We start from the raw sequence: 43,217 nt of genomic DNA on the forward strand, positions 1-43,217 counted from the left end.
CCGGCATGCTTGCCGGACCTTTGCGCTGAGCGAGACCTGCTTTCGGTATCAGCCCAAGGCCAGCCAGGAGAACGCCCAGATTGCTGATTGGCTTGTGAGACTGACCGCGACCTATCGCGATTGGGGGTTCGGCTTGTGCTTCCTGCATCTGCGCAACGTGAAGGGCTTTGGCTGGAACTACAAGCGGGTGTACCGCATCTACCGGGAGTTGGAATTGAACCTGCGGATCAAGCCGAAGAGGCGGCTGGTGCGCGAGCGGCCAGAGCCGTTGGCGGTGCCGGAGACGATCAACCAGTTCTGGTCGATGGACTTCATGCACGACCAGTTGGCCGATGGTCGCAGCTTCCGGTTGTTTAACGTGCTCGACGACTTCAATCGCGAGGGTCTGGGGATCGAGGTCGACCTGTCGTTGCCATCGGCCCGGGTGATCCGCTCGTTGGATCAGATCATCGAGTGGCGCGGCAAGCCGCGCGTGATTCGCTGTGACAACGGCCCGGAGTACATCAGTGGCGCGCTGCTAGCCTGGGCACAGCAGCGCGGCATTCGGATCGACCACATCCAGCCGGGCAAACCACAGCAGAATGCTTACGTCGAGCGCTACAACCGTACCGTCCGCTATGCCTGGCTGGCCACAACGTTGTTCGACACCATCGAGCAGGTTCAGGACGAGGCCACACGCTGGCTATGGACGTACAACCACGAGCGCCCCAACATGGCGCTGGGCGGCATCACCCCAGCGATGAAATTGGCGATGACCGCATAGCTCCACTTTTGGCGACCGCTAAAAGCGGGGGGATTACCCGCCCACATGACCACGGCCAAGCCGCGCTGCTACCCTTTGCCGCATGAGCAAGCACGGTGTTGAACAACTGCCCGCAGCGCGCGCGCTGACGTGGCCGCAGCGATTGGGCCAGTACTGGAAGCTGGTCCGTGGCGACCGCCCGATCGGCAGCCTGCTGCTGCTCTGGCCCACCTGGTGGGCGTTGTGGCTGGCCGCCGATGGTCTGCCGCCGCTGTGGACGCTGTTCGTGTTCACCGCCGGGGTGTGGCTGACCCGCTCGGCCGGTTGCGTGATCAACGATTACGCCGACCGCTGGCTGGACCCGCATGTGGAGCGCACCAAATCGCGCCCGCTGGCCACCGGCGCGGTCTCCGGGCGAGAGGCGCTGTGGGTGTTCGTGGTGTTGATGCTGGTGGCCTTCGCGCTGGTGCTCACGCTCAACTGGCTCACCGTGGCGCTGAGCGTGCCCGGCGTGTTCCTGGCCGCCAGCTACCCCTATCTCAAGCGCCACACCCACCTGCCCCAGGTCTATCTGGGCATGGCGTTCGGCTGGGGCATCCCGATGGCCTTCGCCGCCGTGCAGGGCAGCGTGCCTTTGCTGGGCTGGCTGCTGTACGCGGCCAACATCCTGTGGGCCACCGCCTACGACACCTGGTATGCCATGGTCGACCGCGACGACGACATCCGCATGGGCAGCAAATCCACCGCCATCCTGTTCGGCAAATTCGATTTGGTCGCTCAAGGCATCTTGTATGCGCTGATGTTCGCAGTCCTGGCCTTGGTCGGCCTGCGTGCTGATCTTGCTGCTGCGTATTGGGCCGGTCTAGGCGCTGCGGTGCTGCTGGTGGCCTACGAATTCCGCATCGCCCGCCACCGCGAACGCGGCCCCTGCTTCGGCGCCTTCCTGCACAACAACTGGGTCGGCCTGGCGATCTTTGTGGGCATCGCCGTGGCGGTGGCCGGGCGTTAGATTCGGGATTGGGGATTGGGGATTCGTCGATTAACGGCCAGGACTTGAAATTGCGAGCAAGGATCAAAGCTCGCCAGCATCTTCAACGGCTCCATTCCTCAGTCTTTTCTTCTTGTCATCGGCCATCCACCCAGCGAAGTCACATCGCCATCCATCGCGCCTCCTCTCAGACAGAGAGCCCTGCAGTTCAGGGCTCGTCGGGTTCGGCAGCGGTCTGAAGGATGCGTGCCCAGTACGCGGGATCGTTTTAGTACGCAGCGAGCGCGTCGATATCGACCGTGATGCCGGTCTGGCTGAACTCGAAGGCGCCGAACAGGTTCACGTGCTGCCAGGCGACGGGGGAGATACTGCCGATGAGTTCCATCGCGGCATGATGTCCGACAATCCGTTGCACAAGCAGTTTTCAGGACAGCGTCCGGCACGGCCGACTAATGATCGTTTGACGGACATCGCAAGTAATGCTTTTTTGCATTACTATACGTCGACCCATGAGATTGCGAGGCACATCACCATGACCACATTGACCGTTACCGCACGTGGACAAGTGACGTTTCGGAAGGACGTACTGCAACACCTCGGCATTAGGCCAGGCGACAAGATCGAGCTTGACTTGCTGCCAGATGGTCGGGGAGTACTCAAGGCGGCACGGCCCGCAGGGACGATAGCCAGCTTTGTCGGCCTGCTCGCGGGTAAGACGCAGAAGGTTGCCACTATCGAAGAAATCAACGAGGCGGCTGCACAAGGATGGGCAGGCAAGCAATGAAGGTCGCAGTCGATACCAACGTCCTTGTGCGTGCTGTTGTGCGTGACGATCCCGCACAAGCGGACGTTGCCGCCGCAGTCTTGACCGATGCCGAGTTGATCGCGGTTGCGCTGCCGTGCCTATGCGAATTTGTTTGGGTGCTGATGCGTGTCTATGGCTTACAGCAATCTGACGCGGCCGACGCGATCCGGGCGCTACTGGCCGCCGCCAACGTGGAAGTGAACCGGCCCGCCGTGGAGGCCGGTTTGCTGGTGCTCGACGCAGGCGGTGACTTTGCCGATGGCGTCATTGCCTACGAAGGTAATTGGCTTGGTGGGGAAACCTTCGTTTCCTTCGATAAGAAGGCGGTGACACTTCTCTCTGCCCAAGGGCAATCAGCGCGTCTTTTGTGACGGACATGAGAATGAACGAATTTCGGCGACTGGCCACGAAGATCGACCAGCATATGCAACAGCTTCCGCTGGCCGCTCCTTGCGCAGTTAGTCGAAGCGGCCGTAGCCCGATGGCTTGCCGGCCGCTGCCTGGCTGCTTGCGCTGGTGTTCGAGCTGCTGACGCTGGAACGCCTGCTTGCCGTCGGCTGTGCCTTTGGGTTGCATACCGACGTCGCGGCGCTGCAATTGGCGTTCGCGGTGGATCGCCAGTGCCGTGCTCTTGTCGAAGCGCCGCGCGATTGCGGCCAGCAGCTCCTGGACCGAGTTCGTGTAGACGCGCGCCTCGTGGCAGGCACGGCTGATCGCCACGTAATACAGATTCATCGACGTGGTGCGGCTCTTGGTATCCAGCGCGATCAGTGCGCGGTCGTTGCTCAAGCCCTGCGAGCTGTGGACGGTGGACGCGTAGGCGTGCTCGAGGTGCAGCGGCTTGTTCACCGGTAGTTCGAGCGCGCGTGCCGGCCGGCCGTCGCGCTGCTCGACCGATTCGAGCTTGACGACGCCGCCGATCACGCCGGCAACGCGCATGCGGTCGCCGTTCGTGAGGTCGCGACCGGGATCGTTGCGGTTGATCCGCACGGTATCCCCGACCGACAGCTCGGCGCGCTCAAGGTGGTAGACGCTGAGCTGCGTGGCCTTGCGCGGGTTGATCGTGGTGGTGGTACCGTCTTGCCGCTGCAAGACCAGTACATTGCCGGGTAACGCTTCCTTGAGGCGATAGGTCTCGCCTCGCGTCAGGCCGGCTTTCTGATAGTCCTTCTCGGGCTGGATAACCATGCCCGGCTGATAGCTTCGCGCAAAGCGGCGCTGCGCCTGTGTCAGGTCTACACGAGTCAGCGTCTCGAACTCCCGCCCCTTGCCGGTCAGGTCCAGCGACTCGCGCACCATGCGATTGATCTCGCGGCGAGCCTCGTTGGTGCCGGCAACGATCAGTGTCTCGCGGCGCTCGGGTTCAGTGAGCTGGATGTAGTCGTTCACGATGGCCCGGTGCCGCTCGGTCGGCTCTTTCAGTTCCTCAACGTGCTTGATGTGCGCAAGCGATTGCGTGACGCGGCCCTCGGCCGCGTGCTCGACAGCGGTTTTCAGCTCGTGGTCTTTCTGGCGCTGAATCTCGCTGATTCGTGCGGTCTGCATGCCGTCCTGTTGGAGCTGCGCGAACGGCTTGCCCGCCTCGATGGCCTCAGTCTGCTTGGTGTCGCCAAGCAAAACCATGCGGGCGCCCGCCTTCTCGACAATTCGCATGACCTGTTCCATCTGGCGAGCGCCAACGACCACTCACCCCCGATTCGAACGTAGGTCTCGTCCATCCTCCAGCTTGTGCCGACCCTGCGTTTGCACCGCCGGAACGCTTTTTCCAGTAGCGGCAACAGTTTTATCGCTCAGCGGTGAACTGTCGAATGGTCCACAGCAATTCCACGCTCTGCCATCATCTCTTCGAGGTGTCGTAAGCTCAACGGATACGAAACATACCAACGCACACATAGGAGCATCACGTCCAGCGGATAGTGGAGCCGTTTAAACACTTTCCTCATCGCCGCAGTCAGCTTTTGCTTCATGGATCGGATTGTTCGCTCGGGGTATTCCTGAACCCACATTCTTACACCCCCAGTACTTATCGCGACAGAGCCTACGCCCGCAGCGCGTCGCCCTGATCCGCCGACCACGCCTCGAGCGACTTCGCGTCCTTCGACCCGAATCGGTTTGCCGCTGCGTAGTCGTAGAAGAACTGCAGCACAGCAGCCTTCTCGTCGCGGAAGGTGGCCTTGTAGGCCTTACCCGCCGCGGTGATCGAGCCTTCGTCGCGCTGGCGCAGTTTCACCTGCCGATCGACGATCTCCTTCATCGGCACGTCGCCAGCATTCGTGAGCATGTCGAGCGCGCTCATGAACATCGTGGTGCGCCCCATGCCGCCTCGGCAGTGAACCACAAAGTGGACGTTTTCCAGGCCCTTGTCCATCACGACGCTGCGCGTGCTCGCCGCGAAATGCGCGAGGGCATCTTCGTCCGGCGCGGCGTGATCGGGCACGGGCACGCGGATGTATATGCCGCCCTTGCGCGTGACTAGCCGCTTTTCCGTCTCCACCTCGTCGCTCGACACGGAAAGGGTGAGCGGCTCCGCCGCGCGCTTGACCTTCGCAGTGCTGCCGTTGGGGATCGACACTTCCTTCCCGTCGTTCTTGCGGACCCATTTCGAGAGCTTCTTTTCTTCCTTGGACTCGATGTCGGCCATCGGCTTGTCCACGTTACCCCAATTCTTGTTGTCTAGCGCCATCCAGGAAACCGGCTTGCCGCTGACGAAGCCATGCGCTTCCTGGCGCGTATCGATCACCACGACCGTTTTCGGATACGCGCTCTTGATCACGTCATCCAGTTGCGCTTCGGAAAACTGCTCGATACCGGTCATGCTGATGCGATCAAGTCCCTCCTGATTGATACCGTCGAGTGCGGCGAGGTTGGTGGTGGATCGAATTCGGCTCGGTTCGACCGAGTCGAAAATCATGGTCGGCCGTTTCTGGTTTTCCAGTTTCTCCGGTTTGGTGATCGACGGGTAACTGCTCGATCGGACGAGGGAGGAAGAGGCACGGCGCGGCTCGCCGCCTTCGGTTTCCCGTTGCGGGCGCCTGGCGAGACCCGACAGGGCGCCCTGGGGCGAGGTGTTGCTCCGGACCTCAACTCTGTTATCGGGTTCCGGGGTGTCGGGCCGCGAATTTTCACCGCCCACATAGCCGGATTTGCAAGTGGCCGTCGTCTTCATTCAGGTTCGCCTTTCAATTTAAAAAGATATCCTGATCATATTTAAAATTTTTCAAAGATATGCTATCAGCGGCAGTGCGGATTCCCGGCTGGCGAACACCTATCCGCATGAGCGAAGGACTTCGACCTCGATATTATGGCTCAGGCGCAAATAGGCGGTGCGAATCGGTTAAGGCTATTTTTGCCCATCCCCCGAAAACTAAAAATTGTCCCGAAAGCCTTTCTGGTAAAGGTTTTGTGGCGAGTGGCGCAGTTTTCTCCCCTCTCCTGCGGGAGAGGAGTTGGGGTGAGGTACGGACGCAGCCGCGCAAGCAGACCGCCGCAATCTCAATCGCGGTCACGGCACCCGCGCGCAGACCCACGCATCCACCCGTTGCACCCCCGCCTTGCGTAATGCCTTCGCCGCGGCGTGCAGTGTCGCGCCGGTCGTCATCACGTCGTCCACCAGCGCTACATGCGCCGGCAACGCACCGCGGGCAACAAACGCATCGCGCAGATTGCGCTGCCGCTCGATCGCGTCCAGTTCGGATTGCGGCGCGGTCGCGCGCACGCGGCGCAGCAACGGCAGGCACGGCAGCTGCAGCGCGCGGCCAAGCGGCCTGGCCATCTCCAGCGCCTGGTCGTAGCCGCGCTGGCGCAAGCGCTGCCGGTGCAGGCTCACCGGCACCAACGCCTGCGGGCGCGGCAAACCCGCACAGCGCCGGGCCATCAGGTCGCTGAGCAGGCGGCCCGCCGCCAGATCCTCATGGAATTTGAATCGCCGCAGCAGCCCGTCCACCGGCCAGCGATAGGTGAAGCAGGCATGCACCCGCTGCAGCGGTGGTGGTTCCTGCAGGCATTGCCCGCACAGCGCCACCCCATCGGAGGCGAACAGCTGGGTGGCGCAGCACAGGCAGGCATGGCCATGATTCGGCAAGGCGGCGCGACACGCGGGGCACAGATCGACATCCGGCGTACCGGCCTCTGCGCAGACCAGACACAGGCTCGGCAGCAACAGCCGCAGCAGCCGTTGCGGCCACCTGTAAACCGATCGAACCTCTCTAAAGTTGACAGCCTCTTCCATGCTCACCAGACTGCCTGGCTTACAAGCCGCTGACTGTCAGGAAACTCCGATGTCTGTTGTCGTCCGCCATGACTGGGATCACAAAGAACTGCAGTCGCTGTTCGATCTGCCATTTCCGGAGCTGCTGCATCGCGCCGCCAGCGTGCATCGCGCCCATTTCGATCCCGCTGAAGTGCAGGTCTCCACGTTGCTGTCGGTCAAGACCGGCGGTTGCCCGGAAGACTGCGCCTATTGCCCGCAGGCGCAGCGCTACGACACCGGCGTGACCGCGCAGAAGCTGATGGAGACCGAAGAGGTCGTGGCAAAAGCGCGCCAGGCAAAGGCCGCCGGTGCTTCGCGCTTCTGCATGGGCGCCGCCTGGCGCTCGCCCAAGGAGCGCGACATTCCGAAGGTTGCCGCGATGATCCGCGAGGTGAAGGCCATGGGTCTGGAAACCTGCGCCACACTCGGCATGCTCGACGCCGGCCAGGCGCGTGCGCTCAAGGATGCCGGGCTGGACTACTACAACCACAATCTGGACACCGCGCCGGATTACTACGACTCCATCATTCACACACGCCAGTACCAGGATCGCCTGAACACGCTGGAGCATGTGCGCGATGTCGGTCTGAAGACCTGCTGCGGCGGCATCGTCGGCATGGGCGAAACCCGCGACCACCGCATCGGTTTGCTGCTGGCGCTGGCCACGCTGCCGGCGCATCCGGATTCGGTGCCGATCAATCAGCTGGTGCAGGTGCCCGGCACCCCGCTGCATGGCACCCAGCAGCTGGATCCGTTCGAGTTCGTGCGCATGATCGCCGTTGCCCGCATCGTCATGCCCAAGTCGATGGTGCGCCTGTCCGCCGGCCGCGAAGCGATGAGCGACGAACTGCAGGCGCTGTGCTTCCTGGCCGGTGCCAACTCGATCTTCTACGGCGAAAAACTGCTCACCACCGGCAACCCGGACACCGAGCGCGACCAGGCCCTGTTCCAGCGCCTGGGCCTGCGCCCCATGCAAATCACTGTCGATGCGGCCGAGCGCGATCACCCTGGCACCGTGCATGCGGAGATCACCCGCAGCGCGGCCTGCGAGCACGCCGCCTGAGCCCGCGCCCGGCACCGGTCGTCGGTGCCGGCTGGGCGCACTGAGCCCGGCACGCTACGCTAGCAGCCCTTCTCTGCCGTTGAACGCCCCCATGGCTCGCCCCGATCTGCACGAACGCATTTCGTCGCTGCGTAAATTGCGTGTGGCCCAGGAACGGGTGCGGGTGCGGCGACAGGTGGGCCGCCGCGATGGCGTGCGGCTGGAAATCGACGGCCGCTGGTTGACCGGTTTCTGCTCCAACGACTATCTGGGTCTGTCGCAACAGTTCGAAGTGGTCGCCGCGCTGCAGGATGCCGCGGCCCGCGATGGCGCCGGCGCCACCGCCTCGCATCTGATCTGCGGCCACCACACCGCGCACGAAACGCTCGAGCGCGAAATCGCCGACTGGCTGGGCTATCCATCGGCGTTGCTGTTCGGCAGCGGCTTCATCGCCAATCTGGCGGTGCAGCAGGCTCTACTCAGCGAAGAAGACGATGTCTGCGTGCAGGACCGGCTCAATCACGCCAGCCTGCTCGACGCCACACGGCTGGCCGGTTGCCGGCTGCGGCGCTATCCGCATCTGGATGTGGAAGGCGCCATGCGTCAGCTCAAGGGTTCGCCCGAGGGTGCGGCGATGCTGGTAAGCGACGGTGTTTTCAGCATGGATGGCGATGTCGCGCCGCTGCGCGCGTTGAGCCTGGTGGCCCGCATGCAGGAAGCGCTTTTTTATGTGGACGACGCGCATGGTGTTGGCGTGCTCGGCCCGCAAGGCCGCGGCTGCGTGGCCGATGCGGGGCTGGGCGTGGCCGAAGTGCCATTGCAGTTGGTGACCCTGGGCAAGGCGCTCGGTGGCTACGGTGCGGTGGTGGTAGGCGATGAGGCGCTGGTGCGCCATCTGGCCGAAACCGCGCGTCCGTATATCTACACCACTGCGTTGCCGCCAGCGCAGGTCGCCGCCACCCTGGCAGCCGTGCGCCTGGCGCGTCGCGACGATTGGCGGCGTGCGCGCCTGGTCGAATTGATCGCTGCGTTTCGCGATGGCGCGCGCAAGCATGGCTTCGAATTGATGGCTTCTGACACACCGATCCAGCCGTTGCTGTTCGGCGAAGAAGTCACCGTGATGGCGATGTCGGCCGCACTCGAACAGACAGGTTTCATGGTCGGCGCCATTCGTCCGCCTACCGTGCCCGAAGGCAAGGCGCGCTTGCGCGTGACGCTGTCCGCGTTGCATACGCCGCAGCAGGTGCAGGCGCTGATCGACGCCATCGTGCAGGCGCGCGATGTGGTGAGCCGGCAGCCGCTGCCTGCGTCTGCCTGAGGCGCACTGCGGTTTGTGCATGGCTTACGCTGAAATAGCGCGGGCCACCCAACCGATGCATTGATCGCATACCGGGTGCGTGTGGCAGGCGACACCCCTGCAGTGACTTTTCATTGCGACAGGGGCTGCAGGCATTGCAGCAGCTGTGCAGCGGACGCGTACTCGCATCCGACGACGTCCGTGCACTGACATGTCGCCAGCGATACCAGCTACGGACGCAGGCACAGCCACAGCGGCGCACGCCGCGTGTGGGAAGCGTTATCGCGCTTGTATCTGGACAGCGACAGTCGCGACGACGACGACGACGACGACAGCATTGCGCACGTTTTAGCCACCTCACCATGCACCCTGGAACAGCTGCGCACGATGTTGTTGCACGAAGTGCATCCGGTGCTGATCGGTAATCTGCGCAGCGCGGCCGGCGTCTGGGACGGGTTCGATCCCGACTGGTTGGCGGCCACGATCCAGGCGCGATGTGCACGTCGCTGGTGCTGGCCGGCGCGTTGGTATTGGCGCAGTGACGCGCGCGCGCAGTGGGCGTTGCTGGCCCCGAAGATCAGCGCACTGCGTGCAACCGCCACGTACTGACGCCGGCGCGCCGTAGCAGCGCCCTACCTACACACCCAAGCGCCAGCCGACAACCTGCAATTGGCGACAAAGCCACCAGCATCCAGTCTTTCTGGACCCTGTCGTAGCAGCGCGCGTCTCGATCAACGCGTAGCGGCACGCAACAATCGGCGACAATGCACGCATGCATATCGATGTCATCGGCCACGGGCCTGCGCTGGTTCTTCTGCATGGTTGGGCGCTGCACGGCGGCGTGTTCGCACCGCTCGTAGAACGCCTGGCACCGCACTATCAATTGCATCTGGTCGACCTGCCCGGACACGGCTTCAGTCGCGACGACAGCACACCGCTGGCGCTTCCCTACGTAGTTGCCGAGATTGCGGCCGCCACGCAGCCGGCGGTGTGGCTCGGCTGGTCGCTGGGCGGGCTGTTTGCGCTGCATGCAGCCGCCACCCTGCCGCAGGTGCGCGGGCTGGCGATGATCGCTGCAACGCCGCGCTTCGTGCGTGGCAACGATTGGCCCGATGCCGTCCAGCGCGAGGTGTTCGTGCAGTTCGGCACCGAGTTATTGCGCGACTATCGCGGAACACTGGAGCGTTTTCTTGCGCTGGACACGCTCGGCTCGGCACATGCACGCAGCGAACTGCGCAGCCTGCGCGAGACGCTCACCGCGCGCGGCGAACCGGCGCCAGAGGCCTTGCAGCAGGGGCTCACCCTGCTTGAGCGCACCGATCTTCGCCGCGCCTTGCCGCAGCTCGCACGTCCCAGCCTGTGGATCGCCGGGCAACGCGATCGCCTGGTGCCTGCCGCCGGCATGCATGCCGCCGCCGCGCTCAACCCGCACGCGCAGGCGCTCACCATTGCCGGTGGTGGCCACGCGCCGTTTCTCGGTCATGCGGATCAGGTGAGCGAGGCACTGCAACGCTTCGTTGCGTCCGTGCCGTGAGCGGATCGTCGATCATGCGACATCGCTGATCGAGGGGCACATCGCATGGATTTGGGAATTGCCGGCCGCTGGGCGTTGGTCTGCGCCGCAAGCAAAGGGCTGGGTTTGGGCTGCGCACGTGCATTGACCAGCGAAGGCGTCAATGTGGTGATCGCCGCACGCGGCCGTGAGGTGCTGGAACAGGCCGCCGACACGTTGCGCGCGCTTCCCGGCGCTGGCGAGGTGCGCAGCGTGGTCGCCGATATCGCCACGCCGGAAGGACGCAGCGCCGCACGCGCCGCCTGCCCGCAGATCGACATCCTGATCAACAACGCAGGTGGCCCGCCGCCGGGCGATTTTCGTCAGTGGGAACGCGAGGACTGGCTGCGCGCGCTGGACGCCAACATGCTGGCGCCGATCGAACTGATCCGCGCCACCGTCGATGGCATGCGCGCACGCCGCTTCGGCCGCATCATCAACATCACTTCCAGCGCGGTGAAGGCGCCGATCGACATCCTTGGCCTATCCAACGGCGCGCGTGCCGGCCTCACCGGGTTCGTCGCCGGGCTGGCGCGCAGCACCGTCACCGACAACGTCACCATCAACAACCTGTTGCCCGGGCAGTTCGCCACCGACCGGCTGCGCGGCAATTTCGCCGCCATCGCGCACCAACAGGGCAGCACCGCCGACGATGTCGCCGAGCGCAAGCGTGCGGGCATTCCCGCCGCACGTTTTGGCGAGCCGGACGAATTCGGCGCTGCCTGCGCCTTCCTGTGCAGCGCGCAGGCCGGCTACATCACCGGGCAGAATCTGCTCATCGATGGCGGCAGCTATCCCGGCACCTTCTAGCGCAGCGTCGCGCACCACACATCGATTCCCTCCGCCTCTGCCAGCGGTGACAATAGCGGCGCCATGAACAGTACTTTCGACCCCCGCCACGTCCGGCGCGCCTTTGCGCGTGCCGCCAGCACCTACACCGCCGCCGCCGCACTCCAGCGCGAAGCGGAAGCGCGCCTGCTCGAATCGCTCGACTACCTGGGCGCGCAGGTGCCCAAGGTGGTGCTGGATGTCGGCGCCGGCCCCGGTCATGCCAGCGGCGCGATCAAGAAGCGCTGGCCCAAGGCGCAGGTCATCGCGCTCGATCAGGCCATGCCGATGCTGCGCCAGGCGCGCAAGGCCGCCGGCTGGTGGAAGCCGTTCGCACAGGTGTGCGCCGACGCGCGCGCGCTGCCCGTTGCCGACGGCAGCGTGGATGTCATTTTCAGCAATCTATGCCTGCAGTGGGTAGAAGACCTGCCGGCCGTGTTTGCCGGTTTCCGCCGCGCGCTGCGCCCAGGCGGGCTGCTGCTGTGTTCCACCTTCGGCCCGGAAACACTGATCGAATTGCGTGAGGCCTTCGCGCAGGCCGACCCGGCTCCGCACGTCAGCCGCTTTCCGCCAATTGCGCAGTTCGGCGATGCCTTGCTGATGTCCGGCTTCCGCGACCCGGTGCTGGACCGCGACCTGTTCACCCTGACCTACAACGATCTGCCCGCACTGATGCGCGAGCTGCGTGCGATGGGAGCAACCAATGCGCTCAGCAACCGCCGCGCCACCCTGACCGGACGCGGTCGCTTCGCGGCCGCCAGCGCTGCCTACGAACCGCTACGGCGACCGGACGGCACCCTGCCCAGCTCCTGGGAAGTGATCTACGCCCATGCCTGGGCACCGGCGCCGGGCGCGCCCATCCGCGAACACGGGCATGAGGTCGCCAGCGTGCCGGTCAGCGCCATCCCGATCCGCCGCCGCATCGACTGAACGGCGGTACAGAACGCCGGTCCGCGCGCATCCACTGCCGGTGAGACACAGCGTATTGCGCCCATGCCACTGCTCCGTGGTCAGGCTCGGCGGTGACACTTGCTAGAATTCTGAAGTGACCGGCCGCACTTCCTTCGTTGCGGCTTACCTTGTTCGATGGTGGCTACCGACACGACGCAGCAGTGCTGCGTGCGTTTCTTGGCAGCCACTCTCACGTTTGCGGCCCCCCGCCCCCAATCGGCCTCCCTCATGTTGAAGTGGCTCCTCATCGCGCTGTTCATCGCATCGGCGCTCTACATCCATTATCGCGGTCGCGTGCGGCACCGGCTCAGCCGGCAGTTGCTGGACCATTCCACCTTCATGGCCCCGATCAACACACTGATGTACCTGTGTTCGCGGGTGCCGACTACCCCGTTCATCGACCCGGGCAAGGAATTTCCCGAGCTGGCGCCGCTGCGCGCGAGCTGGCCACTGATCCGCGACGAAGCGGTGGCGTTGCAACAGATGCAGAAGATCCGCGCTGCCGAAGGCTATACCGACATCGGCTTCAATTCGTTCTTCCGGCGTGGCTGGAAGCGCTTCTATCTGAAGTGGTACGGCACCGCGCATCCGTCTGCCGCCGAATTGTGTCCGCAAACCACCGCCCTGCTGAAATCCATTCCCACGGTCAAGGCCGCGATGTTCGCCGAGCTGCCGCCGGGCAGCGAACTTCGCCCGCACCGCGACCCGTTCGCCGGCTCCATGCGCCTGCACCTGGGCCTGGCCACACCGAACGACGACCGGTGCTTCATCGACGTCGACGGCCAGCGCCACAGCTGGCGCGATGGCGAGTGGACCATGTTCGACGAGACCTATATCCATTACGCGCGCAACGACACCGACCAGGACCGCATCATCCTGTTCTGCGATATCGAACGCCCGATGCGTTGGCGCTGGGCGGCGGCGGTGAACCGCTTCGTCGGCCGCAGCCTGCTCTCGGCCGGCGCCTCGCCCAATCAGGAAGGCGACAAGACCGGCGGCATCAATCGCGTGTTCCGCTATTTCTACGCCGCCCGCCTCAAGGCCAAGGCGCTGAAGGAACGCAACAACCCGCTGTACCAGGTGCTCAAGTGGAGCATCTTCATCCTGGTGGTGGTCGGGATCGTGTTGCTGTAATCCCCGCCTATCCGCGTAGGAGCGCACCCGGGCGCGAGCGTCGTCGTCGATAACGCCTCATCGCGCCCAGGTGCGCTGCTACGCAGCGCTGGTCGATGCGCTCAGCGCGATACCTGCGCAATCCATTCCTGCAGGTTGTAGTAGTTGGTCACGCGGGTGATCTTGTCGCCGCGCACGTCGAAGAACGCACCGCCCACCAGCACATAGGTCTGCCCGTTGGCCTCCGGCAGGCCTTCGTCGGTGGTGTGATAGACGCCATGCACCACGTACTCGGCACCGACCCGGGTGCCATCGTCGTTGGCGATGACGACCACATCGCGCAATTGCTCGCGGTAGCTGTCGTTCATGCGCTGCAGGAACGCGGCAAATGCGTTGCGGCCGATTTCGCGCGGACCTTGGTTGAGGTCGTGGGCGACGTCCTCGGCCAGAAACGCCAACATGCCGTCCCAATCGCCACGGTTGAAGGCTGCGTAGTAGGCCTGCACCAGGCCAATGGCGTGTTGCCGATGGGTCTCGCTCATGCTCGAACCTGCCCGCTGGGAAAGCCGCATCATAGGCCTGCGGTCACGACCCTTGCACCACCAGATCGCGGTGGAAGTAATACACCTCCTGCAACAGGAAGCGCCAGCTGGTGTGGAAGCTGCGAAACCGCGTGCTCGGCGTGGACGAAGCCAGCGCGTCGATACCCAGTTCCTGGCTCAGCCGCAGCGCGCGCGCCATGTGCAGTGGGTCGCTGACGATGATCGCCCGATGCAGGCCGTGCCGCTCCATCAGCGTGCGCGCCTGTTGCAGGTTCTGCCGGGTGGTGCGCGAGGTGGTTTCGATCACGATGGCCTCCGGCGGAATGCCGTGGCGCAGCGCGTAGCGTCGGGCCACCTGCGATTCGGCAAAGCGTGCGCCGTTGCCGAAGCCACCGGTGAACAACAGCCGCGGCGCGTAGCCCTGCGCGTACAGGTCCAATGCGTGCCGGATGCGTTCTTCGAACACCGGCGAAGGGCGCGCATCGTAGGCGGCCGCACCCAGCACGATGATCACATCGGCCGGTGCGGCCTGATCGCGGTCGCCGATCCACACGATCCAGCCTGCCACGGCCACCAGCCAGATCAGCGCCAGCATGCACAACCGCCAGCCCCAGCCCCACAGGCCAAGCCCGCGTGAGCGCCTGCTCACGCCGCGGCCCAAGGCAAGGCATCCAGATCGACATTGCCGCCGGACAGGATCAGCCCCACCCGCCGCCCGGCAAACCGTGCCGGCTGGGCCAGGACCGCGGCCAGGGCGATCGCCGAAGACGGCTCGACCACTTGCTTGAGCAACTGCCAGACCAGCCGCATCGCCTGGACGACCGCCGCATCGTCCACCGTGATCACCTGTGCCCCGGCGCGCTGCAGCACTGCGAAGTTGGGCGCGCCCAAGGTGCCGCGCAGGCCATCGCAAATGGTGTCCGGCACGAAATCGACCAGCCGCTGCCCGGCCGCCAGCGAACGCGCGGTGTCGGCTGCGCCGGCCGGCTCGGCCAGTACCAGCTCGCAGTCCGGCGAGGACTGCAGCGCCAGTGCGGCGCCGGCCGCCAGCCCACCACCGCCGACCGGCGCCACCAGCACATCCAGCCCGCCGCTTTGGTGCAGCAGCTCCAGCGTGGCGGTGCCCTGCCCGGCGATCACTGCACGATCGGTATACGTGTGCACCAGCGTGGCGCCACTGCCGGCCTGCACCTCGGCGCACATCTGTTCCCGCGCCGCGATGGTCGGCGCGCAACGCCACAACGTGGCGCCGTTCCGGGAGATATTGGCCAGCTTGGCCGCCACCGCGCCCTCGGGCACCACCACATGGCAGCCGATGCCGCGCGTGCGTGCGGCAAGCGCCAGCGCCGCGCCGTGGTTGCCGGAGGAATGCGTGACCACACCATGCGCAGCCAGCTCATCCGGCAGCGACCACACGGCATTGCAGGCACCGCGGAACTTGAATGCGCCACTGCGCTGCAAATGCTCGGCCTTGAAGAACAACTGCGCACTGCTGAGCGCGTCCAGACTGTGCGATGTCAGCAACGGTGTCGGCGCGCAGTGCGGCGCAATCCGCGCAGCGGCCTGCAGGACGTCGGAATGGGCAAGGGGGACCGTCTCGATCATGCCTGCAAGATTAACGTATCGCCTCCTCTTCACGGGTCGCACGCAGTGCCGCCGCGCATGCTGGATCGATGACAAAGCGTCGCAATGCCGCACAATTAAGGACCGATTCAATGCATCGGTTCGACAGTGGCACCATGGTTGCAGGAGGGCACCATCCATGAAATTCCGTCTGATCTTCGCCGCCGGGCTGTTGGCCCTGGGCGGCTGCGCAACCTACGACTACACCGACGGTGGGTCGGGCGGCTATTACCGTGGTGCGCCTGCCGTGCAGTATCGCTATCCGCCCGGCTACTCCCCGTACTTCTACGGCAACCCGTATGGTTTGCCATATGGATATGGCGCCGGGTCGATCGGCCTGTACGACTACCCTGTGTATCCGGTCTATCGCGGTGGTGGCGGCTACTACTACCGGCAGTACGATCGCCGTCCGCAGTACCGTCCGCCGCGGCCGAACGGCTCGTTCAACAACGGGCAGCGCCCCGGCGGCTCGCGGCCGCAGCAACCCAATCGCCCGCCGGCAACCGGCGCGCCGCCGTCGCGGCCGCCACCGCGTATCGGCGCGCCGCCGCGCGTCATTCGCGAGATCCAGCGGCAAACCGCGCCGCGCAACACACGCGAACAGATTCCGTAAGAGGCTGACTGCGACCTGGCCCACACTTGGCGATATTGGGGGCTTGCGTTCAGCTGACGATTGGCCGCAAGCTAGGTGCTCTGTGTGACCCGCCACGTCATTTTTTGACCGGGCCAGCCTCACTGACGACTTATGTCGATGTCCGACAGGGAAATCTGGATCCCCCCTGTTCCGGCCCTGTCGGATATCGGCGCCTACAACACAGAAAGCCCCGGCATGCCGGGGCTTTCTGTTTTTGTTTCGATGGTTGCCAAGCAGGCTGCAGCGGAACGGGCGCGTGCGCCATTTCGTAGAAACCTTAAAAAAATAAGGGTCGGCAGTCCCCCGACTACCGACCCTTACGCTACCCCATCGCACGCGCGGCTGGCCCCTGTTCCAATTCCAGCCTTTGCGCCCATGTCGCAATGCCACGACGGGTGCAGTAGGGATATCCGCACGAAACATGCCAACTTGAGGGTCACGTACGTAAATTGTGATATTCATCACAATTTGTAGCGAACGAGTGACCTCGCCCGTCCTTCAGCCGATACTTCCGCGGCCGTTTTCCTTTTCCCGCTCCTGGTCCACGCCCATGTCCGACTCCTTCTATCGCTACGACGTCATCGTGATCGGCGGCGGCCATGCCGGCACCGAGGCCGCCCTGGCGTCTGCCCGCGCCGGTGCCCGCACCTTGCTGCTCACCCACAACATCGAGTCGGTGGGCGCGATGAGCTGCAACCCGGCCATCGGCGGGATCGGCAAGGGCCATCTGGTCAAGGAGATTGACGCGCTTGGCGGGGCCATGGCACGCGCGGCGGATCTGGCCGGCATCCAGTGGCGCACGCTCAACGCCTCCAAGGGGCCGGCGGTGCGTGCCACCCGCTGCCAGGCCGACCGCAACCTGTACCGTAATGCGATCCGCTGCATCGTTGAGGCCCAGCCCAACCTGACCGTGTTCCAGGCGGCAGTGGACGATCTGATCATCCACAACGGCACCTCCGAAGCCGACAGCGTGCGCGGCGTCATCACCCAAACCGGGCTGCGCTTCGAAGCGCCGTCGGTGGTGCTGACCGCCGGGACGTTTTTGGCCGGCAAGATCCATGTCGGCGAAACCCAGTACGCGGCCGGGCGCATGGGCGACCCGCCGGCCACCACGCTGGCCGCGCGCCTGCACGAGCGCCCGTTCGCGATCGACCGACTCAAGACCGGCACGCCGCCGCGCATTGATGGGCGCACGCTCGACTACAGCGTGATGGTCGAACAACCCGGCGGCGACCCGCTGCCGGTCATGTCGTTCATGGGCCAGGTCAGCGACCATCCGCGTCAGGTCAGCTGCTGGATCACCCAGACCACCGAGCAAACCCACGAGATCATTCGCAACGCGCTGCATCGCTCGCCGCTGTATTCGGGGCAGATCGAAGGCATCGGCCCACGTTACTGCCCGTCGATCGAAGACAAGGTGGTGCGTTTTGCCGAGAAGACCAGCCACCAGATCTTCGTCGAGCCCGAAGGTCTGGAAGTGGCCGAGATCTATCCCAACGGCATCTCCACCTCGCTGCCGTTCGACGTGCAGCTGGCGCTGGTGCGATCGATTCATGGCTTTGCGCAGGCGCATATCACCCGCCCCGGCTATGCCATCGAATACGACTTCTTCGACCCGCGCGGGCTCAAGGCCTCGCTGGAAACCAAGGCGGTGGGCGGGCTGTTCTTCGCCGGGCAGATCAACGGCACCACCGGTTACGAAGAGGCCGCTGCACAGGGTCTGCTCGCCGGGCTCAACGCAGCGCGCCACGTTCAGGGGCTGCCGGCGTGGTCGCCGCGTCGCGACGAAGCCTACCTGGGCGTGTTGGTCGACGATCTGATTACCCATGGCACCACCGAGCCGTATCGCATGTTCACCAGCCGCGCCGAATACCGGCTGCAGCTGCGCGAGGACAATGCCGATGCGCGGTTGACCGGCGTCGGCCATGAGATGGGTCTGGTGGACGACGCGCGCTGGGCGCGGTTCTCGGCCAAGCAAGAGGCCGTGCAGCGCGAAACGGCGCGGTTGTCCACGCTCTGGGCGACACCGGGCAATGCGCTGGGCCGCGAGGTCGCCGACGCGCTGGGCGTGACGGTCAGCCGCGAAACCAACGTGCTGGACCTGATCAAGCGCCCCGAACTCAACTACGTCACCTTGATGCGGGTGCCGACGCTGGGGCCGGGCGTGGACGATGCGCAGGTGGCCGAGCAGGTCGAGATCAGCGTCAAGTACGCCGGCTATCTGGATCGGCAGCGCGACGATATCGCGCGCCAGCAGCGTCACGAAACCACGCCGATCCCCGATGGATTCGATTACGCCGTGGTACGCGGCCTGTCGATCGAAGTGCAACAGAAACTCGAGCGCGTGCGGCCCCAGCATATCGGTCAGGCACAACGCATTCCCGGCATGACCCCGGCGGCGATCTCGCTGCTGCTGGTGCATCTGGAGCGTGCGCGGCGCAGCCGGGTGGCGTGAGGACGCGACGGTCGCTGCCCGTCGTCAGCGACCGTCTGCAATGCCTTGCACTGAGACAGCGGTCGCCGCTTCGAGCCGTCGCGAACGATGACATGTCCCGATTCCCGAAGAATTGGACGAGCAACGGCGATCTGAGTCGACCAAGGCGGGCGCAACTGCTCGCTACGTTTTGTTAGCCCCCCTGGTGACAAACGCATCGGGCGGTGGACCAACGCGCCAATGCTGCGGCAGCGACTGCTTTTGCACGGCTACCGCAGGTCGTCAGGCGGCCCTGCGCTCGATCGCCGGCAGCAGGCGCTGACGTAGCGTCAATGCCGCCAGGTCCAGCGTTTCGCCGGCAGCGCGCAAGATGCTGCCCAGGTTGACGAAGCCGTGGATCATGCCTGGGAAGCTATGCAGGGTGACCTCCACACCGGCGGCGCGCAGGCGGTCGGCATAGGCGCAGCCTTCGTCGTAGAGCATGTCGCGGTCGCAGACCACCACCAACGCAGGCGCAACGTCGGCGACATCCGGCGCCAGCATCGGCGAGACACGCCAGTCGTTGGCAACTGCCATGTCGGGCAGCAGATGGCGGTTGAAGAATTCCACCGCCGCCGCAGTCAGTGGCGGCAGATTGGCGTTGAGCGCGCGCGATGGATAGACGCCGCTGTCTTCGCGTGCATCGGTCAGCGGATAGATCAGCAGTTGGCAACGTAAGGCAATTCCAGCGTCGCGCGCAGCCAGTGCGGCAACCGCGGCCATGGCGCCGCCGATGCTGTCGCCGATGATGGCAAGCCGCTGCACATCGGCGCCGACCGTGTCGGGGTGGGCAACCAACCAATGCAACGTCGCGATGACATCTTCCACGCCGGCCGGCGCCGGGTGCTCGGGGGCGAGACGGTAGTGGATCGCCAGCACCTGACAGCCAGCGCGCGCCGCCAGTTGTCGGCACACATCGTCATGCGACTCCAGATCGCCCACCAGACCACCGCCGCCGTGCACGAACAGGCAGGTCGGCGCATGGTCGGCCGCCAGCCCTGCGGGGCGATACAAGCGCAGCGGCACCGCACCGGTGGCGGTATCGGCCTGCAGATCGCGCACCTCGGCCATTTCCACGCGCGGGAAACCGAACCGCGCGCCTACCGCGCGCATCCTCGCGCGCGCGGCTTCGATCGACAGGGTTTCCATGGGCGGCTGCGCCGCCTGTTGAATCTGGGCGAACAGGCGCACGACATCAGGATCAAACGACATGACGAACTCTCCGGTAAACAATGGTCGAGCTTGCCAGATTGCTATGAACCATCACTATTTAAATCGCGAACTAGTGTCAGCGGGCTTGGCCGGATTGCTGCGGACTCATGCGCAAACCCACAATTTCCGCGCAATCGGGCTAAGACGGCACACATTGGGCGGCTAGCGACGAGCTATAAGCGACGCCGTGCGAGCTGGATATTTGCTGCACTGCACCGCGGCGAATGCGCTACCGACTGCGCGCCCGGCGGTTGGCGCAGTCGGCTTGCGGGCGATTCCTAGTCTTCGTCTTGCGCCGCCGCTTCACGGCCTTGCTGACGAATCAGGTTTTCCTGGCGTGCATCTTCAATCGAGGCACGGATGGCGCGCACATCGGCGCGGCGAGTGTCGAACTTGAAGCGTCCAGTCAACACGCTGTCCGGGCGCAGTTCGCCTTTTTCGAACAACGCCCACATCTCTTCGCCGTAATAGGTCTCCCGCAGCTCCGGTGCGAAACGGCCGAGGCAATCGCGCAGGTTGTGCACGTCGCGCAGCAGCATGTCGCGCGCGGCGTTGTTGCCGGCGGCGCTGACCACCTGCGGGAAATCGATCAGCACCGGGCCATCGGGCGAGACCAGCACGTTGTATTCGGACAGATCGCCGTGCACCAGGCCGAGCGAGAGCATCTTGACCACGTCGCCGATCAGGCTGGTATGGAAGACACGGGCTTGGTCCGGTTCAAGATCCACTTCGCCCAAGCGCGGCGCGCTGTGGCCGGCTTCGTCGGTGACCAGGTCCATCAGCAGCACGCCGTGGAAATGACCGCGCGGTTTGGGCACGTGCACGCTGGCATCCATCAATTGATAGAGCACCTCGGCTTCGGTGTTCTTCCAGGCGGTTTCGGCTTCCTTGCGGCCGAATTTGGTGGCCTTGCCCATCGCGCGCGCCTGACGGCTACCACGCACCTTGCGCCCTTCCTGGTATTGCACGCGCGACTGGAAGCTGCGCTGCGCCATGTCCTTATAGACCTTGGCGCACAGGACGTCGGCGCCTGTGCTGACCACATAGACGGATGCTTCCTTGCCGCTCTTCAGTGGTCGCAACACTTCATCGATGATGCCGTCGTCGATCAGCGGCTGCAGGCCCTTGGGGGTTTTCATGGACTAGGAGCACCGATCCGTAACAAGCCAGCGGCGATTATGCGACAAGCAGGGTGAAGCGCTTATATGCCCGACGCACACACTGTGCGCCGGGGCATGCCGTGGCGTGAGCGTTTACCATGCAGGCACCTGTCTGCTGCCGCACTGCTATGCCAGAGCCCGCCTCCAGCCGCCGCAAACCTCCCGCCGCCGTGCTTGCGGCCGGTAGCGATCGCGGCCTGCCGCATGAGCTGATGCAGCAGATCGCTGCCGCCCGGGGCGACCCGGACTTCATGACCTCGCTGGGGCGCGGGCTGGTGGTGCTGAGCGTGTTCGCCCAGCACGCGCGCGAAGTGACGATGTCGCAGATCAGCCTGGAAACCGGCATCTCGCGCGCGGCCGTGCGGCGGGTGCTGCATACGCTGGCCAAGCTTGGCTATGTGGGCGAGCAAGGGCGCGGCTACGTGTTACTGCCCCGCGTGCTGGGAATCGGCGGCGCGTACGCGGCCTCTTCGTCGATGACCGCAGCGGCGCAGCCGGTCCTGGACGGGCTGCGCGACCAATTGCATGAATCCTGCTCGCTGGGCGTACTGGATGGCGACGATCTGCTGTATGTGGCGCGTTCGGAAACGGTGCGCATCATGTCGATCGGGCTGCGCCCGGGCACGCGACTGCCGGCCTATTGCACCTCGATGGGCCGGGTGTTGCTGGCCGCGCTGCCCGGCGACACCTTGCAGGCGTATCTGGAACGCACCACCTTGCGCCCGCGTACAGATCGCACCGTGACCCAGGCCTCGGCGTTGCTGGAAGTGCTGGCGCGCACGCGCCGCGAAGGCATGTGCCTGACCGACCAGGAACTGGAAATCGGCCTGCGCTCGATCGCCGTGCCGGTACGTAACCTGCGCGGCGAGGTGATCGCCGCGCTCAACATCGGCGCTCAGGCCGGGCGGGTGAGCCTGCAGACCATGCAGACGCAGTTGCTGGAACCACTGAAGCAGGCGGCGCAGCGGTTGGGAACCTTGTTGAGCTAATGCAACGTTCTGCGCTGACGCAGGCGGTGCTTGCGGAGCGCATGACCTGCGCGCGCGCTAAGTCAAAGCAGGCAGCGGTGATGGGTGGCACAGGTCAGAGGGGAGTCGCATCGATGCATTCCGCGTGGGCCAATGCGCCTGCGCGCGGCAGTCGGAAAGCGCTCGGGCAGACGCATCCGGGTTGATCGTTACTCGTTGTTGCGTGCGTGTCGGCGTAAAGCCGCAACCAAACCGTCGCGAGCAGTCATCAAGTTAGATGTGGACGGCGTGCAGCAACCTTGGTGTGCCAGTGATACATGCCGTACCGAGCACCGGACGCACCCGCCTCGCGGTGAGCGCAGCCGTTTTGTTCGCCGCTCTAAGACGACCTTACCCGGGTTACGCCGCTGGCGCTGCGCCGGCCTCGGCGGCCTGTTCTTCCAGAATCGGCTTGGCCAGCGCAAAGGCGTGATTGGCGGCCGGCACGCCGCAGTAGATTGCCGCTTGCAGCAGCACTTCCTTGATCTGCGCAGGCGTCACGCCGTTGTTGCGCGCTGCACGCACGTGCAGTTTGAATTCTTCGTCGTGGCCCAGCGCGACCATCATCGACAACGTGAGCAGCGAACGCGTGTGCGCCGGCAAACCGTCGCGGGTCCAGATGCTGCCCCAGGCGTAGCGGGTAATCAGGTCCTGAAATTCTTCGGTGAATTCGCTACGCGCGGCCAGCGCCCGGTCGACATGCGCATCGCCAAGGACGCGCCGGCGCTCACGCATGCCGGCTTGATAACGTTCGTCTTCGTGCATGGGGTGTCCTTGCAAGGTGGGGAGCTCAGTCGGCCTGAAGAAAAAAGCCGAGCACCGCGTCGTTGAACGCGGCCGGCGATTCCAGGTTGCAGATGTGTCGGCCGGGCACCTGGGCGTAATGACCATCCGGCGTGGCATAGGCGATCTCGCGCAAGTCAGATGGCGGGCACACCGGGTCGTCATCGCCCGCCAGCGCCAGCAGCGGCAGGCTCAGCCCGTCCAATGCACCGCGGAAATCCGCGTCTGCGAGCGCCTGGCAGCAGGCGATGTAGCCGGCCGGTGAGGTGGACACGAAGGCGGCGGCGATCATGTCCAGGCGCTGCGCGTGGCTGATGGCAAATTCCGGGGTAAACCAGCGTTGCAGCGTGGCGTCGATCAGCACCGGCAGGCCTTCGCTGCGCACTTGCTCGATGCGGGTTTCCCAGGTGGCGGCGCTGCCGATCTTCTGCGCGGTGGCGCACACCGCCAGCCGGCGCAGGCGCTGGGCTGCATGCAGGCCCAGCCACTGGCCGGTGAGGCCGCCGATCGACAGACCGCAGAAATCACTTTGCGCGATCTCCACTGTGTCCCACAGCGCCAGCACGTCCTGGCCCAGGTCGGCGACGCTGTACGGACCCGGCGGCGTTTCCGAATAACCGTGGCCGCGGCGGTCGTAGCGCAGAATGCGGTAGTGCGGCGCGAAGGCTTCGAGCTGCACGTCCCACATGTGCAGGTCGGTGCCGAGCGAGTTGCAGAAGGTCAGCCAGGGGCGTCCTTCGGTGCCGTCCAGGCGGTAATGCAGGCGATGCGTGGGCAACTGGAGATAAGCCATCGGAGCACCGTCAACAGGAAGAAGATCCAGCCAGCACGCGGTCGATCCAGACCGAAGACATGCCACGCCAACTGTCGCTATCGAACACTGCCTGCAGTTGCGCGTGCGTGAGCACGGCGCGCGCCTGCGCGTCCTCGCCGAGCACCTCGCGCAAATGCCGCTGCTGCGCCCGCGCACGCAGCACCGCCTGTTCCACCAGCACGTGCGCCTGCGGCTTGCCCAGTTGCGGCGCAAGCGCGAACACCGCCGCCTCGGCGTAGAGCAGCCCGCCATGACTATCCAGATGCGCACGCATGCGCACGCGGTCCAGTTCCAGACCGGACAGGCACATCTGCATCTGCGCCAGGCTGCCGGCGGTGAGGCAGACAATCTGCGGCAAGGTGTCCCATTCGGCATGCCATTGCCCGGCCGCGCGCTCGTGCGGCTGCGCCATGGCGCTGAACAAGGTGGCGACCAGGCCGGGCACGCGGGTGGCCGCAGCAACCGCTGCCACGCTGGACACCGGATTGCGCTTATGCGGCATCGCCGACGAGCCGCCTTTACCGGCAGCGGCCGGCTCGAACGCTTCGCCCACTTCCGACTGCATCAGCAACACCACATCGCCACCGATCTTGCCCAACGTACCGGCCAGCAGACCGAACGCGCAGCCGACTTCAACAATGCGATCGCGCGCCGTATGCCAGGGCAGCGCGGGCAGCGGCAATTCCAGAGTGCTCGCCAGCGCCTGCGCCACTTCCAGGCCACGCTCCTGCAACGAAGCCAGGGTGCCGGCCGCACCGCCGAACTGCAGCACCAGCGCATCGCTCCGTAAGGCCTGCAGGCGCTGCTGCGCGCGTTGCAATGCATCCAGCCAGCCGGCGACCTTGAGCCCGAAGGTGACCGGCACGGCCTGTTGCAACAAGGTGCGTCCGGGCAGGCCGGTGTTGCGTTCGCGTTCGGCCAGTGCGGCCAACTCGGCACACAGGGCATGCAGACGCGGCAGCAGCAGATCGAGTGCAGCACGCAGCTGCAGCACCGTGCCGGTATCGATGACGTCCTGGCTGGTGGCGCCCCAGTGCACCCATCTCGCGGCAGCGCTGTCGTGCGCGGCGACCTGGGCAGTCAGCGCCTTGACCAACGCAATGGCGGGGTTGCCGGCCAATGCTGTGGCTTGCGCCAACGCAGCCACATCGTAGTGCCGCACCTCGCAGGCAGCGGCGATGGCCTGCGCGGCTTCGGCTGGAATCACCCCGCACTGCGCCTGCGCGCCCGCCAGCGCGGATTCGAACTGCAGCATCGCCTGCACGCGCGCAGCATCGTCGAACAAGGCGTCGCACGCAGGCTCGCCGAACAAGGATCCCAACAGCGAAGATGTCGCACTCATGCATTGCCTCTCTAGGCGTGTCGGCAGCATCGCACCGATGTGCCAGGGTGCCAACTAGACGAAAGGGCAATGCATCCTACGCGCCTGCCACTGTCGGGGTGATGTGGGTGCCCCCCGTGTGGATGGGAAGCATGGGCACGACCAAGTGCATGTGCGTATTTGCCACGATGCGCGCTGTCATCGGTGCGTATGCATGCGTGTGACGCGCCACGGTCCATCGCCCGCAGCCCGCGCCGTGGTGTCTTTGCAGCAGCGGGTACTTCCGCAGCTGGCTACCGCCAGCTGTTGACGCAGAAGCGTGCAGACAGCACGGTGTACTGCTCCGGCACGCGCACGCTGTTTCATCAGCGGCAGACGGATCAATAGCGGAAGAACACCGTTTCCGCCTCGCCCTGCATACGGATGTCCCAGGCGTAAGCGCCACCTGCGCCTGGTTGGGCCAGCAAGGTGGCGCGTCGCTCGGCCGGCACCAACGCCAGGATCGGGTCGCTGCCCAGCTGCGGGTCGTCGGCGAAATACAGCCGCGTCGAGGCGCCACGCAACAGGCCGCGCATGAACACCAGGACGGTCAGATGCGCCGCCTGCAGCTTGCCACCGGGGCCGGCCACCCTGCCCGGCTTGATGGTGCTGAAAGAAAACCGCCCATGCGCATCGGTGGGCACACGGCCCCAACCGTCGAAGCTGGGGTCGTGGGCCTCGCAGCGGGCATCGGCCGGATGCGCATAGATGCCGGCCGCATCGGCTTGCCACACTTCCAGTACCGCATCGGCCACCGGCGTGCCTGCACCATCGAAAATGCAGCCGCTGATCTGCACCGGCGCGCCTGCCGCCTGCGCGGGCGCGATCTGTTCGCGATACAGCGGCTCCAATCCGAGCCGGTAATACGGGCCGACGGTTTGTGACGGCGTTGCATGCAGGCTCATCGTGTCACTCCCAGACCGTTTGTTTGCGACCGCGCAAGACGATGTCGAAGCGGTATGCCAACGCATATTCGCTGACCGCATTTTCCCAATCAAAACTGGACACCATGCGTTCGCGCGCCAGAGCATCGTCGACACAGTTGTAGATGGGGTCGTGCGCCAGCAGCGGGTCGCCGGGGAAATACATCTGGGTGACCAGCCGTTGCCCGATGCCATCGCCATGCAATGAAAAATGGATGTGCGCCGGCCGCCAGGCGTTGTAGTGGTTACGCCACGGGTACGCGCCCGGCTTGATGGTCTTGAAGCTGTAGCGGCCATGCTCATCGGTGAGCACCTGCCCGGTACCACGGAAGTTTGGGTCCAGCGGCGCGTCGTGCTGATCGCCTGCGTGCTGGTAGCGACCAGCCGCGTTGCATTGCCACACTTCCACCACGCTGTTGCGGACCGGCTTGCCGTTTTCGTCGAGCACGCGGCCAGACACGATGATGCGTTCACCTAACGGCGCGCCGCTGAAACCTGCAGTGAGGTCCGCCGCGTGCTCGCCCAAGCTGAGCCGATCCAGTCGCGGGCCGGTGATTTCCGACAGCGTGACCGGCAGATCGATCGGATCACGCGTGGGCCCACGCAACCTGGTGGAGGCGTATGCCGGATGCAGATACGCCGGCTGCGTACCGAGCCGGCTGCGGCGGTAGCCGAGCAGCGGATCGGTGGCGACGGCAGTTTCGTCAGAGGTGGGATCGCGCATTTACATCTCCGTCGGCAGCAAGGCGACTACAACGACATGGGTGCGAGGGAAGGATGAGCTAGGTTGCAAAAGCTGGTCTTACAGACGCTCGATCGCCAGTGCCACACCCTGCCCTACCCCGATGCACATGCTGGCCAGCCCGAGCCGTCCGTTGCTGGCTTCCAGCTGCCGCAGCAAGGTCAGCACCAGCCGCGCGCCGCTCATGCCGAGCGGATGCCCTAGCGCGATGGCGCCACCGTTGGCATTGACGTGTTCGGCATCGTCGGCCAGCCCGAATGCACGCGTGCAGGCCAGCGCCTGGGCAGCAAAGGCTTCATTGAGTTCGATCGCATCGAACTGTTCGATGCGCAAGTTCAAACGCGCCAGCAAGCGCTGCGTGGCCGGCACCGGGCCGATGCCCATGTATGCCGGCTCCACACCTGCCGATGCAAACCCCAGCACCCGCGCGCGCGGCGTCAACCGATGCGCCTGTACCGCCTGCGCAGAGGCCAGCAGCAATGCGGCCGCGCCATCGTTGAGACCGGAGGCATTGCCGGCTGTCACGGTGCCGGGCTGGCGAAACACCGGTTTGAGCTTGGCCAGTATCTCGGCCGTGGTGGTGGGCCGCGGCGCCTGGTCGTATTCGACGCTGCTGGCATCGCCGCCCTTGCGCGCGGCCACTGCCACCGAGGTGATTTCGCCATCGAAAAAACCGGCCGCCTGCGCCGCCGCCACGCGTTGCTGGCTACGCAGTGCAAAGGCGTCCTGGTCTTCGCGCGAGATGGCATGCCGCTGCGCCACGTTCTCTGCAGTTTCGCCCATCAATTCGGTGCCATAGGCGGCCTGCAGGCGCGGATTGATGAAGCGCCAGCCCATGGTGGTGTCTTCCAGCTGCTGGGTGCGGGCGAAGGCGCTGTCGGCCTTGCCCATCACCCACGGCGCGCGCGACATCGATTCGACACCGCCGGCAATGGCAAGATCCAGTTCGTTGGCACGAATGCCACGCGCCACCGTGCCGATCGCATCCAACCCCGAACCGCACAGGCGATTGAGCGTGCTACCCGGCACCGAAGGGGGCAAGCCGGCCAGCAACAGACTCATACGCGCGACGTTGCGATTGTCTTCGCCAGCCTGGTTGGCGCAGCCCAAATACACATCGTCGATTGCGGCAGGCTCAAGCTGCCGCTGCCGCGCCAGCAAGGCAGCGATCGGCACCGCGCCCAGGTCGTCGGTGCGCACGCTGGACAAGGCGCCACCGTAACGGCCGATCGGCGTGCGGATGCCATCGATCAGATACACCTCGCTCATGCCTCCGCTCCCGCTGCCTGGGCACCATGCGCGGCATCGGTGCGTGCCTGCAGCGCGCGCAAGGCATCCAGCTCGGTGGTGCTGGGCGGCGTGGTCTGCGCAAGGTCGGCAGCGAAGCGGATCGGCCAACCCGTCGCCGCGCTGACCTGCTCGCGCGTTGTTCCAGGATGCAGCGACGTCACGGTGAGTTCGCAGGTCACGGGGTCGGGCTCCATCACACACAGGTCGGTGACGACCACGGTTGGGCCGGCGCCGCGCAGACCGGCACGCGTCCGCGCATCGCCACCGTCCAGATGCCCGACCGTGGTGATGAAGTCCAGCGTCGGAACGAAACTGCGTTTGGATTGGCGAATGATGATGAACACCTGTTTGGCGCTGGCCGCAATTTCCGGCGCGCCGCCGGCACCGGGCAGACGCGTTTTCGGTGCGTCGTACGGACCAATCACGGTGGTGTTGAGGTTGGCGTAGCGATCAATCTGCGCCGCGCCCAGAAAGCCCACATCCACGCGCCCGCCTTGCAACCAGTAACGGAAGATTTCCGGCGTGGACACCACGGTGTCCGCCGTCTCCGCCAGCTCGCCGTCGCCGATCGACAAGGGCAACACCTGCGGGCGCGCACCGATGGGGCCGGATTCGTAGATCAAGGTGACGTCCGGCGCATGCGTGAGCCGGGCCAGATTGGCGGCAGTGGATGGCAAGCCGATGCCGACAAAACACACCGCGCCATCAGGCAGGCGGCGCGCGGCGGCCACCGTCATCATTTCATTGGTGCTGTAGGCGCTCATGCGGCCACCTGCTGCTGCGACTGTGCGTAAACCCGCTGAAAACCGGCGAAATCGTCGGTATCGAGAATGTGCGTCTGGATCCAGGCCTGAAACGTCGCACGATCGCGCGCAATCGCATCCCAGGCCAGATAGAAGCGATTGTCACGCGCGTAATAGCCGTGCGCGTATGACGGCGCCGCGCCACCGGGAACCAGGCACACCGCATCGACGACCCAGCGCGGCAGGATGCAGGCATTGGGCGGGGCGTCGAGGGTGTCGACGATCTCTTCCACCGTCACGATCACCTTGCGCGCTGCCAGCGCGGCTTCTTTCTGCACACCCAGAATGCCCCAGAGCAAGACATTGCCGCGGCGGTCGGCCTGCTGGGCATGAATCACGGTGACATCGGGATTGACTGCCGGCGAGGTGGCCAGCGTTTCGCCGGTGTAGGGGCATTGCAGGAACTTGATGCTGTCGTTGACGCGCGGCAGGTCCGAGCCGACATACCCCCGCAGCACCGCAAACGGCAGACCCGATGCGCCGGCGACATAGGCATTGGCCATATCGGCATGACTGTGCTCGCGAATCTGCAACGGCTGCGGCCAGGCGTGTTCCACCGCATCGCGCAACCGGTGCAGCGAGCCGACGCCCGGATTGCCGCCCCAGGAGAAGCGCAGCGCGGCCGCACAACCGGCGCCGATCAATTGGTCGTAGATCAGGTCGGGGGTCATTCGCACTAGGCGCAGGTCGCGCTTGCGTTGGCGCATCACCTCGTGCCCGGCCGCATGCGGAATCAGGTGGGTGAAGCCTTCCATCGCCACGCAATCGCCGTCGGCGATCAGCTGCGACACGGCGTCGGCGAGAGTGACGATTTCGGCCATTGCATTCCCTTCCAGCGCAGCGAGCGTGCGGTCACGGTAGGCGCAGCCGGTCGGTCGGTCAATCCGATAATCGGCACTTCAAATCGATATTCGCACAATTTCAGCAGGGCAGTAACGCCCCCTTCGTGCACGGCTCCAGCATCGGCCAGGACGAAGTGGCCGAAGCGCCGTTCGACGTGGTGCATGGCAATCGCAGCGTGGTAGTGTCGCGCTGGATGCGCAATATCGATCCGCCGCCGTTCTGGGCCAGCCAGATCGCCCGCCATCTGGACTACCGCGGCAAGGTCGATCGCTGGCAGATTATTCATTTCGAAGCACCCGGCACCATTGCTATCGATGTGGGCGTGGCCATCACCGGCACCGGTGCGCCGGAGGGCGATCGCAGCCAGGGCGTCAACGGCTATGTGCTGAACGCCATCACCCCCGAAACCGACACCACCTGTCATTACTTCTGGGCGTTCATGCGCAACTACGCGCTGCACGACCAGTCGTTGACCACGCTCACGCGCGAAGGGGTGACCGGCGTGTTCGGCGAAGACGAGGCGGTGCTGGAAGCGCAGCAACGTGCGATCGACGCGCACCCGGATCAGGCCTTTTACAACTCAACGTCGATGCCGGCGGCATGTGGGCGCGGCGCGTGATCGACCGCCTGATCGCGCAGGAACAACGCGTGCAGGATCTGTCGCTGCGCATGGTGGGCTGAGCACAGCGCATGCGGCCAGCCGTGCCTTCAATCACAGCGATTCATCGCAATGCCATTACTGCCGGCACGGGCCGGCACGCCTCATTGCCCGGAGCCCTTCATGCGTAAAGACACCCAGTGGCATCGCGGCCGCGTCGTCAGTGCTGCCGATGCCTGCCCCGGCGTGCGCGAAATCATGCTCGATCCTGGCACCGCCGCGCGCCACTTCGAGGTCGGTAGCCATGTGAATTTCCGCGTGCAGCTGCATGGTCGCGACGATGTACGCTCGTATTCGTTGGTGGGCGAACCGCGCGCCGATGGCTATTTCCGGATTGCAGTGCGGCAGATGCCCGACAGCGGTGGCGGCTCGCTGCATATTTGGACGCTCGCGCCGGGCGATGTGGTGGAAATGTCGCCACCCAACAACAACTTCCCGCTGGATGAAAGCGGCGAGGAAATTCTGCTGATTGCCGGTGGTATCGGTATCACTCCGATCATTGGCATGGCGCAACGGCTGGCGCGTCGCCATCCCGCGTTTCGCCTGCTCTACGCCGGCCGCTCACGCAGTGCGACGGCTTATGTCGACACGCTGGAAGCGCTGCTGGGCGAGCGTTTGCAATTGCAACTGCGACGACAGCGCCGGCCCGCCCGATCTGGCTGCGGAACTGGTGCGGCTCTCGCCCAATGCCGAAGTCTACGTATGCGGACCACTCGGCATGCTCGAAGCGGCACGCCAGCACTGCACGCGGCAGGTCGGCCGCGCGCGCGGCTGCGCTTCGAAACCTTCGGCAATAGCGGGCGGGTTCCGGCGCAGGCATTCGTGGTGAAACTGCCGGGGCTGGGGTTGTATCGCTTTGCACACCACCTGAGTCGGTAGCGCGTGCTTGATTCAACTCGTAGCTCTGGCCTCAGACCGCTCTACCTCGCAGAGTCGAGGCATGTCGCAGGCTTCACGCTAAACCGCGCGGCATGTGCGCACTAACCAGGCTGGTGATCGCAATCAGCCCACAGCTCCTGCAGCCACTGGCGCGTACCACCGTGTTTGCATCCTCACGCGTATGCGCGATCATCTGCGCATGGAGTCGACTCACTACAGGACTGTCCCGGCGCCGGCATTAAACCCGCGCCAGGAGCAATTGGTGGCGCTGGTGCGGCAGCAGGGCTTTGCCGACGTGGAAGGCTTGGCCACCCGCTTTGAGGTGACGCCGCAGACCATCCGGCGCGATCTGACCCTGCTCTGCGATGCCGGCGTGCTGCGCCGCTATCACGGCGGCGTCAGCATGCCTTCCAGCGTGGAAAATCTCGCCTATACCGCACGCAAAGCGCTGCAGGCCCGCGAAAAGCAGCATATCGCCGCGCGTGTGGCGCGTTTCATTCCCGACGATGCTTCGCTGTTTATCAACCTTGGCACCACCAACGAGGAAGTTGCGCGTGCGTTGCTGCAGCACCGCGGGCTGCGGGTGATCACCAACAACCTCAACGTCGCGGTGATGCTCAGCGCCAACCCCAGCTTCGAGGTGATCGTGGCCGGTGGCGTGGTGCGCGGGCGCGACCAGGGCGTGACCGGTGAGGCGACGGTGGAGCTGATCCGTCAGTTCAAGGTGGATTTCGGGGTGATCGGCATTTCCGGTATCGATCTGGACGGCACCTTGCTGGATTTCGACTACCAGGAAGTGCGCGTGGCGCAGGCCATCATCGAGCACTCGCGGCAAGTACTGCTCGCCGCCGATCACAGCAAGTTCGGCCGCAACGCCATGGTGCGACTGGGCGCCATCGCCCAGGTGCACGACTGGTTCACTGACCGGCCACCGCCGCAGGAGTTGGCTGCCGTGCTGGCCGAGGCCGGCACCCGGGTGCATTTGGCAGACGCTGACGAAGCCAACTGAGGTGGATGTTCGTTTTTGAGCGTTCTTATGCAAAAGCCAGAGGAGCCGCTCAATTCCGATAGATCATCACATCTAAGAGCGGCTAACAAAACGTAGCGAGCAGTCGTCAGGTGGGTGCGGGCGGCGCACAGGAACCGGAGTGTACGAGTGGTACATGAGGATTCCGAGCACCGGCCGCGCCCGCCTGGCGGCTGCGCAGTAGTTTTGTTAGCTGCTCTAAATTGCATTTTCGGATAGCCAAATTCTCCAGCTGCGACCAGCGGGCCTGGCTCCGCGCATCTTCACGCTTCCGCAAGGTTCGATGTTCGAATATGTTCGAACATGACAACTTGGGTTCGCTCATCAGCGCGCCCGGACGGAGGCACCGATGGGCGAGATGTACGATCTTCTGGTAATCGGCGGCGGCATCAACGGGGTCGGCATTGCCCGCGACGCGGCCGGGCGCGGTTTGTCGGTGTGCGTATGCGAGCAGGACGATCTCGCCGCGCACACCAGCAGCGCCAGTACCAAGCTCATTCACGGCGGCTTGCGCTATCTGGAACAGTACGAGTTCGCGCTGGTCGGCAAAGCACTGGCCGAGCGCGAAGTGCTATTGCGGCTGGCGCCCCACATCATCTGGCCGCTGCGCTTCCTGCTGCCCCATCAGCCGCATCTGCGCCCGGCCTGGATGATTCGCGCCGGCCTGTTTCTGTACGACCACCTGGGCGGCAGCAAGCGCAGCCTGCCGCGCTCGCGCCGGTTGTCGCTGCGCACGCATCCGGTGGGTGCGCCGCTGCAGCAATCGCTGCGCACTGGCTTTGTGTATTCGGATGCCTGGGTGCAGGACGCGCGGCTGGTGGTGCTCAACGCGATGGACGCGGCCAAACGCGGCGCCAAGATCCACACCCGTACGCGTTGTGTCGGGGCCTGGCGCGATGCCGGCTTCTGGTATGCCGAACTCGAAGACCGCGAGGGCCGCCGCCGCACCGTACAGGCGCGCGCGCTAGCCAATGCGGCTGGGCCGTGGGCAGTGTCGTTCCTGGACAACGTGGCCTCAGTGCCGCACGAACACGCGCTGCGGCTGGTCAAGGGCAGCCATATCGTGGTGCCCAAGCTGTTCGACCATGATCATGCGTACATCTTCCAGCAACCTGACCGGCGCATCGTGTTCGCCATCCCCTACGAGCACGACTTCACCTTGATCGGTACCACCGACGTGGATTACGAAGCAGACCCCGCCGCGCCGAAGATCGATGGGGCCGAGGTGCAGTATCTGTGCGATGCGGTGAACCTGTATTTCCAGCAGCAGATCTCCCCTGCCGATGTGGTGTGGAACTACAGCGGCGTGCGCCCTCTGCTGGACGACGCCGAAGACAACGCGGCCGAAGTCACCCGCGATTACCAGCTGGAAGTGGTCACCGATGGCGCGCCACTGCTCAATGTGTTCGGCGGCAAGCTGACCACCTACCGCAAGCTCGCCGAAGAAGCGGTGGACCGGCTCACCCACGCGCTGGGCGCACGCAAGCCGGCGTGGACCGCACGTGGCGACGCATTGCCCGGCGGCGAACAGCGCGATATCGCAAGCCTGCTGGAACGCGTCAGCAGCGCGCGCCCCTGGTTGCCGGCCGCCACCGCGCAGCGCTTGGTGCGCAACTACGGCACCTGCGCCGAACAACTGCTTGGCGATGCACGAAGCCTGGCCGAACTGGGTACGCACTTTGGTGCGGACCTGTATCAGGCCGAGGTGGATTACCTGCGCCAATCCGAATGGGCGGTCGCTGCCGACGATATCCTGTGGCGGCGCAGCAAGCTCGGCCTGCGCATCGATGCGGCCGGGCGGCAGCGTCTGGAAGACTATCTGCAGACGCAGTCGATCCAGCAACCCGACATCGTCCCTGCTTGAACACACTGCATTGCCGGCGAGGACGGGTCGTCCGGCAATGTATTCCGGCGCATCAGCCAGCACATCATCCTGAGTTACGTGGAGGGCACCCCAGATGAGCATCAACGACCACCGCTGCGCGCCAGTAAACGCGCTGCATCCTGTTGTTTGCATCGCTGACACTGCGGGTCTGCGCGCATGAGCCGGCAACTCATAGGTGAGTTGATTTCCGAAGCGGTGGCGATGTTCATCATCATCGCGCTCGGCGATTCGGTGGCAGCGATGTACATCCTGTACGACCCCAGCCCTTACCAAAACGCGTATTGGGGCGTGTGCATTGCCTGGGGTTTGTCGGTGACATTGGCGATCTACGTCACCGGCTCGGTATCCGGCACCCACGCCAACCCGGCGGTGACGCTGGCACTGGCGTTGTTCCGCGACTTTTCCTGGCAGAAAGTGTTCCCTTACTGGGTTGCGCAGGTGATCGGCGCATTCCTGGGCGCGGCCATCGTCTATCAGTTGTATGGACCGGTCATCGACCACTTCAACCAGCTGCATCAGCTCACGCGTGAGGCCGGTGGCGCGACGGGGGTGTTCTTCACTGCACCGGGGTTGGCGGTCACGCCGATGCATGCGCTGGTCGACCAGATCATCATCACTGCGTTCCTGATCTTCGGCATCTTCGCCATCACCGAGCAGTTCAACGAAGCCGCACCGACTGCCAACTCCGGCGCGTTGATGATCGGTTTGCTGGTGGCGACGCTGGGTGCGTCGATGGGGTATCTGGAAGCCTGGGCGATGAACCCCGCGCGCGACTTCGGCCCGCGCTTGTTCGCGTATTTCGCCGGTTGGGGCGAGGCCGCGTTGCCGGCCAAGGACAACTATTGGTGGATCCCGATTGTTGGCCCCTTGATCGGCGGGCCGCTCGGCGCGCTGGCGTATCAGTGGTTGATCCTGCCGTTCCTGCCGGCGCGCGTGCGCCATCTGCAGGGCGGCGCGAAACCGCTCGATCCGCCGTGATGGCATTGCGCTAAGCCGACAATCACTCCGACGACGCCCGAGGTCAGCGGTGGCCAAGCCATCATTGGCCACACGTCATCGCCCGTCCGCACCGACCTTTCTCGCCGTGCGCCCATGCCGGCATTGTTCGAGGAATCTCCGATGGAAAAGCAGTACGTCCTTGCGATCGATCAAGGCACCACCAGTTCGCGCGCGATGTTGTTCGATCGCCAGGGCAAGGTGGCCGGTGTGGCGCAACGCGAATTCGGCCAGATCTTTCCGCAGCCGGGTTGGGTAGAACACAACCCGCGCGAGATCATGACCAGCGTCTATACCACCGTCACCGAGTTGCTGAACAACGCGCAGATCGATGCACGCGCGATCGCCGGGATCGGCATCACCAATCAACGCGAAACCGCGGTGGTGTGGGACAAGGCCACCGGCCAGCCGATCTACAACGCCATCGTGTGGCAATCCCGGCAGACCAAGGACATCTGCACCCAGCTCAAGGAAGCCGGGCATGAGCAGATGGTGCGCGACAAGACCGGCCTGCTGATCGATGCATATTTTTCCGGCACCAAGGTCAAGTGGATTCTCGACCATGTGGAAGGTGCGCGCGAACGCGCGCAGAAAGGCGAGCTCGCATTCGGCACCATCGACAGCTGGCTGATCTGGAACCTCACCGGCGGCAAGGTGCACGTTACCGATTACACCAATGCCTCGCGCACCATGATGTTCAACATTCACACGCTGGAGTGGGACGTGGAGCTGCTGGCCATGCTGGACGTGCCCGCGCAGATGCTGCCGGAAGTGCGTTCGTCCAGCGAGGTCTATGGCATGACCCAGACCCAGTATTTCTACGGCGAACAAGTGCCCATCGCCGGGATCGCCGGCGACCAACAAGCCGCGTTGTTCGGCCAGGCGTGCTTCGAGCCGGGCATGGCGAAAAACACCTACGGCACCGGCTGTTTCATGCTGATGAATACCGGCGACAAAGCGGTGGCTTCCAAGGCCGGTTTGTTGACGACGATTGCCTGGGGCATCGACGGCAAGGTCGAATACGCGCTGGAAGGCGCCATCTTCGTCGCCGGTTCGGTGGTGCAATGGCTACGCGATGGCTTGCGTATGTTGGGCAAGGCCAGCGATTCGCAGGCTTATGCCGAGCGCGCCGGCGACAATGACGGTGTGTACATCGTGCCAGCCTTCGTCGGCCTGGGCGCGCCGTACTGGCGTAGCGACATTCGCGGCGCCGTGTTCGGGCTGACGCGTGGCACCACCAAGGAACACTTCGTACGTGCGGCGGTCGAATCGATGGCCTACCAGACCCGCGACGTACTTACCGCGATGCAGAGTGATTCCGGAATCGAACTGAAAGAACTGCGTGCCGACGGCGGCGCCATCGCCAACGACTTTATGGCGCAGTTCCAGAGCGACATGCTCAATGTGCCGGTGCTTCGCCCGGAAGTCGCCGAAACCACCGCACTCGGTGCGGCGTATCTGGCAGGGCTTGCAACCGGGTTCTGGGGCAGCCGCGAGGAAATCGCCAAGCAATGGGCAGTGGATCGCCGCTTCGAACCGGCCATGGCCGACGACAAGCGCGAAGCGCTGTACGCAGGCTGGCAGCAAGCAGTGGAAGCGACGATGGGTTTCCGCATCAGCTGATGGTTGCCGTCAAAACGACAGCGCCCATCATGCGGTCGGCGCTTAGACCGGATAGCCATCTGCAATAACGAAGCAGGCAGGCCTGCGCAATGCAGCCCTGTCTTCGGTAGTCGTTACTGGCCGCCAGTGCTGGGGCCGGAGATGGTGTCCGTGTCCCAATGTTCTTTGATCATCCCCTTTTCGATCCGGAACATATCGAGCCAGGTGGTGGTGTAGGTGGTGCCCGGCTTATTGGGATTGGGCAAGGTGCGCACCGACACGAACGTCACCAGATCGCCGTCAGCCGTGATGGCCACCAATGGCAGCTGCACACGCGGCTGCACCGGCGTCGGCTTCACGAGAGAGGTGAGAAAAGCGATGAACGCATCGCGCCCATTGGCCACGTTCGGATTGTGCTGGATGTAGTTCTTGTCCATGTACATCGGCGCGTACTGCACCTGCCCCGCCTCAAGCACGGTGCGCCAGAAATCGTAGACCAGCTGCTTGTTTGCAGTTTCATACCAAGTGGAGCCGAGCAGCATCTTCTGATGGTTGGGATTTGCAGTGACCGCGGTCTGCGCAAACGCAGCTACTGGCGCTACCAGCATGACCAACAGCAAGGCACGGGTGGGCAACTTCTTCATGGGATACTCCTGGGTGGAGGATGGCAGTGCGTTCATCGGGGGATGCCAGCACGGTGTTCCGTTGAGCAGGGGAATGACGCGTCCTTGCAGCCGCATCTATGCGTCAACGCCACCCTACCGGTGACGTTCACTCGCTCGCTAGCCGCCTAAAGGTGCACCTGGGCACTTGCAGGACAGATGGTGAGAAAAACATAACCCGCGTGCTTGCCGCCAGTGATGTGCTGCAACGTGCGCAGGGTTGTCCTGATGTTGCTCTTGATTGTGCGATTACCGCAGCAAAGCCAACGAATGTGCGACTGCTATGTGCGATCAAGCGGTGTTATCGGAGTGCTGCAGTGCGCTCACATCGCATGTAGGGAGCCAGGGCGTCATTGAATCTTCACGACCATGCCGCCCAGGTCTTGGGTAGTCCTTACGCGGCCTGGGACATCACGGCATCATCCATGCCGCATCAATCCGACAGCACAGCCAATGGTAGGCCTGCATAGTTTTCCGCCAGCGTCGTGCGGCCTGCTTCGCTACTGAGCAGATAATCCAACTCCGCTCCGTGCAGCCGCGTAGTGAATTCGTCTTCGTCGTCGAAGCAGTGCAACAGCGTGGTCATCCACCACGAGAAACGTTCGGCTTTCCACACGCGCTGCAAGGCTAGCTCCGAGTACTGCTGCAGCACGCTGGCGTCGCCGCTTGTTTTCCAGCGCTCGAACAATTGCGCCAGCAGGCCGACATCGCCCAGTGCCAGATTCAGCCCCTTTGCGCCCGTGGGCGGCACGATATGCGCGGCATCGCCGGCCAGGAACAAGCGGCCATATTGCATCGGTTCGGCAACGAAACTACGCAGCGGTGCGATGCTTTTCTCGATCGATGCGCCGGTGACCAGCTGCGCCGCCAATGCAGGCGGCAGCCGTGTACGCAACTCGTCCCAGAACGTCTGATCGCTCCAGGCATCCACCTGCGCGCTCGCAGGCACCTGGATGTAATAGCGCGTCCGGGTGGGCGAACGCATCGAACACAGTGCAAACCCGCGTGGGTGGCGTGCGTAGATCAGCTCTTCGTGCACAGGTGGCGTGTCGGCCAGCACGCCGAGCCAGCCAAATGGATACACGCGCTCGAACAGACGCAGTCGCTCGGCGGGAATGCTGGCGCGGCTGACGCCGTGATAGCCATCGCAGCCGACGATGTAGTCGCAGTCCAGACGCTTGCGCTGGCCGTCTTGCGTGAATTCCACAGCGGGCGCAGTGCCCTCCACATCGCACAGGGTCACGTCCTGCGCGTTGTAATGCGTAGGTGCCCCACTGCGCTCGCGCGCGTCCATCAGATCGGCGGTGACCTCGGTCTGCCCGTAAACGGTGACACCCCGTCCGCAGCCGCGCAGCAGGTCGATGCGCTCGCGGTGCCCATCGAGCGATAATTCAAAGCCGTGATGCAGCAGGCCTTCGCGCTGCAACCGCTCGCCGACGCCAGCACGCTGCAGCAGTTCCACACTGCCCTGCTCCAGCACACCGGCGCGGATACGCGACAGCACATGCTGGGGTGTCTGCCGCTCGACGATAACGCAGTCGATGCCGGCGAGCCGCAATAGTTCACCCAACAACAAGCCGGATGGGCCAGCGCCGATGATCGCGACTTGCGTTCGCATGCACTGTTCCTGGTCTGAATGGCGATGCAGGCAGTGTCGGTAGCCAAACCCGCGCATTGAAGGGATGATTGCGTGCAGTCCTTGGACTTTTCGACGATGTCCCCACCTACGCCCGACGCTGCTGCAGTCCCTGCTTTCGGCCTGTACGGCGAGCAACACGCCGATGCCGCGGAGTTGCTGCACTGGGAATCGATTGCCGCGCGCAGCCGGCTGCACGACTGGCAGATCGTCCCGCATCGACATGAAGACTTAGCGCAACTGGTCTACGTGCAACGCGGGCCGGCGACGCTGCAGCTGGATGGGCGCTCGCAACGCCTGCGCGGCACAAGCGTGGTGTGGCTTCCACCGCTTTGCGTACATGGTTTCGCATTCGACCCGGCGGTGCGCGGACACGTCATCACCATGTGCATGCCGCTGGTCAAGACCACGCTGAGCGCTGCGCCATTGCTGCAACAGGTGCTGACGACGCCAGCAGTTGTGCAGGTGCAGCACGCGCGCAAATGGCTGGATGTGGTGTTCGGCAGCATTGCCGAGGACCATGCGCGCCGACGGATCGGCCATGACATCGCGGCGCAGGCCGCGGCGGCGCAGCTGGTCATCTGGATGGCACGCACGGCACTGGAACGCGCACAGGACGCCGCGGCGATCAGCCCGCAGACGGATCACGCACTGCGCCATCTCCGCGCCTATCAAAGTTTGATCGACCAGCACTACCGCGCGCACTGGCCGATTTCGCGCTATGCCGATCACCTTGGGTTGACGCCCGGTCACCTCAACGCCTTGTGCCAGCGCTTGGCTGGCGCCTCCGCACTGCAGCTGCTGCAGCGCCGGATCATGTTGGAAGCACGCCGCACATTGCGTTACACCAGCCTGAGCGTGCAACAGATTGCCGCCGGCCTTGGATTTTTCGACGCTGCCTATTTCAGTCGCTATTTCGCACGCCACGCCGGCTGCTCGCCGACGCGATTTCGCACTGGCGAGTAAGAACGGCAACACAGCGATGTTGCTTACTCGCTGTCCGCGTCGGAGGGAGAGTGATTTAGGGACTCGCTGCAAGGTCCTTGCCCGCCCACCATCGCAGGACACGCTACAAGTAGGTCCATGTAAGCTCCTTGGCGGGATCCTGCCGCCAAGGGTCCTGCGACGGTGAGCGCGCAAGGACCAGTCACGTTCGTCGGTCTGTCAGCGCAATCGACAGGCGACCTTCGCTCGCTATGCAGAAGCGCCTGCGTTTCACAAGCAGCTGCCATAAAACTGCCGACCAACGTTCTGGTGCGGTGCCCTCGCCGCTTGCGGGACCGTTGGCGGCATGGATGCCGCCATCGAGCCCCCAGGGATGGGTCTACGGCCTGTCCCGCAGGCGGTGAGGGCACCGCGCGCTCGACCAATTAAGCCTTTTGCTTGCATCTAAAAATGATGCAAGGCATTCCAAACAGCCAATACGAGTGAGCCAAGCACATTTCTCCATCCGTCCAAAGATGGAGATAACGCTTCAGCCACTCCATCACCAAGCCAATTCACTCAGAACGGATACTGCGGCACTTCGTTTTTGATCGTCAGCCATTGCCAGTGCGTGTACTGCTCCCAATCGGCGGGGCCGCCGACGCTGGTGCCGTTGCCCGACGCACCGGTGCCACCGAACGGATTGACGACTTCATCGGCCACCGTCTGGTCGTTGATATGCAGCATACCGGTGTGCAACTTCTCGCCCAACGCCAGCGCCCGCGAGACCGATGCCGACAGGATGCCTGCCGCCAGCCCGTATTCGCCCTGGTTGGCCAACTCGGCAGCTTCGTCGTCGGTGTCGAACACGGTGATGTTGATCACCGGCCCGAACACTTCTTCGTCGAACACACGCATGCCGGGGCGCACATTGGACAGCACGGTGGGCGCGTAGAACAGGCCTTGGTTGGTGGCGCCAGCTTCGACCACCGCACCAGCGGCGACGCTATCGCTGACGATGTCGATGACGCGCTGCAGCTGGCGCTGGTCGATGATCGGACCCAATGCGACAGTGCCACTGACCGGGTCACCCACCGGCAGATGGCGCGCCTTTTCGGCCAGCCGCTGAGTCAGCGCCTGCGCTACGCCGCGTTGTACCAGTACACGTCCGGTGGCCATGCAGATCTGGCCCTGGTGCATGTAAGCGCCGAATGCGACGGCCGAGGCGGCCTTGTCCAGATCCGCGTCGTCGAGCACGATCAGTGCGTTGTTGCCACCCAGTTCCAATAAGACTTTCTTCAGATGGCGCCCTGCGATTTCGCCGATGCGGCGGCCGGTAGCCGTGGAGCCGGTGAACGCGATCATCGGAACATCCGGCGATTCCACCAGCGCCTGACCAATCTGCGCATCGCCATGCAACACGTGCAACAAGCCCTTGGGAAGGCCCGCTTCTTCGAGTACCTGCGCGATGATCACTCCGCCCGTGTACGGCGTGCGCGGGTCAGGCTTGAGAACCACCGCATTACCCATTGCCAGTGCCGGCGCCACCGAACGCAGCGACAGAACCAACGGGAAATTGAACGGGGAAATCACCCCGATCACGCCCAACGGCAGGCGGCGTGCAAGGCTAAGTTGGCCGGCTGATGTCGGCAACATCTGGCCGCTGGCCTGCAGCGGCATTCCAGCCGCCTGCTGGTAGAGCACTACCGCTTCGTCCACCTCGCGCTGCGCCTTGGGCAGGATGCCGCCGGTTTCGCGCGCAATCAGCAACGTGGCTTCGGCGCTGCGCGCCTGCATCACTTGCGCGGCGCGATGGAAGACAGCAGCACGTTCGCGCGGCGAGGTCGCAGCCCAGGCGCGCTGTGCTTGTTTGGCTTGTGCGATAGCGGTCGCGACATCGGCCAGGTCGGCCTTGCCGACTTCATGCAACAAAGCGCCGGTTGCCGGCTCATGGACAGCCAAGCTGCCGCCGTGACCGGGCACCCATTCGCCATTGAAGATGCAGCCATGCCACGCGGGTGCGTTTGTTGCAGCGTCCGCTGCGCTGGAAAGAGCATTCATGGTCTAGCCTCCTGCTAAAAACGTGTGGTGGATTAGAGCGTAGTGGAAGCCAGCCCGCCATCGATCGGCAAGGTGATGCCGTTGATCCAGCGGGCGGCGTCGGATGCGAGAAAGACGATGCCCTCGGCCACTTCGTCGGCATACGCCGGGCGGGTCATGCGCTTGGCATCTTCCTTGACGCGTTCCTCGCCGAGCATGGCGGCGAAATCGTCCAGGATCGGCGTAAACACCGGGCCCGGTGACACGTTGTTGACGCGCACGCCATGGTCGGCGAACCAGGGCCGCGATTGCAGCAAGGTCCACACGATCAACGCTTCCTTGAAGTATTGGTAGCAAGTGTCGTGGGGCACCGGATGCGCCGCCAGCCATGCACTGCCGCTTTCGAAGCTGTCGGTCGCGGCCAACTGCTTGTGCAGGTCCAGACGCTGCGGCCATTCGGCGCCCAGAATTGAAGCGACATTGATGATGGAACCGCCCGACACGATACGCGGCAGCAGCCCCTGGGTCAGATGGCGCAGGCCCAGATAGTTCACCCGCGCCACCACATCCACCGGCGCGGTGCCCGGCACGCCGGCAATATTTGCCAGCGCATCGATGTGATCCGGCAATGCCTTCACCAAGGTATCAATGGATGCCAGGTCGCCAAGATCGGCCTGATGAAAACTGTGCAGTGTCATTTGCACCGGCGTGCGATCGACACCAATCACCTTGGCGCCATGAAACCGTGCAAGCCGTGCGACCTCCGCGCCAATGCCCGACGCCACACCGGTCACCACGATCGTCTTGTTGTGTAAATTCATTGCCATCCTCGAAGGAGCCAGCTGTGCCGGCGCTAGAACACATGGACATATTCGAAATTCGCGTCGGTGCCGGACGCTGCGTTCCTGACTTCGACGGGTAGGTAGTCGCCCCTGAAAAACCCCTCTCAAACCTCCAGTGCCATGTTTGCGGACCACATGGTGCGTGAGGGCGTTGAGGAACGCGCCCGCACCACCTGCAACCAAGCACGCAAAAATGCGATCCAGCGCAGCAGCCAGCGCAGGTTGTAGCCAGCGGCGCAGCCGAGCACGTGCAGTGCATCGCCTTGGGCGCCTTTGAGATGGCAGCGATT

Annotated in this window: 38 protein-coding genes, 1 other RNA gene and 6 pseudogenes; 21 read left to right on the plus strand and 24 right to left on the minus strand. The window is 64.4% G+C overall.

Translation table 11 applies throughout. The features are described from left to right. From NX05_RS02015 to NX05_RS02030, 4 genes are all read left to right on the plus strand, one after another. Nucleotides 1-763: IS3 family transposase (locus NX05_RS02015; protein WP_053012821.1), on the plus strand; the 763-nt coding region annotated here is incomplete at its 5' end. 82 nt (nt 764-845) lie between these two features. After that, nucleotides 846-1,751: a 4-hydroxybenzoate octaprenyltransferase gene (gene ubiA / locus NX05_RS02020; protein WP_039433928.1), complete on the plus strand. Its 906-nt coding sequence runs from the start codon at nt 846-848 to the stop codon at nt 1,749-1,751. Between the two features lie 511 nt (nt 1,752-2,262). Next, nucleotides 2,263-2,514: an AbrB/MazE/SpoVT family DNA-binding domain-containing protein gene (locus NX05_RS02025; protein WP_003108276.1), complete on the plus strand. Its 252-nt coding sequence runs from the start codon at nt 2,263-2,265 to the stop codon at nt 2,512-2,514. Next, nucleotides 2,511-2,906, plus strand: a complete 396-nt coding sequence (locus NX05_RS02030) for a type II toxin-antitoxin system VapC family toxin (protein ID WP_017114109.1) — start codon at nt 2,511-2,513, stop codon at nt 2,904-2,906. The genes NX05_RS02025 and NX05_RS02030 overlap by 4 nt, the downstream gene beginning before the upstream one ends. An 87-nt stretch (nt 2,907-2,993) precedes the next feature. Here NX05_RS02030 and NX05_RS02035 read toward each other — a convergent pair. The 4 genes and pseudogenes from NX05_RS02035 to NX05_RS02045 all read right to left on the minus strand — a co-directional run. Next, nucleotides 2,994-4,218 (minus strand): annotated as a pseudogene (locus NX05_RS02035) (AAA family ATPase); the annotation flags it as partial. Continuing rightward, a pseudogene (locus tag NX05_RS24640) lies at nt 4,218-4,478 on the minus strand (IS6 family transposase); the annotation flags it as partial. The pseudogenes NX05_RS24640 and NX05_RS02035, both read right to left, overlap by 1 nt. Before the next feature lie 95 nt (nt 4,479-4,573). Beyond that, the gene (locus NX05_RS02040; protein ID WP_230595208.1) at nt 4,574-5,701 is read right to left on the minus strand and encodes a phosphatase domain-containing protein; all 1,128 of its coding nucleotides are present in this window, start codon (nt 5,699-5,701) and stop codon (nt 4,574-4,576) included. Between the two features lie 336 nt (nt 5,702-6,037). After that, entirely contained in the window at nt 6,038-6,763 is a 726-nt protein-coding gene (locus NX05_RS02045; protein ID WP_172645699.1) for a ComF family protein, read from the minus strand. A gap of 49 nt (nt 6,764-6,812) precedes the next feature. On the opposite strand from NX05_RS02045, the gene bioB reads away from it, so the two are divergent. From bioB to lpxO, 7 genes are all read left to right on the plus strand, one after another. Then, complete coding sequence (bioB, locus tag NX05_RS02050) at nt 6,813-7,847, plus strand: biotin synthase BioB (RefSeq protein ID WP_039433938.1); 1,035 nt, start codon at nt 6,813-6,815, stop codon at nt 7,845-7,847. Then, nucleotides 7,771-9,144 (plus strand): 8-amino-7-oxononanoate synthase, encoded by a 1,374-nt coding sequence (bioF, locus tag NX05_RS02055; protein WP_172645700.1) that lies wholly within the window; start codon nt 7,771-7,773, stop codon nt 9,142-9,144. Before bioB ends, bioF begins: the two co-directional genes overlap by 77 nt. A gap of 246 nt (nt 9,145-9,390) precedes the next feature. Beyond that, nucleotides 9,391-9,732 (plus strand): DUF7079 family protein, encoded by a 342-nt coding sequence (locus NX05_RS02060; protein ID WP_039433943.1) that lies wholly within the window; start codon nt 9,391-9,393, stop codon nt 9,730-9,732. A gap of 163 nt (nt 9,733-9,895) precedes the next feature. Then, on the plus strand, nt 9,896-10,657 hold the full coding sequence (gene bioH, locus NX05_RS02065; protein WP_039433948.1) for a pimeloyl-ACP methyl ester esterase BioH: 762 nt from the start codon (nt 9,896-9,898) through the stop codon (nt 10,655-10,657). Nucleotides 10,658-10,702: 45 nt separating this feature from the next. Continuing rightward, a complete protein-coding gene (locus NX05_RS02070) occupies nt 10,703-11,485 on the plus strand; it encodes an SDR family oxidoreductase (RefSeq protein WP_039433949.1) in 783 nt (260 codons plus the stop codon). A gap of 63 nt (nt 11,486-11,548) precedes the next feature. Continuing rightward, on the plus strand, nt 11,549-12,433 hold the full coding sequence (bioC, locus tag NX05_RS02075; RefSeq protein WP_039433951.1) for a malonyl-ACP O-methyltransferase BioC: 885 nt from the start codon (nt 11,549-11,551) through the stop codon (nt 12,431-12,433). Nucleotides 12,434-12,682: 249 nt separating this feature from the next. Then, nucleotides 12,683-13,588 (plus strand): lipid A hydroxylase LpxO, encoded by a 906-nt coding sequence (gene lpxO / locus NX05_RS02080; protein WP_008578114.1) that lies wholly within the window; start codon nt 12,683-12,685, stop codon nt 13,586-13,588. 101 nt (nt 13,589-13,689) lie between these two features. Here lpxO and NX05_RS02085 read toward each other — a convergent pair whose 3' ends face one another. Genes NX05_RS02085 through NX05_RS02095 form a run of 3 tightly spaced genes read right to left on the minus strand, consistent with a single transcriptional unit; the run spans nt 13,690 to nt 15,714 of the window. Next, nucleotides 13,690-14,109, minus strand: a complete 420-nt coding sequence (locus NX05_RS02085; RefSeq protein WP_008578113.1) for a nuclear transport factor 2 family protein — start codon at nt 14,107-14,109, stop codon at nt 13,690-13,692. Nucleotides 14,110-14,152: 43 nt separating this feature from the next. Further along, on the minus strand, nt 14,153-14,770 hold the full coding sequence (locus NX05_RS02090; protein ID WP_039433953.1) for a YdcF family protein: 618 nt from the start codon (nt 14,768-14,770) through the stop codon (nt 14,153-14,155). Continuing rightward, the gene (locus NX05_RS02095) at nt 14,755-15,714 is read right to left on the minus strand and encodes a pyridoxal-phosphate dependent enzyme (protein WP_039433955.1); all 960 of its coding nucleotides are present in this window, start codon (nt 15,712-15,714) and stop codon (nt 14,755-14,757) included. Before NX05_RS02095 ends, NX05_RS02090 begins: the two co-directional genes overlap by 16 nt. A gap of 157 nt (nt 15,715-15,871) precedes the next feature. Here NX05_RS02095 and NX05_RS02100 point away from each other — a divergent pair, with 157 nt between their 5' ends. Together NX05_RS02100 and mnmG are read left to right on the plus strand one after the other, a co-directional pair. Next, nucleotides 15,872-16,345, plus strand: a complete 474-nt coding sequence (locus tag NX05_RS02100; RefSeq protein ID WP_039433958.1) for a hypothetical protein — start codon at nt 15,872-15,874, stop codon at nt 16,343-16,345. A gap of 571 nt (nt 16,346-16,916) precedes the next feature. After that, the gene (mnmG, locus tag NX05_RS02105) at nt 16,917-18,821 is read left to right on the plus strand and encodes a tRNA uridine-5-carboxymethylaminomethyl(34) synthesis enzyme MnmG (protein WP_039433961.1); all 1,905 of its coding nucleotides are present in this window, start codon (nt 16,917-16,919) and stop codon (nt 18,819-18,821) included. Between the two features lie 261 nt (nt 18,822-19,082). On the opposite strand, the gene NX05_RS02110 is transcribed toward mnmG, so the two are convergent. Together NX05_RS02110 and NX05_RS02115 are read right to left on the minus strand one after the other, a co-directional pair. Then, nucleotides 19,083-20,051 carry an alpha/beta hydrolase gene (locus NX05_RS02110; protein ID WP_039433964.1) on the minus strand — a complete coding sequence of 323 codons (969 nt, stop codon included), beginning with the start codon at nt 20,049-20,051 and terminating at the stop codon, nt 19,083-19,085. Nucleotides 20,052-20,329: 278 nt separating this feature from the next. Next, entirely contained in the window at nt 20,330-21,190 is an 861-nt protein-coding gene (locus tag NX05_RS02115) for a PA4780 family RIO1-like protein kinase (RefSeq protein WP_039433965.1), read from the minus strand. A 149-nt stretch (nt 21,191-21,339) separates the two neighbouring features. Here NX05_RS02115 and NX05_RS02120 point away from each other — a divergent pair, with 149 nt between their 5' ends. Then, a complete protein-coding gene (locus NX05_RS02120) occupies nt 21,340-22,200 on the plus strand; it encodes an IclR family transcriptional regulator domain-containing protein (RefSeq protein WP_010368966.1) in 861 nt (286 codons plus the stop codon). Nucleotides 22,201-22,578: 378 nt separating this feature from the next. On the opposite strand, the gene pcaC is transcribed toward NX05_RS02120, so the two are convergent. The 8 genes from pcaC to NX05_RS02160 form a co-directional block, all read right to left on the minus strand. Further along, nucleotides 22,579-22,983, minus strand: a complete 405-nt coding sequence (gene pcaC, locus NX05_RS02125; protein ID WP_039433969.1) for a 4-carboxymuconolactone decarboxylase — start codon at nt 22,981-22,983, stop codon at nt 22,579-22,581. A 25-nt stretch (nt 22,984-23,008) separates the two neighbouring features. Then, entirely contained in the window at nt 23,009-23,794 is a 786-nt protein-coding gene (gene pcaD, locus NX05_RS02130; protein WP_039433972.1) for a 3-oxoadipate enol-lactonase, read from the minus strand. Nucleotides 23,795-23,804: 10 nt separating this feature from the next. After that, entirely contained in the window at nt 23,805-25,157 is a 1,353-nt protein-coding gene (locus tag NX05_RS02135) for a 3-carboxy-cis,cis-muconate cycloisomerase (protein WP_039433974.1), read from the minus strand. 359 nt (nt 25,158-25,516) lie between these two features. After that, the gene (gene pcaG, locus NX05_RS02140; protein ID WP_039433977.1) at nt 25,517-26,080 is read right to left on the minus strand and encodes a protocatechuate 3,4-dioxygenase subunit alpha; all 564 of its coding nucleotides are present in this window, start codon (nt 26,078-26,080) and stop codon (nt 25,517-25,519) included. Nucleotides 26,081-26,084: 4 nt separating this feature from the next. Next, nucleotides 26,085-26,822 carry a protocatechuate 3,4-dioxygenase subunit beta gene (pcaH, locus tag NX05_RS02145; RefSeq protein WP_017113349.1) on the minus strand — a complete coding sequence of 246 codons (738 nt, stop codon included), beginning with the start codon at nt 26,820-26,822 and terminating at the stop codon, nt 26,085-26,087. Between the two features lie 78 nt (nt 26,823-26,900). Further along, nucleotides 26,901-28,109 (minus strand): 3-oxoadipyl-CoA thiolase, encoded by a 1,209-nt coding sequence (gene pcaF, locus NX05_RS02150; protein ID WP_039433982.1) that lies wholly within the window; start codon nt 28,107-28,109, stop codon nt 26,901-26,903. Next, a complete protein-coding gene (locus tag NX05_RS02155; protein WP_039433985.1) occupies nt 28,106-28,894 on the minus strand; it encodes a CoA-transferase subunit beta in 789 nt (262 codons plus the stop codon). Before NX05_RS02155 ends, pcaF begins: the two co-directional genes overlap by 4 nt. Further along, the gene (locus tag NX05_RS02160) at nt 28,891-29,754 is read right to left on the minus strand and encodes a CoA transferase subunit A (protein WP_017121729.1); all 864 of its coding nucleotides are present in this window, start codon (nt 29,752-29,754) and stop codon (nt 28,891-28,893) included. The genes NX05_RS02155 and NX05_RS02160 overlap by 4 nt, the downstream gene beginning before the upstream one ends. Nucleotides 29,755-29,876: 122 nt before the next feature. Between NX05_RS02160 and NX05_RS02165 the strand changes: the two are divergent. From NX05_RS02165 to NX05_RS02175, 3 genes and pseudogenes are all read left to right on the plus strand, one after another. Beyond that, nucleotides 29,877-30,457: pseudogene (locus tag NX05_RS02165) on the plus strand (RHO alpha subunit C-terminal catalytic domain-containing protein); the annotation flags it as partial. A 100-nt stretch (nt 30,458-30,557) separates the two neighbouring features. Continuing rightward, nucleotides 30,558-31,283 (plus strand): annotated as a pseudogene (locus NX05_RS02170) (ferredoxin reductase); the annotation flags it as partial. Between the two features lie 211 nt (nt 31,284-31,494). After that, nucleotides 31,495-32,322 carry a DeoR/GlpR family DNA-binding transcription regulator gene (locus NX05_RS02175; protein ID WP_017113344.1) on the plus strand — a complete coding sequence of 276 codons (828 nt, stop codon included), beginning with the start codon at nt 31,495-31,497 and terminating at the stop codon, nt 32,320-32,322. An 80-nt stretch (nt 32,323-32,402) separates the two neighbouring features. On the opposite strand, the gene NX05_RS02225 is transcribed toward NX05_RS02175, so the two are convergent. Then, nucleotides 32,403-32,478: non-coding RNA, sX9 sRNA (locus NX05_RS02225), on the minus strand. Nucleotides 32,479-32,689: 211 nt separating this feature from the next. On the opposite strand from NX05_RS02225, the gene glpD reads away from it, so the two are divergent. The 3 genes from glpD to glpK all read left to right on the plus strand — a co-directional run bounded on the left by glpD (nt 32,690) and on the right by glpK (nt 36,844). Further along, nucleotides 32,690-34,204, plus strand: a complete 1,515-nt coding sequence (gene glpD / locus NX05_RS02180; RefSeq protein ID WP_039433988.1) for a glycerol-3-phosphate dehydrogenase — start codon at nt 32,690-32,692, stop codon at nt 34,202-34,204. A 177-nt stretch (nt 34,205-34,381) separates the two neighbouring features. Then, nucleotides 34,382-35,203: an MIP/aquaporin family protein gene (locus NX05_RS02185; RefSeq protein ID WP_039433991.1), complete on the plus strand. Its 822-nt coding sequence runs from the start codon at nt 34,382-34,384 to the stop codon at nt 35,201-35,203. 141 nt (nt 35,204-35,344) lie between these two features. Continuing rightward, a complete protein-coding gene (gene glpK / locus NX05_RS02190) occupies nt 35,345-36,844 on the plus strand; it encodes a glycerol kinase GlpK (protein ID WP_039434027.1) in 1,500 nt (499 codons plus the stop codon). A 113-nt stretch (nt 36,845-36,957) separates the two neighbouring features. Here glpK and NX05_RS02195 read toward each other — a convergent pair whose 3' ends face one another. Then, nucleotides 36,958-37,467: a nuclear transport factor 2 family protein gene (locus tag NX05_RS02195; protein WP_039433994.1), complete on the minus strand. Its 510-nt coding sequence runs from the start codon at nt 37,465-37,467 to the stop codon at nt 36,958-36,960. Between the two features lie 451 nt (nt 37,468-37,918). Then, complete coding sequence (gene pobA, locus NX05_RS02200; protein WP_039433996.1) at nt 37,919-39,103, minus strand: 4-hydroxybenzoate 3-monooxygenase; 1,185 nt, start codon at nt 39,101-39,103, stop codon at nt 37,919-37,921. Nucleotides 39,104-39,199: 96 nt separating this feature from the next. Between pobA and NX05_RS02205 the strand changes: the two genes are divergently transcribed. Next, the gene (locus NX05_RS02205) at nt 39,200-40,087 is read left to right on the plus strand and encodes a helix-turn-helix domain-containing protein (protein ID WP_039434000.1); all 888 of its coding nucleotides are present in this window, start codon (nt 39,200-39,202) and stop codon (nt 40,085-40,087) included. Between the two features lie 537 nt (nt 40,088-40,624). Here NX05_RS02205 and NX05_RS02210 read toward each other — a convergent pair. From NX05_RS02210 to NX05_RS02220, 4 genes and pseudogenes are all read right to left on the minus strand, one after another. Then, on the minus strand, nt 40,625-42,106 hold the full coding sequence (locus NX05_RS02210) for a benzaldehyde dehydrogenase (RefSeq protein WP_039434002.1): 1,482 nt from the start codon (nt 42,104-42,106) through the stop codon (nt 40,625-40,627). Between the two features lie 32 nt (nt 42,107-42,138). Further along, nucleotides 42,139-42,906, minus strand: coding sequence for a coniferyl-alcohol dehydrogenase (locus NX05_RS02215; RefSeq protein WP_039434005.1), 768 nt, complete (start codon nt 42,904-42,906; stop codon nt 42,139-42,141). 32 nt (nt 42,907-42,938) lie between these two features. Next, nucleotides 42,939-43,022 (minus strand): annotated as a pseudogene (locus tag NX05_RS25320) (transporter); the annotation flags it as partial. A 9-nt stretch (nt 43,023-43,031) separates the two neighbouring features. Next, a pseudogene (locus tag NX05_RS02220) lies at nt 43,032-43,217 on the minus strand (IS5/IS1182 family transposase); the annotation flags it as partial.

The organism is Xanthomonas vasicola, assembly GCF_000772705.2.
Lineage (GTDB): Bacteria > Pseudomonadota > Gammaproteobacteria > Xanthomonadales > Xanthomonadaceae > Xanthomonas > Xanthomonas vasicola.

What these genes read in the sequence shown, in the direction of transcription:
- ubiA (WP_039433928.1), top strand. Translation starts at nt 846, where the DNA reads ATGAGCAAGCACGGTGTTGAACAACTGCCCGCAGCGCGCGCGCTGACG.
- NX05_RS02025 (WP_003108276.1), top strand. Translation starts at nt 2,263, where the DNA reads ATGACCACATTGACCGTTACCGCACGTGGACAAGTGACGTTTCGGAAG.
- NX05_RS02030 (WP_017114109.1), top strand. Translation starts at nt 2,511, where the DNA reads ATGAAGGTCGCAGTCGATACCAACGTCCTTGTGCGTGCTGTTGTGCGT.
- NX05_RS02040 (WP_230595208.1), bottom strand. Translation starts at nt 5,701, where the DNA reads ATGAAGACGACGGCCACTTGCAAATCCGGCTATGTGGGCGGTGAAAAT.
- NX05_RS02045 (WP_172645699.1), bottom strand. Translation starts at nt 6,763, where the DNA reads ATGGAAGAGGCTGTCAACTTTAGAGAGGTTCGATCGGTTTACAGGTGG.
- bioB (WP_039433938.1), top strand. Translation starts at nt 6,813, where the DNA reads ATGTCTGTTGTCGTCCGCCATGACTGGGATCACAAAGAACTGCAGTCG.
- bioF (WP_172645700.1), top strand. Translation starts at nt 7,771, where the DNA reads ATGCGGCCGAGCGCGATCACCCTGGCACCGTGCATGCGGAGATCACCC.
- bioH (WP_039433948.1), top strand. Translation starts at nt 9,896, where the DNA reads ATGCATATCGATGTCATCGGCCACGGGCCTGCGCTGGTTCTTCTGCAT.
- NX05_RS02070 (WP_039433949.1), top strand. Translation starts at nt 10,703, where the DNA reads ATGGATTTGGGAATTGCCGGCCGCTGGGCGTTGGTCTGCGCCGCAAGC.
- bioC (WP_039433951.1), top strand. Translation starts at nt 11,549, where the DNA reads ATGAACAGTACTTTCGACCCCCGCCACGTCCGGCGCGCCTTTGCGCGT.
- lpxO (WP_008578114.1), top strand. Translation starts at nt 12,683, where the DNA reads ATGTTGAAGTGGCTCCTCATCGCGCTGTTCATCGCATCGGCGCTCTAC.
- NX05_RS02085 (WP_008578113.1), bottom strand. Translation starts at nt 14,109, where the DNA reads ATGAGCGAGACCCATCGGCAACACGCCATTGGCCTGGTGCAGGCCTAC.
- NX05_RS02095 (WP_039433955.1), bottom strand. Translation starts at nt 15,714, where the DNA reads ATGATCGAGACGGTCCCCCTTGCCCATTCCGACGTCCTGCAGGCCGCT.
- NX05_RS02100 (WP_039433958.1), top strand. Translation starts at nt 15,872, where the DNA reads ATGAAATTCCGTCTGATCTTCGCCGCCGGGCTGTTGGCCCTGGGCGGC.
- mnmG (WP_039433961.1), top strand. Translation starts at nt 16,917, where the DNA reads ATGTCCGACTCCTTCTATCGCTACGACGTCATCGTGATCGGCGGCGGC.
- NX05_RS02110 (WP_039433964.1), bottom strand. Translation starts at nt 20,051, where the DNA reads ATGTCGTTTGATCCTGATGTCGTGCGCCTGTTCGCCCAGATTCAACAG.
- NX05_RS02115 (WP_039433965.1), bottom strand. Translation starts at nt 21,190, where the DNA reads ATGAAAACCCCCAAGGGCCTGCAGCCGCTGATCGACGACGGCATCATC.
- NX05_RS02120 (WP_010368966.1), top strand. Translation starts at nt 21,340, where the DNA reads ATGCCAGAGCCCGCCTCCAGCCGCCGCAAACCTCCCGCCGCCGTGCTT.
- pcaC (WP_039433969.1), bottom strand. Translation starts at nt 22,983, where the DNA reads ATGCACGAAGACGAACGTTATCAAGCCGGCATGCGTGAGCGCCGGCGC.
- pcaD (WP_039433972.1), bottom strand. Translation starts at nt 23,794, where the DNA reads ATGGCTTATCTCCAGTTGCCCACGCATCGCCTGCATTACCGCCTGGAC.
- NX05_RS02135 (WP_039433974.1), bottom strand. Translation starts at nt 25,157, where the DNA reads ATGAGTGCGACATCTTCGCTGTTGGGATCCTTGTTCGGCGAGCCTGCG.
- pcaG (WP_039433977.1), bottom strand. Translation starts at nt 26,080, where the DNA reads ATGAGCCTGCATGCAACGCCGTCACAAACCGTCGGCCCGTATTACCGG.
- pcaH (WP_017113349.1), bottom strand. Translation starts at nt 26,822, where the DNA reads ATGCGCGATCCCACCTCTGACGAAACTGCCGTCGCCACCGATCCGCTG.
- pcaF (WP_039433982.1), bottom strand. Translation starts at nt 28,109, where the DNA reads ATGAGCGAGGTGTATCTGATCGATGGCATCCGCACGCCGATCGGCCGT.
- NX05_RS02155 (WP_039433985.1), bottom strand. Translation starts at nt 28,894, where the DNA reads ATGAGCGCCTACAGCACCAATGAAATGATGACGGTGGCCGCCGCGCGC.
- NX05_RS02160 (WP_017121729.1), bottom strand. Translation starts at nt 29,754, where the DNA reads ATGGCCGAAATCGTCACTCTCGCCGACGCCGTGTCGCAGCTGATCGCC.
- NX05_RS02175 (WP_017113344.1), top strand. Translation starts at nt 31,495, where the DNA reads ATGCGCGATCATCTGCGCATGGAGTCGACTCACTACAGGACTGTCCCG.
- glpD (WP_039433988.1), top strand. Translation starts at nt 32,690, where the DNA reads ATGGGCGAGATGTACGATCTTCTGGTAATCGGCGGCGGCATCAACGGG.
- NX05_RS02185 (WP_039433991.1), top strand. Translation starts at nt 34,382, where the DNA reads ATGAGCCGGCAACTCATAGGTGAGTTGATTTCCGAAGCGGTGGCGATG.
- glpK (WP_039434027.1), top strand. Translation starts at nt 35,345, where the DNA reads ATGGAAAAGCAGTACGTCCTTGCGATCGATCAAGGCACCACCAGTTCG.
- NX05_RS02195 (WP_039433994.1), bottom strand. Translation starts at nt 37,467, where the DNA reads ATGAAGAAGTTGCCCACCCGTGCCTTGCTGTTGGTCATGCTGGTAGCG.
- pobA (WP_039433996.1), bottom strand. Translation starts at nt 39,103, where the DNA reads ATGCGAACGCAAGTCGCGATCATCGGCGCTGGCCCATCCGGCTTGTTG.
- NX05_RS02205 (WP_039434000.1), top strand. Translation starts at nt 39,200, where the DNA reads ATGTCCCCACCTACGCCCGACGCTGCTGCAGTCCCTGCTTTCGGCCTG.
- NX05_RS02210 (WP_039434002.1), bottom strand. Translation starts at nt 42,106, where the DNA reads ATGAATGCTCTTTCCAGCGCAGCGGACGCTGCAACAAACGCACCCGCG.
- NX05_RS02215 (WP_039434005.1), bottom strand. Translation starts at nt 42,906, where the DNA reads ATGAATTTACACAACAAGACGATCGTGGTGACCGGTGTGGCGTCGGGC.